The sequence below is a fragment of the Enterococcus pernyi genome, assembly GCF_045371165.1.
Lineage (GTDB): Bacteria > Bacillota > Bacilli > Lactobacillales > Enterococcaceae > Enterococcus_B > Enterococcus_B pernyi.
The window spans coordinates 172093-229763 of sequence record NZ_JBIQDM010000004.1; the positions used below are offsets into that span (position 1 = coordinate 172093).

A 57671-nucleotide genomic window follows, 5' to 3' on the forward strand; every position below is an offset into this window, starting at 1 on the left:
AAACATCATAAATGTAGCAAACTTCAGATTCCGGTATCGCGACACTGTAAACCTTCTCAATGACACTAAACGCTTTTTTGATTTCATTCAGCTGTTTTTCATGACACTGGAGTAATGTGTCGCTGGCATGATAATTATCAATAGCTTCGTTTCGAATAAGGCGCTCAATCAAACAACTCGTATGGACAAACAACGCAAGTTTGCGATCATTGGTGATTCGTTGCTGCCACATGCGTTCCAGATCTCCCGCGAAAAATTCCATTTGGGAAATTACTTTTTCTGTATCTAGAATCGTGACCGATTGAATCACTCGATCCAATGAAAAGTTTCTTACTAATTGATTGTTCACGTAGGCAATCATCTCTTCATCCAATTCTTCCTTTAGCCAACTTAATAACACTTCTGTCCCAGCGCCTGAAATCAGTTCTTCTAAAGAAATAAAGGGAGCCAGCTCTTGGCGAGGTTTAGTGGTTCCTATAATACCAACAACATCATAAGATGTTAATATTTGTTTCATATGTTCACTATTTTCCAAATGGTTGAATTCATAAGGAAGGATCCGAATCTGTAAATGATCAGGAATACTTTTTTCTAATAAGGTGGAGATTTGAACAGCGGTTCCAATTCCAGTCGAACAAGTCGTAATGACAACTTTCTCTTTTTTAACTTTTGGAAGAATGATCTCCCATTCATTTTGGTGGTAAGCATTTACCCGCTCAGGAATCTCTCTCAACGAAACGTGCTGCTGAATGCATTCTCCGACAGCGATGGCTACACTTGTCGTTACATTGTTCATCATGACAATCGGTACCGTCAATTCTGGGATATATTGATAGACTTCTTTCAAAGAACCCATGTCGAACAAGACAACGAGTCCATTAGATACATCGTTTTTCTGAATATATGCAGTGATCCTTTCCGCAATTTGCTTAGGAGTAACTTCTAATGGCATATCAAAAGATTGAAAAAACGATTCATTCAGTAAACGGTTCGCAACATTTGCGATACTGCTGGCAGTTGCATAGCCATGGGCTACTATGATGCTTCGTGGAAGCAACGTTTCTTTGGAATATCCCATATCATTGATATAAAGTGCAAAAATGATTCGGTCCATACTCGTTAGTTCAATATCCAATGCTTTTTGCACTAGCCCTAACAGATTTTCGGTGTAGCGGTCACTTGTAGAATAATGCTTTTTAACACTTTTCAATAGGTTTTCTGTCAATAAAAACTTTTCTTGATCATCTGGCAGCCATTCCACATTTCTCCGCAGCCATAAATAATAACTGATCGTATAGACCATGCTGCCGTTAAAGCTGATTTGGAAGGAATGCTCGATCTGCTCCATCATTCGCTGGACATGCTCGGTCACAAAAATCATTGTCCGTTGCTTTTGTTCTTGCTTATGATCAAACAATAAATTTTCGAACAGCCTTTCGATTACTTGAGAAATAGGATCAGCGGCAGCTGCAAAGTCCTGCCCTGCCTGGACATAATTGAGTAGGATCTGTTCATACGTTTGAATGATCTGTTGTTGTGCGGGTTCACTTTCCACAGTCAACTGCTGGATTTGCATTTGCCCATCAATCAGAACTGGTTCCATCGTCGCTAGTTCATTGGGTTCATCTGTTAATTGCAGTAAATGTTCTGGTAAATGATAGACCGTGACCGCTATTTTTAGGGCTCCCCGTTTTAGACTGGCGGTGTAGCTTTTGGCGGTAATGATTTTTATCGTGCTTTTCAATTCCCCGACGTTTCCCGAAAAATGACCGGTTGTCAGGATTTCGATCACTTGAGGTGAGATTTCCAAAGGCAGGCCGATTCGTTTTTGTTCCTCATAGAACGCTTGCAAAATCAGCTGTTTCCGTTCGGAAATCGTCCGTTCTACCAAAGCAGGCAGTGTTGCTTGAATTGGGATTCGTCGCAAAAAGGTTGTTAGAAATGTTTGTTTCAAATCTTCAGTCGTCGCAAACACCAGCCGACAATCCACTGGGGTTGACCGGCTCGTATCCCCCATTCGATAGATAACTCCCTGATCCATAAAAGTGAATAATTTTTCCTGTCCTTCGGCATTCAGTCGATGAACTTCATCTAGGAATAGTACCCCCCCGGCTGCTGCTTCAAATGCACCTCTACGATTTTCTTCTGCTCCAGTGAAGGCTCCTTTCACATGTCCAAATAAATTACTCGTCAATAGCTCATGGTTATTGGCATACTGCGCACAATTGATCGTGATCAGCGGAGCATCGCTCTCTAATAATTCATTTTCCACACAATAATGATGGAACATTTTTACAAGAAAACTCTTCCCAGTTCCACTTTCCCCCGTCAGCAAGAAGGGAAGCCCACCATTTGGATAGAAGGCTGCCATCTTGATCTGTTCAATCACTTCTGCCAGACTACCTTTGCTACCGATTACACTGGAAAAAAAATCTTCTTTTCGATCAAAAAAGGGCTTTTCTGCTCCAACAGCAGCTAGACTATCATATACGTTTTGGGTTAAGGGATAATTTTGGATTTCAAATGCCTGTTTATGAAAAAAATACACTGGCCGGGTAGTAATTTTTACTAGATGGCTTTCTTCCGTTAACTGATTTAAATAGTGACTGATCGTGTTTCTCTTGACTGAAAACTTCTCGGCGATATCCTTTGCAGTGAAAATATCGCTTACATTTTCGATAGAGAAAAAAGCTGTTTGATTTTGTAAGTAAGCAAGTAATTGTTCTTTCATCGTCGTTCTCCTTATCCTCTTTATCTGATTATCATAACTTAACAGGCTAAGACTTACTATACAATGAATAATAGAGCAATTATTCTTTTAAACCACAAAAAGTAGCATCCTGAATAACGATTGCTACTTTTTATTCTGTATATAATACTTATGTGACAGTCAGTAAATAGTTCTATTACTATTTCCGATTCATTTATGTTCGCTTAACACTATTAATTTCAATCCGATAGCACTATTCACCACTTCAACTTCAACTCCATCTTTTACCATATTGGTGAGGATCAGTGGTCCCTTATTTTTTTTGATCCAAGCGCCAATTACCCTTATTAGAGTTCGATCCATTTTTTTCAGTTATTTTTGTGCTGAAGTCATGGGCACGTGACATAAGTTAACTAGTTACGCTTTCCAGATTTGACTTTACACAACTTATTAGTCCTTATTGACAAAGAGCCAGATTCTTGCTTGTTTCGCATTAGTAAACAAAGAGGCTCGTAAGTACTTTAATAAGACTTACGAACCTTTTTCGCTTTTCTGTCTCATAAGCGGACTCACTACTTCGCGTCACTTTTTCTCAGTAGCGATCATTCCACATACAATGTCACAAATTTTGCATGGTCAATCTTTTCAAGAGTGACGGCATTATTTTCCACCAGAAGTGCTTCTTTCTTAGCTTCTTTTAGATTGACTGTTTCTACTACGTTCACTGGATGGTTGAATGTGATAGTCGCATGTCCCACTTCATCTAAAAGCCCATTGTATAGACGCAAAATGTAACCTGAACGCTCTTCCGCCTTTTTCAATACACTCAAGGTTAGATTGCCATTGATCTCAAAAAGACTAAAGTTTGTCGGCAAAGTTGGCTCAACCGATCCTAAAGTAAAAATCAATCGGGAATTCAGGAATTCTGCGTATTGATAAAGAGTGATCGGTGTTACTGCTTGTTTGGCACGTTGTGCGACATTTGCTTGGTCAAATCCCTGAGCAAAGTAAGCAATGGAGAAATCAAAATGCATCGTTTTGTGGCACTGTGCAGCTGGTGTCTCAATCACTGATTCTCCTGAAGCACGCCCTGGGCGATACAGTAGATTCTCTTTCCCCATGAAGCCATAGGTCCGGAAAATGGTTAAGCGAATCGTATCAAACGCTTCTCCCACAATCTCATATTCACGTACCCCTTGGGGCATGACTGCTACGCCATGGGACGCATCGAATAAACCGACAAAGGATTGACAAGTTTCTATGGCAATCGGTTGCTCATTCCATTGCTCTTTATTGGTTTCCCAAAGGGCCATTTCTTTTTCAAATACAACTGGGCGCTCCAACGTACCAAACTGTTGATCAGCAAGCGAAAATTTCGAGGAAATCCCAGTATTAAATAGCACACATACCCGATGACTGTCCACTTGTTGGTTTTCAACCGTTAATTTGAAATCAATTTGTTGTGATTGTTTTTTCAACACCATCGTCAATTGGATCGGCAGTGGAGATGAGACTTTCTTTTCTGCACGTTCAGCTAAATCCTTCGGAACCTTCAACGTGTAAGCTACATGGATTTTCTGATAAATCTCTGATTGCTGAATGGTGATCGTTGGTTGCGCATCAATTGATGAAATCACAAAATCTTTCACAGGTGGTGAATAATTGAATGAATCACCATCGTCGCCATTTTCTTCAATGATCCCTTGGTTTTGGTAAAGCACTTGATTGGTTTTATCAAGAATATCCAAAGAACCATTGTTATTGACAGTGATCTGATAGTACTCGTTTTCAACCGTATTGGTTTTTACCTCCTGCAATGGTGCGCTTGTATCACCTTTCAAATCAACCGTCAGCTGGGTATACCCCATACTCGGCACATCCGTCGTTTCTAAGGCAATCTTCGCTTTATAGACTTTCTCCGGCAAATAGATTTCCTTGACTGGATTTAAAATATTTCCTTGATTCAAAACATACTCCGTTTGGTCGGTAAGCTCTAAAATCGTATAAGGCAACGCCTGACCAGCTTGATCAAGAATCGCAAACTCTTTTTGTGGCAAATAAACCTCTGCTTCAATGACCCCATTGCGCCCTGTATCATAGGTATTGAAGAGCGTGAAAGTAATTTCTTGTGCTTGTGGGTTATTGATTGCAGTAGAAATCTGTCGTAAAGTCAATTCGACAAGATTCATGGAAATATCTCGCGCCTGCTTATAGCGCATATAGATATCTTCATTGGTCGTATCAGAAACACAAGAACCAATGGAATCATGCGCCGCATTTTCAAACATTAACTTCCAAATCTCTATGACTGTTTCCACGGGGTACTCAAATCCTAATTGCATGGCCATCGTTAAGATAGGCTCCATGACATTGACTAAGTAATGTTGGATCTGAGTGTTCATCGCCTTCAAATCAGGACGTGAAGAAAAAATCGTTTTATGGATTCGCATCAATTTGCCATTGATCAGTTCACCGGCGATTTCTTCCAACTCAGGATGGCCTTCTTTGACTGCGGCAATGTATTTTTCAATCGTTGAAAATTGTAACTCATACTCATCCTCATAAAGTTGATTCATTCGATCAACTAATTCTGGAAGATTTTCTCTGACTGGTGCTTGGTCGAAACCATTTGGAAAATACACTTGATCGGTAGCACTGCGTCCCCAAGTCGTTTTAAACGGTTCTTGATGTAAGAACTCTGCTAATTCTGCTTCTCGTTCTGGAATGGCACCGCCAATGTAGTACCCACTTGGGATCTGGTAGACATTGACCACCGAACCATCTTCTCCACGCCATTTGTACTCTGTATATTTAACGTCGTCATCACTGACACCACGCCAAAACATCGTATCATTGATACCAAACTCACGATAGATTTGTGGCATACTGGCTGCTTGGCCGAAAGAATCTGGGACGTACCCAACATTCATGTATGTCCCGAAATCTTCACAAATTTTCATGCCGTATAACATATTCCGAACAATGCTTTCTCCCGAAATCACTAATTGATCGGTTTGAGTGTACCATGGGCCAATGATCAACTTCCCTTGTTGAACAAGTTGTTGAATCCTTTCTTTGTCCTGCGGACGCCACTTCAAGTAATCATCTAACAGCGAAGCCTGTCCATCTAAAATGAAGCTCTCATAGGGATCATCCTTTTCTAGTTGTTCAATGACTTTTCTTAAATTGTGCATCAAATAGATTTTCGAGCGACTTGTAGTAAAATACCATTCGCGATCCCAATGACTGTGGGGTACGACATGTACTGTTTTTTTCATTCAATCATTCCTCTCCCGTTATTAAAAAAGGCACGTAACGATGGTTGTCGTTAGTGCCTATTAATTTTTCTCAATTTTTTTACCATCTGGTACGCATAATTTGTTCCTTACGTAAAATATTTCGAATTTTGCCATTTTCGTACAAGCTAAAAGCGTTCTTAGAAAATCATCTGCTCGTGCCTTTTCTTTCGCTACTATTTAGCTAATCGGCTTTGTTACTCAATTTTCAAAGCTCAATTCAATATCATCAAGCGTAATGTCTTCTTTTTGTTCTTCTTGCTTATTGAAATTCACAAATAAAGGAGCGACAAAACCGATGAAAGCAGCTCCTGCAAATAGTCCAATCAAATACGCCCAACCGTTCCCAACAGTGAAGAAGCCATAAATCCCTCCAACAGGCGGCATTTTGTCATACATTCCTAACGCGATCCCCAAACCTGAAGCGATTGCTCCTCCCAACATGTTGATCGGTACAAGCCGTAATGGATTGACTAATGTAAAAGGAATTGCTCCTTCTGTGATTCCGATAAAGCCCATAATAAAGTTATTACGGCCAGCATCCAATAGCTCTTTATTGAATCGATTTTTGTGGAATAAAGTTGCTAAGGCGTATCCAAATGGCACCGCACAAATCGCAACATTTACGATAATTGCTGGTAAATACACACCTTCAGCTAGTAAAACATTTCCTGCCATCCAAGCAGCTTTGTTTACAGGCCCCCCTAAGTCAGAGCCAATCATTGCCCCCATGATGACTGCAAGCAAAATTTTGTTGACGTCGTTTTCAATCATGGTTCGAATCCATTCAACCAAGCTAGTATTAATCCATGCCAATGGCTCAGAGAGTAATGCGCCCATGACGATCGCTACGGATAATGTAGCAATCAAGGGTAAAATGACCAGCGGCATCACTCCAGCAAATGACTCCGGTAATTTGATATGTTCTTTAGCCCACTTCACTAAGTATCCTGCTAAGAACCCAGCAATAACTGCCCCTAAAAAACCAGCATTTGTGCTAGAAGCGACCGCACCGCCGATAAAGCCGGCCCCTAAAGCAGCTTTATCTCCAACAGAATACGCTATAAACCCAGCTAAGACAGTATTGATCAAACCGATTCCTGTCCACCCTACTTGTTCAATCAAATAAAGCGCATGTTTAAAGCCTTCAGTGCCAGCATAAGGATCTAAGCTTGTTATCCCCATACCAAGAGCAATCATTTTCGGAATGGCAACAACTAGTGAAGCGCCAATAATCAACGGCAGTACAAAACTAATTCCACTCATCAAGTGGCCTTTTACATCTGCTAGAACTCTTTTCATCATCCTTGCCTCTTTCCTTTAGTTTGCGTTTCTTTGTTCCACAGCTGCGACACATTTCTTTAGCACCGCTTCCGGTGCTTTGATACACGTATTAATATTTACCCGAATTTGCGGTTTTCCTTCAAACCGTTCCATCCCAACAACTTTTTGATCAGTCGCTAAAAGTAAGAAATCTGCTTCTTTTGCTTCTGCTGCAGTGATCTCGTTGACTTGCCCTAACGAACCTTGCTGTTCGATTTTGACCTCATAGCCCAGTTTCACACCAGCTTTTTCTAAAGCTTTTGCGGCCATCGGTGTATGTGCCAATCCTGCTGGACAGGCGGAAATCCCTACTATTTTCATATGATTTTCTCTCCCATCATTTCCTTTTTGATCAATTCTGCTAAATAAGCTTTATCTTTCGATTGTTGAATCTGCTGGATGAATGTATCTTCAAGCAACGCTGTTGCTAGGCGACTCAACATTTGCAAATGCACCGTTCCTTCATCTTTTTTAGGAACCATCAAAGCAAACACATTTTTGACTGCAGAATCATCGAAGGTTTCCCATTCGATGGCTTGTTCTAAGTGAATAAACAAAACGGTCGGTTTCAAAACCGGTTCAGCTTTTGCATGCGGAATAGCAAAGCCTTCTTGTAAGCCAGTTGAATATTGTGCTTCCCGTTCAATGAATGCCGCATATGTGTCTGTTGCATCGGTAACGATTCCGGATTCATAGGCATGATTCGCAATCACGTGAAACAGTTCTTCTTTTGATCTAACAGCCACATTCAAGAGAATATTTTTTTCCTGAAAATCCATCTCATCTGCTCCTTTCCTTTATTCTAAAACCATCATAGTAATTCGTGTGGTTTATTTTCTGTACACGTTTAATTTACGGTTTCTGATACAAGATGTAAACACACCAAATTTCCAATTCAAGTGGCAATCATTAGTAAAGCGTTTTCCAAAATGATTGCCAACTCTTCTGGAAATTTTCAGTACTAGTGAAGCATTTCATTCTTATTCTTTCTATTGTATGATGAGGAAGAGCACGGAGGTGAAACAATTGTCAAAACTTGCTTATCAACGATTAGATGATCTATTGGAAGTATTAACTAGACAAACGGTGCCGCTACCAATGAAGGAGTTAACGAAAAACTTCTCGATTTCTGAACGAACGGTTCGGACAGACATTGCGAATTTAAATGATTTATTAACAAACGTGGGAGCCTCCATCAAGTTGATTCGAGGGCAAGGCTATTTGTTGTCCATTGGTTCAAAAGAACAATTTCATGACTGGTGGACAGAAAGTATGTCAACCACAGAGTTCTTTCTAACCACTAGTGAAGAACGACAAACCTACCTACTTTTCCTATTATTCAAGAATGAAAACCCTTTATCCTTGGATGATTTTCTCGATCGGTTATTTATTAGTAAAAACACATTTTACTCATACTTAAAAACGGCTCGAGACAATTTAGCCACCTATCACTTAAAAATAGTAAATCGTCCAAATATTGGCTTTGAAGTCTTGGGTAACGAATTCGCCAAGCGTCAGGCTATCAGTGATCTGTTAATTGAAAAAGATCTACAAGAGTACTTGATCGGTTTTACAGAAATGGAACTTGAGTTGTTTGATACGATCAATCTAGTCCACTTACAAGAATTGGCATTAAATCATCTGGCATCCTTAGACTTGTTAGACTCTGACTACTATCATAAAAACATTCTTTCTCATTTTGCTTTAGCAATCAGCCGCTTTATAGCTGGCCATGAGATCAACGAATTTCCCTTGCATGTGCCTGCGCTCAAAAAAGACGCCCAGAAAGTAGTTGGTCATTTCTTAGAAGAAATCGATCATGCATTTGATATACAATTGACTGCAGGAGAAAAACAATACTTTATTTACTATCTTGCGATGAATGCACCACGTTTAGTTGAAACTGGCGATTCAAACGATTCTTCCACAGAAACTGCTAAAGCTATCGTCGAAGAATTACTAACTGCGATCAAACAGACGTCAAACTATGCATTAGAGACAGATAAGATGCTAATAGAAGATCTGACTTCTCATATAGAAGGTTTTATCAATATGAATCTAATGGATGCACGCCGCAGCAATCCATTACTGGCAACGATCAAAAAATCTTTTCCACAGGCTTATGATTTATGTTTGACCCATTTAGAAACGGTAAGCATGAAACATGGTTTTTATTTTTCTTCTGATGAGATCGGTTATATTGCTTTGCACATCGCAGGTGCTATGGAAAGGAGTTCTATCAGAAATCATCATAAACATCGCGTCATCCTTGTTTGTGGAACCGGTCGAGCCATGAGCCGTATTATTGAAGCGAAAATCATCAAGCACTATCAAGAAACGGTCGAAGTCGTTGATCGCTTTTCTTATGTTGAACTACAACAATGTGATCTTTCTGCAATTGATTTTGTAATCACAACCGTTCCATTAGAGCTGTTTTCTGTTCCTTCAATTTATATCAACATGGCACAACTAGACAAGGAAATCAGCAAAATCGAATCGTTCATTGAAACACTAAGCGAAGCAAAAAACGGCATCTATTCATTGTTTCAAGAAGCATTTTTTCTTCATGAAAATCATGCAGATAAAGAGACCCTGTTAGAGAAAATGGCACAGCAATTGTACCAAAAAGATTTTGTGCCAAAAGATTTTTATGACAGTGTGAAGAAACGAGAAGCAATCAATCAGACGAATATCAACGAGTGGTTAGCTATCCCCCATCCCATGACATTGATGGCGAAACGCTCGGTTGTTTCAGTGGCAATCATTCCAGATGGCGTTGATTGGGGAAATGGTGACTTGGTTAGATTTGTCTTTCTCTTTGCGATACAAAAAAACGAATATGAAGAGACAGAAGAAATCTATAGTCTTTTATTAGAGTTGATGGATCGTGAAGATGTTCAACAAGCAATCTTGCAAAAAAGTGATTATCACCACTTTTTGAGTTGTATGAAACAATTATAAAAAACTGGGATCACCGCTAGTAGCTTTACACGTCTAAATCAATCAGATGACTGGAACAGTGTTAAATTTGGCACAATGATCTTATTAGCTCATGCAGCTGATTTATCACTTGATAGATTCGTTGATTATTTACAGACAAAAAAAGAGTCTTCTGCCAATTAAATGGTTGAAGGCTCTTTCTCTGAAATCAACTCACTGGGTTTTCATGCTTGTAAAGCAATCATTTTTTTGATGGTATGGAGTACCGCATCTTCATCGTTCGACTTTGTCACAAATTGTGCAACTTCTTTGATTTGCTCAAAGGCATTGCTCATCGCAAAGCTGTAAGCGGCACATTCTAATAACTCGACATCATTTAGACCATCGCCAAATACCATGGTTTCTTCTGGTGTGACGTGGAGAATTCTTTGCAATTCTGTCACTGTTGTTCCTTTATGGACATTAAGATTTGAGATATCGATCCAAGCGGCTTCTGAAGCAACGATATAGGCTTTTTTTTTTAATTTTTCCAATTGTTTGACATGTTCAAAACAGTTTTTTTTCGGATCAAACACGGTGATTTCCAAAAAAATGACTTTACCGAAACAGTTTTTGTTTCAGTAAAGTCGATTTTTTTTTATTTATTTAGTTTTTCCAACTAGCAACTTTTTCTTGGTTCTTATCGATCCATTCTCTTGCTGCTTGTTGTGGATCTTTGCCGTTGTTGATTTCCAACATGACTTCTTCCATGTCTTTTTCTGTCCAGTTGAATTTATCCAACACAGCGTATGCTTCTGGTTGATCTTCTTTTAAGCCTTGGCGGACGATAGTGTGGATTTCTTCCGCATCTCCCATCGCATTTTTTGGATCTTCTAGATATTTCAAGTCATACTTCGCAAACATCCAGTGTGGTGTCCAACCAGTAAAGACGATTGGTTCTTGATTTTTGATTGCTTGTCCTAATGCAACCGTCATTGCACCTGAAGAAGAGGTCTCAACTGTCCACCCCTCCAGATTTGGATATTGGGCAATCGTATTTTCTGCAGCATTCACCACACCTGCACCAGGTTCGATACCGGTGATTTTTTTGCCTGCTTCATCGGTTAGATCCGCAATCGAGTTAACATCCATGTATGCTGGAACAGCTAATCCGACTTTGGCACCTTTCAAGTTTGCACCTAGATCATCGACTTGATCTTTGTATTGTTCATATTGAGAACCATGAGTCTTAGGTAACCAAGCAGCCACCATTCCATCTGATTCTCCTTTTGCAACGGATTCCCACATGATCGAATTATCAAGAGGTGTCACTTTCACATCATAGCCCATCTCTTTTAAGACTTCTGCTACGACATTTGTTGAAGCAACTTCTGTATCCCATTCCACATAAGAAAGATTGATCGTGTTTGTTTCTTTTGTTGAAGAACTAAAACTTCCAACACCGATCGCACCTAATAAAACAACGACTACTGCACCAATGATCACTCCTTGGCGCTTTTTATTTTTTTGTTTCGCAGTACCTGCTGCTTTTTGATCATTTGGTTGATTCAAGTGTTGCGTAAAACGGTCAATGATAATGGCTAAGATCACCAATGCTACCCCATTGACAAAACCATTTCCGACTTGTGCACGTTGTAAAGCAGAAAGGACACCACGACCTAAACCAGGCGCTCCGATCATTGAGGCAATCACGACCATTGAAAGAGAAAGCATAGTTGTCTGATTGATCCCTGCCATGATCGTTCCTTTTGCTAGTGGTAATTCAAGTTTCACTAGTTTTTGCCAACTCGTACTACCAAATGAATCAGACGCTTCTACTAACTCTTTCGGTACTTGGCGAATACCTAGGTTCGTAAAGCGAACAGTTGGTGGTAAGGCAAAAATCACTGAGGCAAACACCCCTGGAACCATACCAATTCCGAAAAAGGCAACCGCTGGAATCAAATAAACAAAACCAGGCATTGTTTGCATAAAGTCAAGGATCGGTTTAATGATTCCTTGCGCTTTATCATTTTTCGCCATGAGAATACCAAGAGGTACACCAATGATGATCGAGATCACACTAGATAGTAAAACCAATGTGACAGTATTCATCAAATCTGTCCATAGCCCTTGATTATAAATGAACCATAAGCCAATCAAAGTAAATAATGTCAATCCGGGACGTTTTTTTGAAATAAAGAACGCTGCAACTGCCATTAAAAGAATAAATAGTGGTGCTGGTATCACTAATAAAAGATTCGTGATAGCTGTCATCACTGCTTGACCAATCGTTTGAAGGAATGAGAACAGTCCTGCGAACGTTGTTGTCAACCAATCAGTGATCGTTTCGACCCAGTCAGCGACGGGTATTTGATAGTTCAATAGATTATTCATGTTCGCTCACCTCACTTGTTGCTGCTAATGCTTCGATTACGCTACCTCGGATAATAACGCCTTTTAATTTCCCGTTATCAACCACGGCTAATGGAGTCGGCGAATCATAAATAATATTGAAGATATCACTAACTAACATATCTTTACCGATCACGGTAACATTTTCATCAAGGAAATCGATCAATGGACGTTTTTGACGTCTTGCTTCTAATGCTTGATCTGCTGTAATGATCCCTTTTAAGTTACGTTTTCTATCAACAGCCATCAACATGCTGACTTCTTCATTACGCATACGTGTCAACGCAACGTTTGGACCATCTGATTCGATGTTTGTTGTTAGTGCAGGAACCATGATGTTTTGCGCCGTCAAGACTTTCGAGCGATCGACTTCTTCAACGAATTCTCTCACGTAATCATTGGCTGGATTAGTCAAGATTTCTTCCCCAGTACCGATTTGCATGATTTCTCCGTCTTTCATCAACGCAATGCGATCCCCGATACGCAATGCTTCATTTAAATCATGTGTGATAAAGATGATCGTTTTTTGCACATTGGATTGTAGTTCCAATAACTCATCTTGCATTTCACGACGAATCAATGGATCAAGTGCTGAGAAAGCTTCATCCATCAATAGGATCTCTGGATCATTTGCCAATGCTCGGGCTAACCCAACACGTTGTTGCATCCCACCAGATAATTGACTAGGATATTGATCTTTAAAGGATAACAAGCTTGAGTTCTCTAACGCTTTTTCTGCTTTAGCTTGACGTTCTTCTTTAGGAACACCGCGAACTTCAAGACCGTATTCTGTATTTTCTAAAATCGTACGATGTGGGAATAGACCGAAGTTTTGGAACACCATGTTGATTTTGTGACGACGAACTTCGCGAAGTTCTTCTTTGCTAAGTGTTGAGATGTCTTCTCCATCAATCAAGATATTGCCAGATGTTGGTTCAATCAAACGATTCAATAGACGGATCAAGGTTGATTTCCCACTCCCCGAAAGTCCCATGATCACGAAGATCTCACCTTCTTGTACATCAAAACTCGCTTCATATACACCGACAGTTGCGCCGGTTTTTTGTAAAATCTCTGTTTTCGATTGGTGCTTTTTCATCATTTCCAAAGCAGTTTGTGTTCGTTTACCAAATATTTTCGTTAAGTTTTTGACTTCTACTTTTACCAAACAAATTCTCCTTTGTATGTAAATTCATTTTTCTTTCTGAAAAAAGTGACCACACTACGATAACACCATGTAGTCACTTTGTCAAAATTCAAGCATCTCTATTCTTAGTGAAACTATACAAAAAAATGGTCAATCCCTTATCAGTATAGGGATTGACCAAAATTAGAATTAAATGAGATTTTTCTTATCCGCTCGTTCACTGCCCATCTGGATAAAAAAAGTTTGTCATTCGTTGCAGCGTATACTCGTTCCCAATAAAGTGGACAGTATCCCCCGCTGAAAATTTAGCATATGGACCAGGCGAGACCAACAGTTCTTGATCGTGGGAAATTGCAATCACTGTTGCACCAGTGGCTTGCCAAATATTCAATTCGCTGATGGATTGGTTTAAGTGAGCCGCTTCCTCTGTCAAAGCAAGTTCAAAAGGCAGAAGTGGGTTCATCTTATGTATTCGTTTCGTTTGGCTCACCAGTTGATCCAATAGTTGTGAAAAATGGTTCAATTCTTCTTGTTGTTTTTTCACGCTTTCCATGATTTCTGCTTTTGTTTCTTGGATCGATTGCACATCTTGGTATTGTAAAAGGAAATCCTTTGCTTTTTCTTTAGATGCTACAAACGCGCCACTGCCATGACGAACTTCCATGATCCCCAGATCGACCAAAACATTGATTGCTTTACGAGTCGTCTCTGGCGAAGCGTTATACGTGCTTGCTAAAGTGGATCTTGCATGGATCTTCTCGCCGATTTGATAACGATTTTCTACGATTCGTTCAGCCAAATCAACAGCGATCTGTTGATAACGTGGGCGAACCAGTTTGGTTTTTTCACTCATTTTATTCTTCCTCTTTCATCTACTTGTCAGCTAACATCTTACTATGGACGCTTCAAAGAAGCAAAAGTAAACTTGTTTTATTTTTTTCTTCTATACAAGAAATCCGGTAGTTATCAGTTGATTTCTCAAACTAAACAGTTCGTATCACTCACTTCGAGAATAAAGCGACAACCACGAAAATCAAAAAATTTTCGTGGTTGTCTTTTTGTTTCTTGCGCTAAAAAATAAATTTCATTTAACTTGTAAATTTTTTCAAATAGTCACTACTTACATCAAAATGACGGCTAGGAAATTCTGGGAAATAAAGATCACTTGCCCACTGCCAAGCTGCTGTATCTGTATGCAAAGGATTTTTATCAGAAGGATCGTAGGGCCACTGTGCAACCCAACAATTTTCTTTTCCTAGACGTGTCATATCCAATTTGTTTTCGGTGAACCAAGAAGCACTCGAATAGTGGGCGACGTTTTGATAGCCTCCCTGTTGGATCGCTTTTTGGAAAACCAATGCATTATCTGTCACTTTGTCCACGTTCATCTTTGGATTTTCGCTATCGTTGACAACAACAGTTGACGATGACAGGTTCAACTCTTTCATATAATCCAATAAAAACTGAGCTTCCCCTTTTGTGTCAGCTTCTTCATTGAACCACGCATAATGATAGACACTTACTTTTAGGCCTGCCGCAACGGCTGAAGCAATCTGTTCAGGAGCAAGCGGATTTTTATACGAGTCTCCTTCAGTCAATTTTATGACTACCCCTTTAATGCCGTAGGTTTTCATCGTTTGAAATTCTTCACTCGATATCTTGCCATTATTGGAAGATATGTCAATAAAATCTTTAGCTGGTCTGCCTGGTTCTGCAGCGGAGATTCCTGAATCGTCTGTCAGACTTCGAGTGAATGACTCTGAGAATTGGTTGCTGCTACCTAACACATGTTGATTTTTTTCAGTAATCGTAGGTTTGATTGGAATCGAAGTTGCCTGTGCTGTTCCTCCAACGTAAACTAGTAAAGTAAAACAAATAACACCTACCCATTTGACCATTGTACGCATCTTGGATCGCTTCCTTTTATTGAATTTTCAAAGCATCAACAAGACGTCCTGTTGGCTCTATTTAAACAAAAATCTAGGAATAAAAAAACAGATAACATGACAATTAACCAATTTTTAAACATAACATCGTTATTAAAAATTAAAAAAATATTGTTAGTTCAATTTTTACAACATTTATCATCTTACTACTATATATAGTGAGTACTCTTTTGACTTTTGCTATTTTGATTCGGGTTTCTCTTTTCGATGATCCTTAGACACTTCATGATCATTTTTCGTTTTGTGAAAAAATTTCTATCTCTAAAATGTATAAATACCTTTTTCTTCTGGTTTTGATCTGCATTTATTTCTCTTCTTCTTTCCATCATTTTGCATACCTTTTTCGTTTGTGATTTTTCGATCGAACATTCATTTATTGGCAAGCAAAGGTTAAAAAAATATTTTTTAACGGAGTTTTCCACAAGCATTTCTGTATTAATACAAGCGAATCTGCACGAGATACTTGTTTTCATTGTTTTTCAAAAACCACAAAACATAGTATTCCACAATTTCCACAACACAAGATGTAGTGTTTGTTGATTGACTTTTTTACTAATAGATTTATACTATTGATTATAGAGAAAACACACGAGCAAGGAGGCAAATAATAATGAACGTAAAAATCTTTTCAAAAAATAATTGTATGCAATGTAAAATGGTGAAACGCTTTTTAGCTGAAAATAAAATCGACTTTGAAGAAGTAAATATCGACGAGCAACCTGAAGCAATCTCATGGTTAAAAGACCAAGGATTCCAAAGTGTTCCGGTCATCACTTCAGACGCAGCGACTGTCATTGGTTTCAGACCAGATCAACTACGTCACTTAGCTAGCTAAGAATCATTCAAACAGTTGTCAAATAGATCGAGGATTTACTTGATCCTCTGCCACCATGGATTTGATGGACTTACGGATATTGTCCGTAACCTCCCCAAATCCTTTTTTACAGCAATGAACACCACTATATCTTGTGGTCAAACACGTATCATCAAAATCAAAAAGAAGGTTGGGCGTATGTATGAGTCTTAAAAATCTAAAAGATGTCAGCTACTTTAAGCTGAACAATGAAATCAATCGACCAGTCAACGGGCAAATCCCTTTAAATAAAGATAAAGAAGCTTTAGCTGCTTTTTTTGAAGAAAATGTCAAACCAAATACGATGACGTTTCCAACAGTGATCGACAAAATCCAGTATTTGATCGACAACCAATATTTAGAAGCAGAGTTCATTCAATTATATAGTAGTGAATTTATTGAAAAACTTTATCAATTCCTATTCGAACAAAACTTTACATTTAAATCATTCATGGCAGCCTATAAGTTCTACTCTCAATATGCGTTAAAAACAAATGATGGTTCTGCCTACTTGGAATCTTATGAAGATCGTGTCGCATTCAATGCGTTGTACTTTGCGAATGGCGACGAAGAACTAGCCTTAGCTTTAGCTGATGAAATGATCCACCAACGTTATCAACCAGCAACCCCTTCATTTTTGAATGCTGGACGTAAACGTCGTGGTGAACTTGTTTCTTGTTTCTTGACTCAAGTAACGGATGATATGAATTCAATCGGTCGTTCGATCAACTCTGCCTTACAACTTTCACGAATCGGTGGTGGTGTTGGGATCACACTTTCTAACTTACGTGAAGCCGGAGCGCCGATCAAAGGATACGAAGGTGCAGCTAGCGGTGTTGTTCCAGTCATGAAATTGTTTGAAGATAGCTTTAGTTATTCGAACCAATTAGGACAACGTCAAGGTGCGGGTGTCGTTTATTTAAACGTCTTCCACCCAGACATCATGATGTTCCTTTCAGCAAAAAAAGAAAATGCAGACGAAAAGATTCGCGTGAAGACTTTATCACTTGGTGTGATCGTCCCAGATAAATTCTATGAATTAGCACGTAAAAACCAAGAAATGTATCTATTCAGTCCTTATAGTGTGGAAAAAGAATATGGTGTGCCATTTTCTTACGTAGATATCACTGCGGAATATGACAATTTAGTCGCAAATCCAAATATCCGTAAACAAAAAATCAAAGCCCGTGATTTAGAAAATGAAATCTCTAAATTACAACAAGAGTCTGGTTATCCGTATATCATCAATATTGATACGGCAAATCGTGAAAATCCTGTAGACGGTAAAATTATCATGAGTAACTTATGTTCTGAGATTTTACAAGTACAGACACCTTCTGTCATCAATGGCAAGCAAGAATATGAAGAGTTAGGGACAGACATCTCATGTAACTTAGGTTCTACAAACATCGTCAATTTGATGGATAGCCCTGACTTTGGTCGCTCTGTCCGCACGATGACTCGTGCATTGACGTATATCACAGATGCTTCAGACATTGACGTGGTTCCACCGATCCAAAACGGGAACAAATTGAATCATACGATCGGACTTGGTGCCATGGGACTTCATACTTATTTTGCCAAAGAGCAAATGGAATATGGTTCCGAAGAATCAATTGATTTTACCAATGTTTATTTCATGTTGTTGAATTACTGGACACTTATTGAAAGTAACAATATCGCACGTGAGAGAAAACAAGTCTTCCATAATTTTGAAAAATCAGCTTATGCAGACGGCACTTATTTTGATAAATATGTCACTGGCGAATTCCAACCAAAATCTGAACGAGTTGCTGCTTTGTTTGATGGTATCTTTATTCCGACTGCCCAAGACTGGGAAAACTTGAAGCAAGCAATCATGAAAGATGGTTTGTATCACCAAAATCGTTTAGCTGTAGCACCTAATGGTTCTATTTCTTATATCAATGATACTAGTGCAAGTATCCATCCGATCACTCGTATGATCGAAGAACGCCAAGAAAAGAAAATTGGGAAAATCTATTACCCAGCGCCTTATTTATCAAATGAAACAATCCCGTATTACACTTCTGCTTATGATATGGATATGCGTAAAGTGATCGATATTTATGCCACAGCACAAAAACATGTGGATCAAGGAATGAGTATGACGTTGTTTATGCGTTCAGAAATCCCAGAAGGTTTGTACGAATGGAAAGAAACGACAAAACAATCCACACGTGATCTAAATATTCTAAGACACTACGCTTTCCACAAAGGAATCAAATCGATTTATTATGTACGTACGTTTACAGACGATGCAGAAGAAATCGGCAGCAACCAATGTGAAAGCTGTGTGATCTAATTTCACTTAGTGATAGAACCCGTTACTGGATTTTAATAAAGGAGCATTCTCATGTCAGAAACTTATTATGCAGCGATAAACTGGAATGAAATTGAAGATATCATTGATAAATCGACTTGGGAGAAATTAACTGAGCAATTTTGGTTAGACACACGTATCCCTTTGTCAAATGACTTAGACGACTGGCGTACGCTTTCCCAATTAGAAAAAGATACAGTTGGTCACGTATTTGGTGGATTGACTTTACTTGATACCGTCCAATCAGAAAGCGGGATGGATCAATTACGTAAAGATGTCCGCACGCCCCATGAAGAAGCGGTATTGAACAATATCCAATTTATGGAGTCTGTCCATGCGAAAAGTTACTCTTCGATCTTCAGTACATTGAATACGAAAAAAGAAATCGAAGAAATCTTTGAATGGACGAATACCAATCCTTATCTACAGAAAAAAGCGGAGCGTATCAATGAGATCTACAAAAACGGTACGCCGTTAGAGAAAAAAATTGCGAGTGTCTTTTTAGAAACCTTCTTATTTTACTCAGGATTCTATACACCACTTTATTATTTAGGAAATAATAAATTAGCCAACGTGGCAGAGATCATCAAGTTGATCATTCGTGACGAATCTGTCCATGGCACGTATATTGGCTATAAATTCCAACTAGGTTACAACGAATTACCTGAAGAAGAACAAGAAACATTGAAAGACTGGATGTATAATTTGTTATATGAATTATACGAAAACGAAGAGCGCTACACAGAAGAATTATATGATCCAATCGGTTGGACGGAAGAAGTCAAAACATTCTTACGCTACAATGCAAATAAAGCATTGATGAATCTAGGAATGGACCCACTATTCCCTGATACAGCAAACGATGTCAACCCAATCGTGATGAATGGGATCTCTACTGGTACAAGTAACCACGATTTCTTCTCTCAAGTCGGAAACGGCTACCTATTAGGTAACGTAGAAGCGATGAAAGATGAAGATTACTTGATTGGTTTAGACTAAACAAAAAAAGAGCTTGGATATTGCATCCTCGCTCTTTTTTTGTTTCTCTTTAACCAACTACCAACCTTAGTTCTGCCTATTTTTTATCTAAATAAAGATGTGCTGGATACGTCATATATTCGACAGGTTGCAATTGATCGATCGTGACATAGCCTGCGTTTGAATTGATCACCGTAGGTATCCGGTTAATCAACGTAGCGCACGTATGCTTTGGTGTATCTGGTTTGGTCACTTCAAATTGCATACTTGGCGTTCCTTCGATCGACCAAGTACATAAATCGCCTTCACCTGTCTGATAGACTTTCCCAGTACAACCGACTTCCACCACTGGACCTTGTACCGTTTCAATCGTTGCAACGGCAGACATGCCGATCGCTTCGCCTACTTTGATCGGCCGTTCCATTGTTTTCGATGGAATATCTTTATCTAAAACGATTGGAACGTTCTTTTGAGCAATGCGTTTGATCGTCCAACCCATTTTGGCACAGATGGCTTCTGCGGTCATCCAAGAATAGGAAGGCAAATCGGTTGCATTGGCAATTTCTTTGTCAAATTTTACTTGATCATAGCCCACACCATGCGCTTCCGCTAACGCTTTCCCATAGTGTTCGACATCATAACTAACTTCCCCACTGATTTTTTGTACATCATTCATGCCAGCAGCCAGCAGCGTTGGAAACAACACCCAGTAAATATCTTGCATTCCTGTTCCTGAAATCGTAACGTTGTTGGCTTTTGCGATTTTATCCAAACGATTGGTTTCTGCAACCGAAGTCGTCCAAGAATATAAAGCTTCTTCACTGATTGTTAAAACATTGACTCCATAGGTCAAGGGTATCTCTAAACTTGGCATGAAATCTTTGATATAACTAGCTATCGTGACTAATGCCACATCGGCATCACAGTTTTGAAATACTTCATGGGGATCGTTAGAGATTTTCACTCCTAAAGCTTGGTCATATCCTAAATATAGCCCCAGATCCTGACCGATCGCCTCTGGACGATTGTCTACAGCTCCAACGATTTCAATATCTTTTGCCATGGCATATTTGATAATCTCTTTCGACATTTTTCCACAGCCGACTTGGACCATACGAATTTTTTTAGTCATTGTATTTCCCTCACTTTTTAGAAAATTTTTAAACGAGCTCACGAATATCGTCAACGGTTCGCTCAAAGACTTCCCCCACTTCAGGACAGGTCAGTTTTCCTTTATAGGTACCGATTCCTGGTAGGATCTCTGGATACGTTTGGATGACTTCTGTCAGTGATTGGGAGGCTAAGCCCTTGATATATCTCATCGTGACATTCGTTAAAGCTAACGTAGACGTTTGAGGAACTAAACCTGGCATATTCGCAACCGAGTAGTGGATCACTCCATGTTTAACGAAAGTCGGTTCTTCATGGGTGGTTGGCTGGCTCGTTTCAAAACAGCCGCCTTGGTCAATCGCAATATCCACCAAGATCGTTCCTTCTTTCATCTGCTTCACTAATTCTTCTGTGATAAGATGTGGGGCTTTTTTACCTGGTAATAAGACTGAACCAATCACGATATCACTAGTCAATGCCATTTTCTCAATATTCGCTGGGCTTGAGTAGAGGGTTTTTACTTGTCCATTAAACATCTCTGACAATTCACGTAAGCGGTCGACATTGATATCTAAGATCGTCACATCTGCTCCTAATCCGTGCAAGTAATGTGCCGCACTCACTCCGGCGATCCCACCACCTAAAATAGTTGCCTGAACCGGTAAAACACCTGTTACACCTGAAATCAATTTTCCACTTTGCTTCGCTAAAATCTCCGCACCCAATAGACCGCCTAAACGGCCAGCGACTTCACTCATTGGTGCGAGTAATGGGAATGCTCCGTTTTTCGTAACCATTTCATAGGCAATCGCTGTTGTTCCAGACTTGATCAATGCTTCAGTCAATTCAAGATTTGCGGCTAGATGCAAGTACGTAAACAAAATCAAATCGTTTCTAAAGTATTGATATTCTGATGCTAGTGGTTCTTTGACTTTCACGACGATTTCTGCCGACCAGACTGTCTCTGGATCAGCTTTGATCTGAGCGCCAGCTTCACGGTATTGACTATCTGTAAAGCCTGATCCTTCCCCTGCACGTTCTTCTACATAAACGATATGACCTGCTGTTACTAACTCTTTGACTCCTGCGGGTGTCACGCCTACACGTTTCTCTGAATTTTTGATTTCTTTTGGTACACCAATGATTGTCATATTATATCCTCCTTTGAATTATTGTTGCTTTTGCCACTTCTCAAAGCCCATATGAATCGCATCGAATAGTTGATCTGCGTTTTCCTTTGAAAAGGTCAACGATGGTGAAATGATAATCGTTTGTAATTCATCACGTAGCAAGACGCCTGCATTGATGGCATAATCAGCCACGGCTTGTACATTCTTTGCTGTTTGTTCCACATCATATTTCCCTGTATTCTCAAAATCGATAGCGATCATCAAGCCTTTTCCACGAACATCACTAATGCAGTCATATGTTCCTTCAAGTCCTTTTAGACGTTCCAATAAATATGCACCGACTTCACGGGCATTTTCAACTAAATTTTCTTCTTCCACAATACGTAAAGCTTCTAATGCTGCCACACAGCCGAGCGGATGTCCACCGTAAGTATGCCCATGGATAATGACATTAGCTCCATTGGTCGCTGATTCGATGCCTTCAACGATGCGTTTGTTAAAAACAGTAGCCCCTAGTGGAACATACCCAGAAGATAATCCTTTCGCTAGAACCATAGCATCTGGTTTGATGCCCCAGCCACGACTACCAAAAAGATGTCCTGAACGGCCAAAACCTGTCACCACTTCATCTGCAATCAATAAAATATCATAAGTATCACAAACCTCCCTTAAAGCTGGCCAATAAGAAGTTGGTGGAACGATGATACCGCCAGCACCTTGGATCGGTTCAGCAATAAATGCAGCAATATGATCTGCGCCAATCTGTTCAATCGTTTCAACTAGTTCAGCGATACAGTGTTTTGTCAATTCTTCTGGATCTTGGCAATTCCAATTATTTTTCTTCAAATGCGGGGAAGAGACACGTACACAATCTTGTAAACCTGGACCAATAAATTCCCGATAGATTGGGTTGCCACCTATCGACGTTCCACCATAATGCATCCCATGATAGGCTTTTTCCAATGACAGAAATACTTTCTTTGTCGGTTTACCTACTGCTTGCCAGTATTGTCTTGTGATTTTTAAAGCAGTATCTACTGAATCACTTCCTCCAGAAGTAAAGAATACTTTCGCCATCTCTTCTTCTTGCGTCATTTGAATGATTTTTTCTGCCAAGTCATATGCCTTGGGATGGGCAATATTCGTAAACAATTGATAGTAAGATAATTTTTCCATTTGATCAGCAATTGCTCGGTTCATTTCAGGGCGATTATGACCAACGTTCATACACCATAATCCACCAACACCATCGAGTAATTTTCTCCCCGTATCATCATAGATAAAATTCCCATCTCCACGTTCGATAACGATTGTTTCTTCTTCACTTGCTCGAGTATCCGTCATCGGATGCCAAAAATACTTTTTCTTGCGATTGTTCATATTATTCTCTCCTTTATCTGCTTTCCTGTTTACATGTTAAGACTAAAGGGTAGAACAACTCTAAGGTCAATCTTTTTTTTATTCTTTTAATAAAATCGCTTACATTAAAAAAGTAAAAAAATCACTTATATAGAAGAAAAAATACTTTTGTGATTTTATTTGTAAAGCATATTGACCTTATAACGATTCTAACCTCTAGGATGTAATTGAGGAGGAGTGGTACACATGCACAGCTGATTAAATAAACAAATTAAAACATTCACAAGAATTGAGGAGGAAAATTTAAATGTCACTATCAGAAACATTAAGCAATGTCATCAACATGGAAATTATCAGTGCGATCACTTCCACACTGTTTATTATATTATTAGGTTACTTTTTAAGAAAGCGTGAGGTTTTCTCATCAGATGTCGGAAAGACTTTGTCTAAGGTCGTCTTAACTGTCGCAATTCCTGCATTAGCTTTTAATTCGTTTATGCAGGAATTGAATGATGAAGTATTGAATCAAGGAATCAACATTTTGATTCTCGGAATCTTAGTCCACGTTTTCTTGATTTTTCTAAGTAAATTCTTCTTTTTTAGATATGCACCAAATAAAGAAGACACATTGCGTGTACTCTCTATTTTCGGGTCAACAACATTCTTCGGTATTCCTGTCGTCGGTGCAGTTTTTGGCGCAGAAGGGATTTTGTACGCATCGATTTTTAACATTGGTTATCGTATCTTTTTATACTCTTATGCTTATCTAAAGATGAGCAGATTGAAAATGGCACGCAAGAATATTAGAGAAATGATCTTGAACCCAATCGTATTGGCAACGTTTATCGGATTATTTATTTGGCTCTTCCAAGATAGCTTACCTCAAATTGCTCAGTCTAGTTCTGAATCTGTTGCTTTTTTAAGAATCGATCAGACGTTGCCATGGCTATTTAAACCTTTGACGTTCCTCTCTAGTTTAGCCTCCCCACTCGCTTGGTTGGCAATCGGGATCACATTAGGCGATCTGCCATTCGGAAAAACCCTCAGCAGTCACACCTCTTGGTACTATTCATTCATCAAAGTCATTGTCTTCCCACTTGTGATTTTACTTTCAATTTTACTGTTGAACGCAATGAATATTTTACCAGTGAATTCAGTTGGTCTAAGTACGATGATCATTATGATGGCTACTCCAGCTGCAACAGTTGCGGTTGCTTATGCCATCAATTTTGAAAAAGAAGCAGTACTTGCCTCTAATGCCTCTTTACTTTCTACACTCTTCTCGATCGTCTTAATCCCTATCTGGATCATCGTCTTAAACTTGATTGGAAATTAACCCACATTATATAATTAATTAACGAAAGGAAACTATACTATGAAAAATTTAAATGTTGTATGTTATGGTGTTCGCCCTGCTGAAAGATCTCTCTTTCAGCAGTTGAATGTCCACGGATTCAACTTGAAACTAGTAGAAGATTTATTAAATGAGACAAATTACGCAGAAGCAAAAGGAATGGATGCCATCATCGTTCGAGGAAATTGTTTAGCAAATCGCATGAATATCGAACGCTTTGCCCAATTCGGGATCAGGTTCCTCCTCACGCGTACAGTGGGGACAAATCATATTGATTTAATAGCAGCTCACGATCATGGAATGCAAGTCGCGTATGTACCATTTTATTCACCAAATGCAATCGCTGAATTATCTGTTACTTTAGCAATGATGCTTTTACGTAGAACAACTCATACAACGAATAAAACAGCTGCTTATAATTTTACGATTGATCGCTTTATGTTCAGTAAAGAAGTCCGAAACTGTACAGTTGGAATCGTTGGCGTGGGGAACATCGGACTAACAGAAGCAAAACTTTTCAAAGGATTAGGCGCAACGGTGATTGGTAATGATCTATATCCAAGTGAAGAAGCAAAAGCATTCATCGAATTTAAGTCGCTTGATGACTTACTGGCAGAAAGTGATATCGTCAGTATCCATATTCCTTACATCCCCGGTAAAAATGAACGTTTCATTAATGAAGATTTTATCGAAAAAATGAAGGATGATGCGATTTTGATCAACACTGCTAGAGGAGAGTTACAGGATAATCAAGCAATCCTTGATGCGTTGACAAGCAAAAAACTATCTGGATTTGGTACAGATGTCTTGCCTAATGAAGCGCTGATTTTCAACAAAAATTTTGATGAAGATCCCTTATTGATCGATGCAACAGCTAAGGCGCTGATCGATATGTATCCGCGAGTGATCATTACTCCACATATTGGTTCGAACACCGACGAAGCAGTATCTAATATGATCGAAACAAGTTTTGACAATCTTTATAAAATGTTCAATCAATTGGACTGTGCCAACACGCTTCCCACTCAGGCTGGATAGTCGCCATCAAAGAATCAGCGATCCGATATTGCACCGAAGCGTTTAGCCTCATGAAATAAGGCGATAGCTATAAAAATTGCTCTTCCAATTTTTGTAGCTGTTGCCTTATTTTCGAAGTGGTTTCGTTAATTCTTCCCGTTGATTTGTTTGTATGGTGACAGACAAAAGTGAATCTTACGTTTGTCTTAACTACTTTCCTTTCGATCATCACAAAAAATAGTAAGACAGAATCCCCAGAAAATCAAAGAATGCTTTCTGGGGGTCCTGCCTTATTTCAAAGCTGAAAATTTCTGTCAAACCTCAATTATTTTTTACTCGTGTATTTTTTCCTTTGCTGTTAATGCAATAGAGTCATACATATGAGTAGTTGGCTCGTTGATCAAAGTTGCTAGGTATTTCCCTACAGTTTGTCGGCTGATTTCACCAATGTAACTTTTTCCGTTTCTATTCTCGATACGAATATCCTCAACAATCTCTTTATCGGTTAACCAATTAGGACGGATGATGGTAAAGTCTAGATGACTGTTCTCAATCAAATCTGCTGCAATACGCTGGTCCCCTAAATAAGTATCAGGATCGCGATAGTCGCCCAACTCTGCAACTGCTTCTTCGTCATTGAAGTCAACTTCACCGTAGATCCCAAGTGTTGCCATCCAATATACGCGTTTGATCTTATTCTGGTTCATCGCCTCGATCACATGTTTAGCTAAAGGCACCATATTGTAAGGACCTAAGCAAGAATAAACGATATCAATGCCTTTCATTGCATGAACCAAATCATCTAGATTCATCGCATCACCAATGATACTTCGCTCCTTATCAAAGACTTTATCCGGATTTCTCAAAAATAAAGTGACATTCACAGTAGGATCATTTTTTAAAAATTCATAGCTATATTTAGCAATTGGTGCTGATGCACCAAGGATCAATACGTTTTTTTTCAATCTATTTCCACCTCTAGTTTTGATTTTTTACTTGTACAACGCTCCTCCTTTGATAAGATGAGTAAAGTATAAGGCTTAGAACGACTCTAACCGCAAGTATTTATTCGCATCTTTTATTATAATCAGTATGATTCTCAAAAAAGCATCTATTCCAGAAAGGGTTTTAGTTATATGAAAAATACGCAAAAAATAAAAAAATTATTAACCGCCTCCATCATTGCAGGAACCGTTTATGGTCTTTTAGCGCTACTTACAGGATTGATGATCAATTACAATGTCCTCTTGCTTGATGGTGTCTATACGATGGTCGGTGCGCTGATGTCTCTGATCGCATTATATATTGCTAAGTTTATCCAGACACAAGATTTTGAACGTTTTCCATTTGGAAAGGAATCACTGATGCCCTTGGTTGTTTTTATCCAATACAGTGTCATCCTATTGATTTCTTCCTATGGCCTGATTGAGTCTTTTTTCAGTTTGCTTTATGCAGATACCTACGTTGATTTAGCGATTGGTTTGCCTTTTTCTTTGTTTGGGACACTCTTTTGTTTTGTCTTTTATCTTTATTTGAAAAAAAATCCGATCAATCATTCCTTTTATAAGGTGGAGCTGGAACAATGGCGTTTCGGGTTTCTGTTTAGTTTAGGGGTAGTGGTTTCCATCATTGCCTCTGGGTTGCTCGCAAAAACATCTTACATTGCAATCGCCCAACTGATCGACCCTGTGATTTCCATTGGAATCACTATTTTCTATATTTATCTATCGGTGACTGAAATCAAAAATGCCACATTAGAACTTACTTATGCACCCCCAAAATATGAATTACGCGAAAAAATATTGTTTGTAGTTGATAAGCTCTTGCAAAATATCGCCATCGAAACCTATGTCTTACGAATCGCAAAAGTCGGGGATCAAGTCATTCTTGAACTAGATATCGTGATTTTACCCGACAGTGAATTAGATAGTATCCGCGCGCAAGATCATCTAAGAGATAAACTCAACCACAAAGTAACTGAAGGTTTCTCTGACTATTCTTTATGGCTGAATATCAACTTTATCGGCGATCTCAAATGGGCATAAGAGAGCATATTTATAAAAAAACAGAAACTTCTCCAATAAGAAAACGTTTGGGAAGTTTCTGTTTTTTTTCAATTGATCTGTATTTGACTACATGCTTTAAGATCCCTATATTCTCCTCACCGAATACAGATAAATTAGTTTATGATTCTCATTGTTTTAAAATCACGTTACTTAGTCATATTTAATCACAAAAAAATTATCCTGTAGGCTAGATTTATTTCAGCTAACCTTATTTAGAAGAATTCCCTACTAAATGTCGGCTGATCTCTTTTTTCAATTCGGTAACAATAGCTTCTTCACTCGCCATAGATAAAAATTCTAGCCACTTAGTCACTTCTTCCGACTTTTGTTCACAGATAGATTTTCTAACCATAATAACCCCAAGGTAATCATATCTTTTCGCATTTTCAGCAAAACTATGTGCATAATCTAGTATATTTTTGCATTCAGTATACATAGCGTTCTCTAAAAATATTGTTGAAAAATTAGTTAATATTGACAAACGTAGAATTGATATTTCATTTAATTTATTATACTTCTCTAAACTTCGTAACATTTTTGGAACAATGCTTTTGATTGTTTCTAAAGGTAAAAAGTAAAAAATAAAATTGATGGTCCTGATATCATCGTATGTCCAAGTATCAATCAAAGAAATCCTATCCCATACAATAGTTGCCAATTTCATACTTATGTCTGAAAAATTTAATTTATTTAGTTCATTTAGTTCTATAAAAATATGTAAAATATGATTTATCTCGTTAATTTTATAATCATTATTATTTTTTAAATATCTTTCACATCGTTTAATTAACATATCTATCTTACTTCGTTGCGCATTAGATACCAAGGAATAAAAATCAACTAATATTTCTTGTCTTTCACTATTATTATATTCATTACAAATATATTCAAATTCATTAAACGATACATTGACTTGTTCTAATAGATACTGCATTGTATCGAATGACGATACTCTATTCTTGCTCTCAAACTTAGAGAGGGTTGAACGTTCTAGATTTCCATTGCATATATTATTTTGTGAGATACCTTTAGATTTTCTTATCATTCTATATACACTTCCATAATTCCAAATCATGATTTTCTTCTCACTTTCTCTAAATTTTCTAACTATGTGACTTTGAGCCACATGATAAATTATACCATTTTTTTAATATAGTATGTATTTGTAGAAAAAAAGGGAAAGGAGAATAATATGAGGTACAAAATAAAATCAAAATGAAGGCGTATACTTTGGTTGATTGGAGGTTAAATAAGCTCAAAGTTTAAGGAGAATTGTTGGGAGTGATCGATATAGGTTGATTATGTTGAATTAATAAAAGTGAAATTTTTAGATTATGTGATTTAGATTATTATGAAAAGTAGAATACAACCTTTTCAGAAGAAAAAGAAGTCCAAAGAATGGTGGATAAAACTCATGATAAAGAAAAAAATTAAAACAAAATTATTAACAGGAATGGTATCGCTCATAATTATAGGAACATTCTTTTTACCAGCTGCAGTAGAAATTACTAATGCTTCAGATATCACTATTTCGACAAATCAGAGTACCAATAGCACTGAGACTACAATTAACGATTACTTTGCCAAAAATCCAATCAATATCACTGGCATGAATTCAAATGAGGCAACTAAAATTGTTAAAAGCATGGTAACGTTGTCCGATACAGCAAAAGGTGTAAGTGATAATGAAAAATCTAGTATTACTAATGCGTTTAAAGCTAATCTAGGGAATACATTTTCATTACACGCAAACAATTTTATGCTGGATTTCACTAACGTGACTGTCTTGCAAGTTTCTGGCGAAACTGGAACAGAAGATTACTATACAATCACTGTACCAATAGTTGACAGTAATCTCAATTTCTTTAGTAATGTCACTGCTGTATACGACATGAATAAAAATTTAAAAGGTTATCAAGAAACTCTTATTTCCAAATCAGTAAAAGATACCTTTGAAATCAATTTGTATTCTAATGGGACTCAAACAAATCATCAAATTCTTGAAGAAAAATTTGTTAGTAATGAAGACTTACAGCAAGAACTTCAAGATGTTCAAAAAGAAGCAAGGCAATTACAGCAAACAAGAGGTTTAGTAGAGAAAGTTGCTTGTCTAATGATTGTTTTAAATATTAGTCGCACAATCGCAAATATTCTTGCTCCAGTCTGTGCAGCTGCTTGCTTATCAGTAGTTCCAGTATGTGTTGCTTGTGTAACAGGTTTTGTTGCTTTAGGTGGTGCATCAATTACAGGTGTTATCGGCTGTTTTAAATTATAAAAAAATTTATTTTGATCGAGGACTTACAAATGAAAGGCATTGTAAACAAGAAATTTACTATCTATTCAATTATGAGCATCCTTTTAATACTAATTGGGTTCTTCTTTTATTCAAAGCCATTAGAACCTAAAAATACATTAACTCTAATCAGTAATTCTCAATTGCAGGCAATGGTAGACAAGAAGGAGGATGCTATTATCTATTTTGGTAGGCCCACTTGTCCTCAGTGTCAAGAATTTGAACCTTTATTAAGAGAAATACTAGCAAAAAATAAAACCTCTATTTATTATTACAATACTGATGAAGCTCGAAAAGACAACTCAGACACACTAAGTAATTTTTCAGCTAACTTAGACGTGGATACAGTGCCAACAGTCATTAAACTTTCAAAAGGAAAGACCATAGATAAAATAGTAGGTCTAAAGACTACAGATGCTATATATGAATTTATTATAAAATAAGTAGGTGGACATTTGGTACACGATAAAAACTGGACTAAAAATGAAATGTTTTTAGCGCTATTAAAACTATCAATTATTATAAATATTGTCGGAAATTTAGTTACTAATCTGAAAGATAGTGGCGGATTACTTTATCTCAATCTATTATTCGGTGTCTGCTTTCTTCATATTCTTAGATATTACAATCTGAAAGTTATAGAAAAGTATTTTTATATAACTTTGGAAATATTATTATCACTAATAGCAATATTTTACTTTATATCATCTACAATCAATTCTCTCAAATAAGGAATATGTACTGAAATATTAAAAATACAGCTTCGCTAATGGACCATGAGTGATTTTCTCGTGTTCCATTAGCGATCTTTTCTTATGCAGACATCGGCGATCTCAATTGGGCTTAAGAAAGAGCGTACTTTATAAAAAAAACAAAAGCTCCTCCAATAAGAAAACGTTTGGGAAGCTTCTGTTTTTTTCAATTGATCTGTGTTTGATTATGACCTAGAAAGGTAGAGCTATTTGACAACGATCTCTTTGCTTTCGAATTGACCGAAATCAATGGTAAACGTATTGGTTTGACTATCATAGACAATCCCTTCACTCGTAGACACCACGTCAGTAAAATCACTTGGTAAAGTAAGTGTTACTGGTTCAGTTTGTTGCGTTGGATTGGCAATTGTATAAACTGTTTGTTCTGCCTTCGTTTGTTTTAGTAAAGAAATTGGTTTATTCGTTTTGATCCCTACCATTTCTCCGCCTTGTTCTTGCCAAAAATTGATGCCTAAGTAACCAGAGGTTTTCACTTCGACTGCTTGGATTTCTTTGGTATTTTGCAAAATCGCAACTGGCTGTTTTGCTGCATAATCTGCTAATTCCGATTGAGTCTTGCCGGGCAACATCACATAAGCATATTCTGCATCTTTTGGTTGCTGTCCATGATTGATTGAGAAGGTGCGGTAGTCACCTGTATAGGGTGTATCACTAGGAAATGCTTCATTGATTTCTCGATAAGTACCTGTACGTGTCTCACTGATCACATCGACTGTTTCCTTTTGTGGGAAATAATAACCGATCGACGCATGTTGATGATCTGATTCTAACAATAACCAAGATGTCTCCTTCGTTTGTTGTGACTGATCAATCATTCCTGTATCCGAAAGTACTTGATACGTATACGAATCATTTAATAAACGATTATCGACAATTGTTTCGATTGAAACAGTTGTATCTCCTGTAATACCGGCACCTAAGGCAATGATTTGCCCATCCAATGTAAACCATGACTTCTTCCCTTGTACATTCATCGGTAAGGTCGTTCCATTATTCTTTGTTCCTTCTTTGTTAAGAGCCATTCCTACTACACCTTGATCTCCAGCAACGGCACCGCCTACCCATGTTTCATTTGAAGTCACTGTAGTAAATGCTGAAATTTCATCTGCTAAAGGTACTGTATCGATGGTCGTACCAGGTAAACGATAAGGATCGATTGTTGGCCAATAACTCGGACCGAATTGGACTTGGTCATCATTGTAAAGATAGATCATCCCGTCAGACGTATGCCAGCCTCGTTGATTTTCCAGATTTCCTGCTTCAAATGAAGAGATTCGCTTCGAATACATGCTTAATCCTAAATGGTAACTCTCTGTTCGTTGGACAAACCGATCCATTGCATGGTACATCTTTGTTCCGATGAACGGTAGTTGCTTACCCATCACCGTGGTATTAGCCAATAGCTCCGTTGTCATCATCAAATCATTGTAATCTCTCGTATTTGTCAAATAATAGTTAGGATTAGACAACATCCAATATTTCACTGCTTCTTGTAAAGCTTTTTGCTGTGTTTCAGGTGCAAATTTCGCCACGATCATTAAATTGTACATCGTTGTCGATCCGTAACCCGTTTTTGTCGCTGCTGGTACTCGAGAAATGGAACGACCATTGACTAAAGGCAACATTTCACCTTGATACACTAATGGGATAAATGCCGATTGTACGTTATCAACAAAGGACTTTATTTGATCAGCTGTCAACGTATAGCGAGATTCTTTGACGATCGATAAAATTTGGCCTACGCCTTTGACTAGTACATTGCCATAAGAGCCTGTATAAGGGATCGTTTCATGCTGGATAAATGAACCATCTTGATAAAATCCATCTCCATGTGTCACTAGTTCGAAGACATCAGTAATACTTTCAACTGCTTGTGTGACTTTTGCTGGGTCATTTTGTAAGAGACCTAGTCCTAAGACAGTTTGCGCTAAATCTGTGCGATTCGCACCAGTTGTTGAAAAATTTGGTATAAAATCAAGCGCGACAAAAGTTCCTTGTGGTTTTGTGTAGAGTTGTTTAAATGGATCGGGTACATATCTACTCAACACAGCCGTATACTCTTGAAGTTTCTCCTCTGGTACGTCTTCATCCAGCACCATCAAAATTGCCACAAATTTTTGAGCTACTCCGATTTGCCAATCCCACCAATTGCCATGATACTTTGTTCCATCATAGCCTTTTTTTGTGATCATAAAATCTAATCCACTTTGAATCGCTTGACTGATGACTTCATCTTGATAAAAACTTGTCCCATTCGTTCCATATGCTAACGCTAGTTTTTGCAACTTTGTAAATTGCGTGGTTAAATCTGCCGAAGCGGTATTCCCAGATTCTAATGGCCACAGATACGTGCGGTCAGGATCTTGATTCATTGTCTCGTAAAGTTTTTCTGCTTCGTCAGAAAGAGCGTTTACATAATTGGCAATCGCTGGATTAGCTAAATCGGTCGTTGTTGACACAAGTTGATCTTTCCAGTTTGCTTTCATTGTTTGAAATTCTTCTGTCGGTTCTTCCACTTGCAGACTATTGACCGCTCCACTACGCATGGAATAAATAGTTAATTTACTCTCATTCCCAAATAACCGAATCCCTGAATAACCTGACCAGTCCCCATTGATCGTTGTCCCATCAGAATAAAGAACTTCTTGATTTTCATACAACAAACGGTCGTTCAAATATGCTTGGAACGATGTTCCTTCATATCTTAGTAACAATTTATAGGTTTGTCCTGAAATCAGTGTAGGACCTTTGATGGCTGTCAACCATTTCCCCCCAGGCTGCCCCAATTGCCATTCACCATCGCGCATATAGGCAAACGATTGCCAGTTCGATGTCGTCTGATCGTTTCCTCGAAAAACTAGTCCAAAATTGGTCTGTCCCTCATATAGAAACGTGTATTCTAGATCACCTGAGCTACGGACACCTGCATCTAATAATAACGACACAGACTCAAATTGTTGATTGACTTTCTGGTTTGCGATCTGTAACCCATTCTCGTTGGTATATTTATCTGCTTTTCCAACAATGTCTTGCCAAGTACCCAAATGCTGCGAAAAATCTGACTCATAGTTCCCTGATGTCGTATTTTTTTGCATGTCAGTCTGTGTTCCTTCTGCACCGACTTGTTGACTGTACCTTAACCCAATACCAACGAATAAACTACACCCTAATGTCACCACTAATTTTGTTGACCAACGCTTCATTTTGTTCTCCTTTTTGATTATAGATATTTTTTGAACTAAAAAAATCTGCAAGAAAGGCGCATTCTTATTTCGAACGATTCTTTCTTGCAGATCGGATCACGACCTTGCGATCACTTCATTCATTTTTTATGAATCATTTAAGCTAAGATCCCGGCAGCACTTAATGCAATCGAAAGAATCAAAATGATCCAGATCACGCGAGTTGAATTCAATTTCTTCTGACCTAACATCCAGTAAGTCAATAAGACTAATAAAACCGGTACTAATGAAGGTAAGATCGCATCTAATGTATCTTGAACAACTAACTCCACCCCATTTTGTTTGTAAACGAAAGGAACCGTTGCTTTGATAACTGACGGAACCAAGGCACCAATAACTGTGATCCCTAAAACAGTTGCTGCGTTGGTGAATGCTGTTAGTTTATTTTTCAGAGTCGTAACTAATTTAACTCCTTGCTTATAGCCAAGTGGTAATAATGCTGCTCGTCCAAAAAGTAAAGCGATATTGGCAATGATCCAGATCACACAGCCAACGACTGATCCGCTTTGTGCCAATGTACCTGCGATTGAACCAAAAATCGTTCCCCAGATGACATGGAATAATGAATCGCCTACCCCTGCCAATGAACCCATCAACGCTGTTTTCAACGCGACAATCGTATCTTTTGCTTTGTAACCATCTTCTTCTTCAATTGCCACATCGATCCCCATGATCAAGTTCCCAAAAATTGCATTCGTATTGAAAAATTGATTATGAGTATTCATCATATCTTGTAATTGTGATTTGTCTTCCCCATAGAATTTTTTCAGTACAGGTAAAATACCATAGAGATAACCGGTACTCATCATACGCTCATAGTTCCAATTCAATTGGCTACCAAGGATATAGCGCCAACTGATGACATTCAATTCTTTTTTCGTTAACTTTTGATTACTCATCGCCATCAAAACCTCCTTCAAGTGTTCCAGTGGTTGTCACTGTTTGAGCAGTTGCTTCTTTTTCGTTATCTCGTTTGAATACTAACAATGCAGCAATAACACCAACGATTGAAATACCAAGCATTGGTACTTGTAGATATGCTGATAAGAAGAAACCTAAAAGTAAGTAAGGAATATACTGTTTTGCTGGTAAATAATGTAAAAGGATGGCCACACCGACAACTGGTAGTACGCCACCTGCTGTACGCAATCCATTCATCAACCATTCAGGTGTATTTTCTGTGATTGTTGAAACTGCCGCATCACCGACTAGTAACATCAATAAGATCGGGATTGCTCGAGAAAGCCCCCATAGGAATGAACCAGATAATACTAACCGTGGGATACTGTTGATACGCATATCTTCAATCGCACGATCGACACGGTGAAGCAAAAAGACATTACAGAAGCGAGCAACGACATCAAGCTGTAGCATCAGTAATGATACTGGTACAGCTAGACCGATCCCATATTCCGCCCCTTTACCAGAAATAACAGCAAACGCCGTTCCTAATACAGCGCCAGTAAAGAAGTCGGGTACAGATGCACCTCCAAAAGCCGCAATCCCTAAACGCATCAATTGAAGGGTTCCCCCTACCATCAAGCCAGTTTCTAAATCTCCCATGATCATCCCGGAGATCATTCCCGCAATGGCTGGTTGTGTCAACGTATTTGAAATAAGTGAATCATTGATTGCAATAAAAGCATAAACTGTAATAAGAATAATTTGATACATGGCTAAATGTTGCATGATTATTTCCTCCTAAATCACTTTCTTAGTTTTTCCATAAAATCGATGACTGGATCATTTGGTACCAGTTGAGCGGTCACTTTTATGTCTTTGGCTGCGATTGCTTCAAACACTGCTTCTTCTTCTTTCATGACCTTGATGCTTTTCGTGATTTCTCTCGCACCTTCTTTATGACTCATGTTTCCTACATTAATTGCAGCCAGCTCACCGCCCGCTTCTAAATACCGCAAGACATCTGTTGGATTTTTAAAAAGTAAAAAAATACGTTGCTTGCCATATTTGCCAGATTGAACATTTTTTGCCGCCGCAGCAACAGTTAAAACGGATAGCCGCATAGATGTAGGCGCTGCCATTCTTAATGAAGATTTTTGTAAAGAATCCATTGCTGCCTCATCATTGATCACGATGATCCGTTGTGTATTCAAACTTGTGGACCAAATTCCTGCAACTTGACCATGAATCAAGCGTTCATCAATCCTTACATTGACAATATTCGCTTTGCCTTTAAATTCCTTATATTGTGCTAGATCTCCCTCTGCGGCTTGCGTTTCTTCCGCTTCCGTTGCGATCATCTTGTTTTTGACATCTACGATACCCCCGCGTGCCAAATCGATCAACGCCTCGATCGTTGCTTGTGGATTAAGGGTCGCTTCCATGACTAAAGGTAAAGACATCCCAGCAATAATTGTAACTTCTTCATCTTCTAGGTAATTTTTTAGCGCTGTGTTACATGGTGTCCCACCTAGCAGATCTGCAATAATCAAGGTCGAACCGTTAAGGGCTTTCATTTTCTCAGTTAATTCATGTTCAAATTGTAAATTATCGCCATCTGGTCTTAAAGAAAGTGTGTAGACATGTTCTTGCACGCCAACGATCATCTCTAAACTGGCTTTGACTCCATCGGCCATGCTACCATGACTGACCAATAAGATATTTCTCATCTCTCTTCCCCCTTAAATAAACATCTAAGCTACTTAACATGTTAGCTATTGATTACGTACACTATATCACATATCAACTCAAACGTAAACCTAACATCTTAACATATTATATTTTTTCTTAAAAAATTTAGATCCAAAATTAATCCATTGCCACAAACAAGTTAACATGTTATGGTAAGATTAATTGAATACCGCAAAAAAAGGAGGTCTCATGTGGTGATTCCCAAATATGAACAAATTAAGCAAGAATTATTAGCTGAAATCAAAAATCATTTATTTGTTCCTGGAGATAAGTTTTACTCAGAAGCAGATATCAAGAAAAAATATTCTGTCAGCTCGATCACAGCCGTTAAAGCATTGAATGAGCTTACAACCGCTGGCTATCTCTATCGCGTCCAAGGGAAAGGGACCTTTGTTTCTAAATCAAAAGTCTCTCAATCAGTCAAATTCTCAGATATCGAATTACATTCATTAGATAAAGAGAAGGTCAAGGTCGTTTCGATAGAAGAAGCGCAAGAACCTGAAATTTTAGAAGAACTTGGACTACCAAAAAATGGTTCTTATTATCGCATCAAACGAGTGCGATATTTTGAGGATATCCCTTTCCTTGTGCATATCACTCATCTGCCAAAACGTTTGGTCAAGGAACCTATTAGTAAAGACTTATCTCAATACTCCAGTATCTACGAGAGAGTGAGAAAAGATTTTGGGATCGACCTCTTCTCTCTTTCATCTGTTGAGACGAATGAAATTGTCTTTCCCGATGATCCAGAATTATTGAACTTGTTAAAGTTAAGCTTTCGCGAACCAGTCGTCAAACAAGTCAAGCATTCTTTTCTTGCCGATCGAAGCGTAGCCGAATATATCATTAGTTATAAGCACTGGAAATATTTCAAAACAAAAATCGAAGTAGAAGCAGAATAAGTAGAACGGTAATAGCCGTAATTTCGCACCCATTGAATTAAATAAGCAAAACCAGAAGGAATCCATCAGACCGTTCTTTGAACGTTTTGTGGATTCCTTCTTAACTATATATATCTATCCATGATCGGAGTTACTTACTTTAAAAAATAAATAAAGTTATTTATTTTCCGATCTTTCTGTTTTTTTATTTTGCCATTCGCTTTTTCTGATTATTTAGGTTATACTAGTTTAAAGTTAATATGTTAATAAATTAAGAGGAGTGGTATGATGGGATTACAACAAACAAAAGATTCCCTTATTTCCATAAGTCAGTCTGTCGATAGCGCCTGGCTAGCGAAGCAAATTGATTGGTGTTGCCAAAAAATCGAACATAATATGACACGCTACGGTCTAGATTTTCCGTCGGCTTGCGCAACAAATGGGATCTATCGGATCAAACCTAATGATGACTGGACGAATGGCTTTTGGACTGGCATGTTATGGTTGGCTTATGAATGGACTGGTAAAGAGAAATTTCTCGTACGTGCCATGGAAAATATCCATAGTTTCAAAGAGCGTTTAACCACACATCACGTATTAGATCATCATGATATTGGTTTCTTATATAGTTTATCTGCTGGTGCAGGCTATCGGTTAACCAACAGCTTATTATGCAAAGAAGAATTGCTTCAAGCCGCAGATGTCTTACTTGCACGTTTTCAAGAAAAAGGACAATTTATCCAAGCCTGGGGCGCGTATGGCGATCCAAAAGAATATCGCTTGATCATCGATTCATTGATCAACTTACCTTTATTGTTCCAAACTTCTGAGATTTCAGGTAATGATCATTATCAAGAAGTAGCAAAGAAACATTACGAAACAGTGTTACGTACCGTTGTTAGAGAAAACGCAACAACTTTCCATACGTATTATTTTGATCCTTCAACCGGTACACCAACTCACGGTGCCACACATCAGGGAAATAGCGATGAGTCGATTTGGGCACGTGGCCAAAGTTGGGCTGTTCTTGGGATTCCTTTAAATGAAAGTTATTTAAAAACTTCGTCTTTACCTACAAATTATGAAGCAATCGTGGATGTCTTTTTGGCACATTTGCCAGAAGACCTTGTTCCTTATTGGGATTTTGATTTCACAGATGAACATCCTTCTGACAAAGATAGTTCAGCCTTAGCGATCACCGCCTGTGGATTATTAGAAGCCGCAAATATGGAAGCGTATCCTCAGTCTGAAGAATTAGCGAAAGGAATGCTCTACCAATTAGGCGAACATTACACATCTTTGTCCGAACCTGATAATGAAGGTCTATTACTACATGGCGTATATGCCCATGCAGAAGGTAAAGGAATCGATGAACCTAATCTTTGGGGCGATTATTTCTATCTAGAAGCTCTGATGCGTTTAGCAAAACCCTCGTGGAAAAAATATTGGTAAGGAGAAACCAACATGCAAACTTTTGAAATAAAAGAAGACTTTCTTTTAGATGGGCAGCCAATTAAATTGATCAGTGGCGCCATCCACTATTTCCGTCTTCCTCAATCGCAATGGGAAGATAGCTTATATAACTTGAAAGCATTAGGCGCAAATACTGTCGAAACCTATATCCCTTGGAATATCCATGAACCCAAAGAAGGACAATTCAACTTCGAAGGAATGAATGATTTCACTGCTTTTGTTGCACTTGCTCAACAACTTAGCTTGATGGTCATTTTACGCCCTTCTGTATATATTTGTGCAGAATGGGAGTTTGGCGGTCTACCCGCTTGGTTGTTAAAAGAACCAGGTATTCGTTTGCGGTCGACGGATGAACGATTTATGACAAAAGTCAAAAAATACTATGATGTCTTACTGCCCAAGATCCTCCCTTTACAAATTTCAAACGGTGGCCCTGTTATCATGATCCAAATCGAGAATGAATATGGTTCTTATGGGATGGAAAAAGCGTATCTACGTGAAACGAAACAACTACTAGAGAATGCCGGCATCACTGTTCCTCTATTTACTTCCGATGGCGCTTGGAATGAAGTATTGGATGCTGGAACGCTGATTGAAGATGATGTATTCGTCACTGGTAATTTTGGTAGTCATTCTAAAGAGAATAGTGCGGTCTTGCAAACCTTTTTTGAGAAACATGGGAAAAAATGGCCCTTGATGTGTATGGAATATTGGGATGGTTGGTTTAATCGCTGGGGCGAGCCGATCATCAAACGAGATGCTCAAGACCTAGCGAATGAAGTCAAAGATATGTTAGAAGTCGGTTCTTTGAATCTGTACATGTTCCATGGAGGCACCAATTTTGGTTTTTATAATGGCTGTTCCGCACGTGGAAATACCGATTTACCACAATTGACAAGCTATGACTACGATGCGTTACTCACTGAAACGGGTGAACCTACAGAAAAATATTATGCTGTCCAACAAGCAATCAAAGAAGTTTACCCCGACGTATGGCAAGCAGAACCACGTACAAAACAATTAGAGTCTCTTGGTAGTTACCCAATTGATACTAGCGTTTCTTTACTAAACACAAAAGAAACACTAGCAAAAGCGGTACCTACCGCATATCCTATGACGATGGAACAAGTCAGTAATGGGTATGGTTACGTCTTATATTCTTTGGCATTGAAAAACTATCACCATGAAAACAAAGTGCGGATCATCGAAGCAAGTGATCGAGTTTCTGTTTATGTGGACGAAACCTATCAATTGACGCAAGACCAAACAACGATCGGTGAAGAGTTCATGATCCAAGGAAAGACAGAAAATGAAGAAATCCAATTAGATGTACTAGTAGAAAATCATGGAAGAGTCAATTATGGCTCAAAATTGAATAACCCGACCCAAACAAAAGGGATTCGTGGCGGAATCATGCAAGATATCCATTTCCATCAAGGCTATCTACATTATCCTTTGCCACTATCAGCCGAGCAACTTCAGCTGATCGACTATCAAGCTGGCAAAAATCCAGCTCATCCTTCGTTTTATCACGTATCATTTGATGTAGCCGAGCCGATAGATACGTATATCGATTGTTCCAACTATGGTAAAGGAGTGATTTTTGTCAATGGGATCAACCTTGGCCGCTATTGGAATCGTGGACCGATCTATTCACTTTATTGTCCAAAAGATTTCCTTAAAAAAGGGGAAAATGAAGTGGTGATTTTCGAAACAGAAGGCGTCGAGATCCACTCTTTAGATTTTCTCGCAGAACCGAAAGTTGAGCAAAGTGTTTGATAATGATAACTAAACAAAGACGAGGGTCATCATCTGATGACCCTCGTCTCTTTTCGTTGACAGTTATTCATGTTCTAATTCAATTTTCTTGGGTTGTTCTTCTGCTGGAACTTGTTCAAACTTCCGCAATAAATAAATCTTACGAATATTCAATACTAATGTTTTGATCACCGCATACACAGGGATACAGATCAACATTCCCATGATGCCAGCAACACTTCCTGCACCGATCAATACTAAAATGATCGTTAGTGGATGAATGTTCATTGTTTTTCCGAAGAGTAATGGCTTGATCACATTGCCATCCAATTGTTGGATAACAAGAATGGATAACGCCATGTAGAGTGCTTGAAATGGCGAAATAAACAGTCCGACAATAATAGCTGGTACTGCACCAATAAAAGGGCCAACGTACGGTATGATATTCGTCACTCCGCAAACGACTGCCAGCAACAAACTATACGGCTGCTTGAAAATCGTCATTGCAATAAAACTCATCACGCCAATGATCACTGCATCCACAATCGTGCTACTGATATAAGCAGATAGTGTTTCATTCAACTCTCTGACCGTTTGGCGTAATTCTCCTCGAATTGCTTGAGGAAAGAAAGGCGATAACGCATCGATAAATTTATGTCCATCTTTGAACATAAATAATAAGATGAATGGGACAGTAAACAATAAAATAAAGAATTGCATCATAAAAGAAAGAATTCTTGAAACGCTCCCTGTCAGACTAACCAACAAGATATTGAACAAGTTGCTCAACGACAAGTTGGCAGACGCAAACTGTTCTTCTAGATTCAATGAACGAAACTCTTCTCTTTGCATGATCTCAGTCAACCAACGACTTGTTTCGTCTGCATATGCAGGGATACTTCTGGTTAATTGCACTGCTTGATCAACCAATTGAGGCAAGATGTTCATGATGGTCAAAAAGACGATCACTAATAAAAAGATCAATGTCAATAGATAGCCCAACACGCGTGGTACTCGATGTTTTTCTAAAAACAAGACAACTGGATTAAACATGTAATAGAAAAATCCAGCAATGATCAACGGCATAATGATTGCAGATGCCATTCTTAAAATCGGGTGAAACACATTTGGCATACGTAAAATAAAGAAAACGCCAATAATCGTTAAGACTAATTCCACTGTCCAAAATAACAATTTTGACTCTTTGAACCTTGAATACATAGATATCCTCCAAATTTCATGCTTACAGATACTCTTATTTTATCATTTATTCATCGGTAAAGCGCTATTTTTTCTTTTATTTCTTGTTATTTAAAAAAAGTGGTTACTTAGGTAGATAAACTAACCAGATGTAAGTTAGTAATATTTTTATACGTGGATAATTCTTCGATCACTTCTGCATACGTCAATCCTTTTGGTAAATCGATCGTATAAACATTTTTATAAATACGGTAATCATCCACAAATTTTACATCAAAATTGACATCCTCGATCGTAATGTTTCTTTTTTCAAAATAATCATTCAAGAAATCCTTGGTTTCTTTTCGATGAATAAATTGGATCACTAATTTTTTCGTTGTTGGTACATGGATGATGCGCTTCACTACAGTCAATGCAAACACAATACCGACGAAACTAGTGAGTGCAATGGCATAAAAACCCATTCCGATTGCAATACCCAATCCTGCGATTGCCCAAAGTGAGGCTGCGGTCGTTAACCCAGTCACTGATTGTTTCGTAACAATGATCGTACCTGCTCCTAAAAAGCCGACGCCACTGACAACTTGTGCAATCAAGCGAGCTTCATCTGAACGGAGGGTCCCAACTAATTCAGGATACTCTAATGCATTTCTCAACGCACCACTGGCAATTTCCACTTGGATCAAGGCAATAATACAAGCCCCCATACAAACCAAAATATGTGTACGCATCCCTGCTGGACGGTTTTTATATTGTCGCTCAAAACCAATTGCTCCGCCAAAAAGCAATGCGATACTCAATCGTATAATAATTTCTGGTATGGATAAAACCATATCCTCCATGAATATCCCCCCTCCTATCAAATATAGCACGACTAAAAAAAACAAACAAAATATAACTATTTTTTATGACCTAAAAAAAAGCCACTGTGCCAGATCATCTGATAAAAACCAGATGATCTCCAGTGACTGAAATCTTTTCTATTATAATTTGCTTGCTGCTGCTTCATCAACAATGACTATCACGTCATCATGATTTTGCAAAGCACTTGCTGGCATATCTGTGGTAACAGGTCCGTTGATCATTCCTTTGATTGCTTCTGCTTTACTTTCGCCATAAGCCATCAAGACGATTTTTTTACCGTTTAGAATTGAGCCGATTCCCATAGAAACTGCTTTCGTTGGGACGTCTTCCACTTTATCAAAGAAACGTTTATTGGCATTGATTGTTGATTCAGTTAAATCGACAACACTTGTTTTTCCATCAAATGGAGCACCAGGCTCATTAAAACCGATGTGACCGTTTTGACCGATCCCTAAAATTTGGATATCGATTGGATGTTCTTCAATGATTTGGTCGTAGGATTGACAAGCTTGATCTAAATCAGCTGCTTTTCCATCAGGTACGAATGTTTCTTTAAATGGTTTCTTGTCAAATAATTCAACATTCATAAAATGGCGGTAGCTTTGATCATCTGAGCCACCTAATCCAACATACTCATCCAAGTTAACAGAAGTCATGTTACTGAAATCCATGTCGCTTGAAGTCATTTCTTTATATAAAGTGATTGGCGTACTCCCTGTTGCTAAACCTAGAACTTTCGCACCATTTTCCATTCCATTTTTAATTATCTCAAAAGCTTTTTTTCCGCCTTCTTCAGCATTTTTCACACGAATGATTTCCATAACGATTACTCCTTTTGTTTTGGTATAGCCCAATTATAGCACCTTTATTTCAAAATGACAATATCTGTATAGACCAAATATGCCATAATTATCAAAATATTATTGATTTCATCAAAACGTAACTAAAAGTTCCAGAATCAAAAAAAACTATAAAAGTCATCCATCTCTAATGGCTTTCATAGTTTTTTTGTCAATTCATAGTACTAGCCTTATTCCTATTTAGGAATCTAGTGATTGTTGGATGTTTTTTCTGCGAGTAGAGAAATAGTATTGAAAAATAAACGCGCACAATTGGAAAATCAGTCCCGTAACAGTCACACCTACCCAACCATAATGCTGCCACATCATTGAGCCTAATAAAGAGCCTGTTGCTCCACCGATAAAGTACATAAACATAAAAATCGTGTTGTTGCGGTTACTTGTTGCTTCGCCAAGACCTTGTACTCTGCTTTGATTCGCTACTTGCCCGAACTGGTTCCCAACATCTAATAAAATGATTGCAACTAATAGGACAGCAACATAATCACCAGCAATGAATAAGGCTAGGAAACTGATTGTCTGCATCACTAAGCCCATGCCAACGATTCTTCTTTCTGAATAACTATCCGCCAAGCGGCCCACGATCGGCGCAGCTACTGCTCCCGACAAACCAAAGATTGCCAAGATCCCTGCTTCAAAAGTTCCCCAACCATAGGCTGGACTACTGATATAAAAGATCAGCGTTGACCAAAAAAGCGAAAACGTTCCAAACATAAAAAAGCCATTGATTGCAGCTTCACGCAACAATCGTTGCTCTTTGACGAGTTTCGGTAAGCTTTTTAGTGAAGCAAGATAAGAGACTGTTGACTCTTTTTCCAACGTTCCTTGTGTTCTCGGTAATTTTAAATAGAGTAGCACAGTGAGCGCTCCAACTAGGCAAAGGGCAAATAGGTAAACACTACGCCAAGAAAACCAACTGGCAAGAAGTCCTGAAACAGTTCGAGAGAGCAAGATGCCCATTAGTAAACCACTCAATAAGATCCCCATGGTTTTTCCTCGCGCTGCTGGTCCTGCAAGTACGGCGCCGTAAGGAATAATGATTTGCGGAACGATCGATAGTAGACCAATCAAGAAAGAAGCAACTGCAAATAGAGCAAAGTTTGGTGCGAAAAAGGCTGCTAATAAGGATAGTGCAGATAATCCCGCCATGCGAATGATCAATTTAGGTCGATCGACAACATCCCCTAATGGAACTAAAAATAATAATCCTAATGCATAGCCTAACTGAGTCAGCATCGTCAACAAACCCACAGCACTCGTATTGACTGATAAATTTGCCGCTACTTTTGTGCCAATTGGTTGGATATAATACATATTTGCGACGACTACTCCACAGGTGATCGCTAATAATAAAATCAATGATTTCGAAAGCGGTGTTTGCTTATTCATTTCCATCGGATTCCCCCATTTCCTTTCTTAGTTTACAACTTCTTAGAATAATTGAAAACAGGGAGGCTCAAATAAAATAAATAAAGTTATTTAACTAAATGTTTTCTTCGATCTCGATAGATAATGACCACCAATACTGTTAAAACTAACACACTAGCGACCAAAACAAGTGCTTTTATATGTTCCCCATGAAACAATGCTTCTCCGCCACACGCATATAAAAGGGAAGATGGCACTACGCCGATAAGGATCGATAATAATAACTCACGAACCGAAAGATTTAAGGAGGTTGCGGCAAAGTTCACGACAGAAGACGGAATCACCGGTACCATATAGCCGATCATGACTCCTATTTTTGGATGCTTCATCCGACGTATTGCTTTGACCCAACGATTCTCTTTTTTACTATGATCCATAAAGGATAAATGTTGCATCAAAACGATCGATAAGATATTTCCAAGTGCATTGCCTGTTACATTGATAACTGTTCCTAGAAATGGACCATAACTTAGGCCGACGACCACACCGATCACAGAAGTAGGAATACCTGGCACCGCACACATCAAACTGATCAATAACGTCAAAATAAACGCAGCAGATACTCCGTGTGAACGAATTTCTCGCATCCATTCTTTGCGACTTGCCCGTGGATCTAGCAATAAGTGGATATCTGGTCGATACTCTAAATAAAGTTGATAGCCAACAAACAAAATCAGCAGTAATCCTAAACCAATCAGTGTATTACGTATATATTGCTTTTTCATAGCGACTTCTTCTCCTCCTCAGACTTACTCACTGTTAGTGTATCATTAGATGAGGAAACAGAACAAACGTGATACTTAAAATACCAGACTTTCAATCACTATTATTCTAAACATGCTGAAGGCAATACAATTCGCTCAAAAAATACCGGAACTACTCATGTTAAAGTTTCGGTTCATAATCATGAATAGAAAAGATTTAATTACTTTTATTTTGCAATAATTCACTACTTTTAGTTTACCTTGGTGGCTTTAATATCTGGCTTTCTAATTTTTCATTTATTAATATTTCCTATTTCTTTCTACATCGTAAGAGGATTTTTTCGATTCATCAGACTTTACTATCAGAGGATTTATTGTACATGAAGTCTATAGCTACGTTTAAATTCAATATTTGCCATTTTCATCACTGCTTTTATTGCTTCATCTGAAGAGTCGAATTCATACTTACTCTTTTCGAATCCCTCTTCAACTATTGTATATCGTTCTTGATCATAACTGATAAGTAAATAGCGATCTTTTTTGAACGTAAGAATTTTTAACTTAAAACAATCCTTCGATTTAAATTTTCTTTTCAAAAATTGCTTTAATTGCTTTTTACAAATCATGTTCATTTTACTATGCCTCTACTTTCTTCATAGACTTAGTAATTCTGTGATTTTTATTGAATCGATGGACAAATCTATTTACTTCTTTATCAAATAATTCTTTTTTTAACGTTCGACTAATATAAAAAACTTGTACCTTTTTATCCTCTATCATAAAAGCAATTCGAAAATTTTCTTTTCCTAAGCGGATTTTCATTTCATAAATTGATTGTTTTACAGGTGTAACAACAAGTTTGATTCGATAAAAGTTGTGTGTCAAATACTCATTCACTTTATATAAGATTATTTCTTGATACCTTTTTGATTGATTCTCAGAAAATATATTCAGAATTTCTTTACTGACTTTAACTTCATATGTCATGCCTATCCCTTCTTACATATATTTTTAAAGTCTATCTATCCACACTTTCTCACTGATAACCTTTATAAAATTAAGCATGTGTTGTCCTTCTATTGCTTTGTCTGATTAAAGTTTCAATCATTTTCACTTTTCTATGATAGTGATATTTGCTTTTCCACAAGTTAATTCTTGTTCTAATATTGACTTTATTTGCAATGCACATTCTTTTGAAAATGGTTCAGCCTCTTCCCATGATCCTAATAATGGATAATTATGGCGTACCGTTTTAACATACTGTTTATTTTTTACTCCTCGCGTTTGGACTTCTACATAATACATAACTATACCTTCTTTGTTAAATTATTTATGTAAAGGCTACTCTTTCAAGCAGCTGAGAAAAAGTGGCAGAAAACACAGAAGCTCTGGTGAGACTAATTGAGGGTTGCAACAACAAGCCTTTTGTCCTAAAAGTTGGATAGAAGATCATGCACCACAACATAATTATAGTCTATAAAAACAAGGCTTTCTATTCGTTTTAATTATATATGTTATAAAAAATGCCATCCGAAGATGGTTAGCGCATAAGCTTTTACCTGTATTATAATTTTATAATTATTGATGACTTCTATTCACTTCAACCGCTTTAATATCAAGCTTTTAATATTACTAATAGTTTCTGTGCTTTAATGAAAATTACTATCATTTTTAGTTACTCCACCAAAGTATAGCTCAAAAACCCACCACTTTTTCAATCAAATAATCCTATGGAGGGGATAAACTATCAATTGTTGAGTTCTTCTACTCCTTTATGCAAATAAGCATATATAAGGGTTTTATTTTGAAGAATTTATGGCAACGTCCTATACTTAAATTATCAAATAAAAAGGACGTGAAGATAAATGTCAGATTTAGAACACAAAGAAGAAAAAGCTTTAGACAAAATTGTTGCTACAGTCAATAAACTGGATAAAGAATTAAATGAACTTGATACGTTATCTGAAAATCCAGAAAAAAAACACAACCTAAAAAAATGGTTAGTTGAACGTAAGGCGATTCATGAAATCAAAAAAATTCTTCATGAAGCTGATAAATACGAAAAATATGATGAAAAAGAACTTGATAAAGAATTTAAAGAAATTAATGATCTATTACAATAATCTGTTTAAACGACTCATTTTGAGTCGTTTTTTTTATACAAAAAAACGACCAGAACGAGTCTGGATAATAGTTGAGTTACAAGAAGATTGTACACGTACCCAAATTCCTTTTAGCTACCGTCATCTATCGCCAACTATATCTAATTACGAATAAGTTTTAGTAATATACTTGATGAACACCTTTCTTTTCTGCAACTCCTCATGGTCAAATGGTTTTTATGTTTTTACTTGTGTTGCTACGGTTTAGAACTAGAAATAAAAAGCATTTCAAAAAACAAAAAAAGGCTAAAAACCTTAATCAATAAGGTTTTTAGCCAATCAAAAATCAATAAAATTATTTAACTGTTACTTTTTTCTAACCCATCAACATTCACCATTAATCCTTATCTATTTACAATAAAGGAAAACCTGCAAAAGGTCATTGTTCATAATTATCAATGACCTCCCAAAAGTATGGTCAAAGTATGGTCATTTTTCATTTCGTTATCGACGTAAAACTGACATGACGTATTCAAAAAATGCGTCATGTTTTCTTTACAAAAAAAGCTACTCTTTCGAGTAGCCCAAGAGACAATAATTCGCATCAAACATATAAGAATGGGTGTGTTAATCGATTGTGGTTATGCGAATTATATTGCGCTACATGTGAAGAAGATCATGCGAATACAATCATATAGCACACTTTAATTATAATATATGTAATTAAGTTATTTTTCAATTTCGTTATAGCTGGTATAAAAAATACCACCCGAAGGTGGTGAAAATGGTTGATTTGGAGTTGGTAAAAGAAGTATTGTAATTTGGCCAACATCAGTATTCCTGTTGCTAATGATAATCTAAAGTTAACTATATTTACACCTATTAAATTTTATTAACAAAAAATAAAACAAAAGAAAAAATACTTGTAAACTTTTAATTTTTAAACTAAAATACACTCAAGAAGTATTTTTAGGGAAAATTTTGCCCAGGTTTAAAACCAAATTAGGGACTTTGGTGCCCATCAGACCTCTTTTTAAGAGGTCTTTTTTTTTGCAATTACATTTAATGCACTTCTTAAAGCAAAATGAACTGACATATAATTACTGAGATCAGGATTGGATATAGCATTATTTCTATAATAAAATTCAACTACACTAACTTCCTCATTATTCTCATTTGTAACATTAGATGAGGTTCCTAATACATTATATCGATACAGCTCTTTCATCGAATGTTCTATCATCGAAGCATTTGTTATTCCAGGATATCTATTGGGATTTTTTTCATAAGTGCTTATTAAATCTTCTAACGTAAACGTAATCAACTGATTATCTTTTAATAATAAAATACCATCTACTAATAGAGGTTTATTAGGACTTCTATTTATTTCATTCTCTAATTCTTTATAGAATTTTATTGAATAATCAGGAATAGAATTAGTTACATGTGAAGGTTTTATTTTTTCAAATTCTCCATACTTTTCTTTTATTGTGTTTAATAACATAACAAAATCTCTCGGTCTGCCAAAACTATGGTCTATCAAATATTTAATAAAAGTTTTTCGTGAAACTTTTCCTGGAAAAGTACTGTAATAAATATCTGTATCTTTAGCGTTACAAAAATCTTTGCTTGACTGTTTAACTTTTTTTATTATCATCTGAGTCAACGGTTGTTTTAAAAGCCCAATTTTAGAATCATATTCCCAATTCAATTGTATTGAATTTGAATTAACTGTCTTACTAAAGTTATTAGTTTTTTTGTTTAAATCGTCTGCCATATCTTGTCGCATAAGTAAAAATATCTTTATTTCTATTTTCTTATCTCTAAATTCTGCATTCATCCTTTTTACTGTTTTAACCATACTATGAATAAATGTAATTTTAGCTTCATTTGTTCCAGCAAAAATCTCTAATTCATCTAAATCATCAAATATTAAATACATTTTTTTATTTTTGAGTAACTTACTGCATTTCTTTACTGAATTCAAGTAATTTTTAATTTCTTTGTAATACTCTTTTTCTTCAAAATCTTTACTTATTAATCGCTCCGTAGTTGATTCTGTATCACCACCAACTGATGACTGTATTCCCATAACAGCATTAATACTTGTAGCTAATGTATCTTTATCTTCTGTTCGAAATCTTTTTAGATCAAATGGCTTATTTCTAATCATCTCTTTCAATTTTCTAACACAAGGAAATATTAAATAATACCATTTATTCAATTTTTCAAATTGGAAATTAGCTATTTCTGATAAGAAAAAATATTCCCAAAAAATAATCATTTCCTGTTCAGAAATTTCTTTATAGTTAAACTTTTCTAGTTTCTTTAGAGCAAATTCAGATTCGTCTAAAATTTTAACTAAATTAAATACTTTTTCTTGCTCATTTTTAAAATATTCAGCAAGTAACGTCTTACCTGTCCCTTTTCTTCCAATTACAAGAAACTTTGAAGGTAGTAGCATATCTTCATAAGAACGAAATCCTCTATAAAATATATTTTCAAATGAATTACGTTCCTTAGCTTCATATGCTTCATCTTTTCCTTCTACGTCACCAAAGTAAATATCTTTTATTTTCACTTTAAAACAACTCCCTAAGCTTATCCAATGAAAAAAGCGTATCATTTTTTTTAAAGAAAAACAATATTTACGTTGGGAATAGATTGCTCTTATGAACACTATTAATATGTACCCTGTAGGACTCGAACCTACGACCGGACGGTTATGAGCCGTCTGCTCTAACCAACTGAGCTAAGGGTACGTATGCCACCTACCTGACTAGGTGGCATAAAAATTATCTCATACCGTTCGAAACTTGTCTATGATTTATCGTTTAGGAATAGTCAAAACATACTCAGGAAAACGAATGTCGACTGTTTGTCCATTGATCGTATTTCCGTTCGGATCGTTTGTTCGTCGTAACATCGGAAAGACTCTTTTCCCTGCAAATTTTCGGATATCTAGTGTGCCATCCAATCCAAATCGCAGGCCACTAGGTAATCCATATGCTGCATTCACATCATCTCTAATAATACCAGCTGATTTACAACGACCAATTTCAACATCCGGATTGTCGGCATCCATCCAGAAGACATATCCTTGATTTAAATAAGCTGCACCATTGGTTGGCACTAACCACCCAGCAATCCGAAATGTACCTAAGACTAGCTCGTTAAACACTTCCAACTTGCCTACATAGTTCCCACTCGTTTTTTGTGGGCTCGCTAAAATAATTTGATCATGGGTTAAGTTATTCCCCGCTCGTAATCGTTCACGAACCGTATTCATGTTAATACCTGGGCAGATATTCGAGGCATGACCGCTAAATTCGTTATGCCCTAATACATCATTGACGGATAAACCAAAACGTTGCATGGCCGCTTTTGCTCGTTCTTCAAATGCTTTTTCTTGTTCAGCTGTAAATGAACCATTACCAACAAGGCAAATATGGTAAGTCGGTGTATTATGTCCTCCCACACCATTTGTCACATCATTATCGAAGTAGCACCATTGTACGGTACCATCTCGTAAAATGATTTCATGATAGCCACCTGTCCCCCAGCCTAATGTGCCATTCCAATGGTTCTGAAACGCCCAAACGTCTCCAGTAGATGTTGCAGAATGATGACGAGCAATTTTAGTTACTTGAGAAACATTTCTTTTGGCATTGGTTGGTCCTAAAATTCTTGAATCGCCTCTTAAATCTACAATTTTTGTCATAATCAATTCCTCCTAATTTTTTATATAAAAACACAGCCCTTTGGCTGTGTTTTTCCTTTGCTTAATTTGTCATTCTTCCGACTGAATAACACTGTTTCCTAAATCAAATAATCCACCAGCGGCTAATCCTGAAACAGCTCCGGCCCATGCGTAGATCGCTAAATCTTGTGGTGCTAGGGTCACTGCGTATAAAAAGCCTAACAAAATACCCGCAATCACATTGATCACAGGTAAGAGTTTGTAATCCTTCATTTGTGTTTTGATTAACCCTGTGACACCTACGACTAGTGGTGTAATAATACTTGATGCAGCTAAGATTTCTGTCATTTTATTTTCTCTCCTTTCCAATTTGCTTAAAAATAGATCTGATTTGTTCTTCGATAATTGAAAGCCGATTGCCATACTCAGCCTGGCTTTTTTCTACCCGGATGATCGTCTTTTCTAACTTTCCTAACGTGTGATCAAGTTTCGTGAACATCGCATAAAATTTCGCCACGCCCACCATCAACGATCCACCGAGTGTTAGGATCGCGATCCATTCTCCGATTGTAATTCCCTCCATAAGTACCCTCCTATTCTTTTTTAACTAATAAATTAGTCAGAAATACGTTCGTTAATATATTCCGGTGTGACATCCCAGCTATAATCATTTGGGTTACTACTATCTTTCAAACCTTCACCAAAATATTTATATTCCGAAATATTTGGAGTAGCTATATCACCTTTTTCTATTTTTAATGATTCAATCGTTGCTTGCCCCATTGTAGCCTGAGGAAACTGATAAATTTGTAACGTACTAGGGGAAACACTCCCATTCAAGTTCACTTCTGAAGGAGTGAATGCCAGTCGCCAAGTATCCGCAACTCCTTCTACTATTTCCATGTCCCCAATATTAGAGGTACTATTCGGACCAGTCGTGTATACCCTAAATGATTGCGGACCTAATTTGGTCCCTTTCAAAGTTAAGGTATATGTTTGGTCAGCAATAAATGGTTCAATCATTTCAGCAGAATAAACTAAATACTGTCGACTACTTATCGGGAAAGTTTGTTCTTTGTTTGCTAGATTTTCGTTCAAGGAAATCTTCGACATCTGATACGGTTCAACAAGTAGATTGGGTTGATAAGGTGTAGCAATCGATCCTTCTTCTACCTTTATATTTCGAAGAGAGATTTTCCCTTTAATTCGACTCGAGGCTGTAACATCTTGTAAGACTACATACCATTGTTGAGGCAGTGTCGTAGCATAGGTTACTATTTGAGTACCTTTAATTGTGTGCCAGCTATTAGTAGCGGTTGGAGAAGGTCTGGCTGTAGCCAACATGACCTGTCCTCCAGGCAAATAATTAGTAGTTAGTCTAATATTACTGGCATCACCCTCTAAACCTTCATGTAACATAATCTCGGCGCTAATTGTGTATCTCTTTCCATTTTGAAGAGCAGGTAAGCGCATGCTTGTATTAAATTTAGTTAGTTGCGCAGATCCGTCCAATGTGAAAATGATCTCGCCATCTGGTCCATCTTCAACTGTAGCTCCATTTCCCGATGTAAAATGAGCAGCTGTAATCTTTGGTAATAAATTGGCATTCCCTGAATATTCATAATTCCCAAAATCAATACTGTTTGAGTACATCTTTTTAAGTTTTCCGAGTTCACCAATTTTTTGATTTGTCTCATTTACTTTATCTTCAATTTTTTCTACTTTTTGCTGTAATTGAAATAATTGTTCATTTGATTTATCGACAACTTCTTTCACAGCTTCGCGTAGATCCTCAAATCTTTTCACGTAAAACGACGCCATCTCATCAAGCTTTTGATCAATCCATGATTCTTGAAACTGAGTGCTAAACACTGGGTAATCCAGCGATTGTCCATTATGAAATTCTACATAAACATAAACCAAGACCTGACCAGAATAGGCGTACATATCGTTGGGCAACATTACACTTACCTTACCTTGTTTAGCGTCTTCAATTGCGACCGATCCGTCGGCACTTTCTAACAAAAATGAACAATCAGCGTTCACAAAGTAAAAGCCTAAAATAACATTTGTTTCAGACAGGTCCAGCGGTTCTCCTTCTAATTGGAAGTTGATCACTTTTTTTGCCACGTGTTGATCATAAGTGAAAAATTCCGTATTGGTTGGTATTGGAGAAACACGTTCGTCAGTCGTTTTATTTAGAGTAATCTCACTCGTTATATAGAGTTCTTCCATCTTACATCTCCTTTCAAATCTTATTTTGTAAAACCTATTATCGTTTCTCAACATTTATCCTTATGCTGTTAGAACTTCTTTAATATATACTTGATCAACGCCCCATGCATTCACTGAGCTGGTCGTAAAATTAGTTTCTGTCACAAGCGTTACTCGATCGCCGGCATTAAATTTTCTTGCCATGAACCATCCAACATCATTCCGCCAATTTAATGAACCAGCGATACCAGCTACACGCCAGTCACTAGCTCCGTTCACACGCATTCCAAGATAAGCATAATAGCTGGCATTGTTCGTTTGGCATGTAAATTTCCCTGTGAATTGGAGTGTACAATCTTTTAAAATCGTTAAGGTTTTAGTATCTTCAGATAATGAAAAAAAATTATTATTTTTGGAACGATTATTATCATAAGCATACGGTCTACCCCAATTTAAAACAGTGCCATTTGAAACAGGCACTCCTGCTAATCGTCCACCATTTAACGTAATACCAAAGGTTTCTTGGGCTAAGCTGTTACCTTTGTGTAAAGGGCGTTCAAGGAAGTTCTTCCTCCCTTTAATTTCTTGCGGTTCCGCTGTATTCACATAATTCTCCGCCCTCATTTCCTCTATCCAAGGCGAAATTGTTCCATCTTTTAATGTCAATCTGCGTGCTGCAAACTGCATATCTTTGTCCGAATAAACAAATTGAATACTATCCGCCGATTGTTGCCCCGCTTCTTTACCTGGAACTGAAGTAACAATAATTCCACTCTCTTTCAAGTTTTCGGGTAATTGATCATAGTCTGTCATCAACTTAGATTCCTCTATACTTAAGGAAAACGTTCCACTAAATTTCGATAATATTAGATATGATGTCGGCGTCGGCGTTAAATTATTTAGACTTAATGATCGACCATTATCAGCTGTCAATTTTACTCGCTGAAATTGAGAGGCTGTTTTCTCAATCTCATCTAGTTGGTCTTGAACTTTCTCTAAAGAGTCTGCTGCATTACTGGCTATTACATCAATCTCTTTTTTTGCATTAGTAGCCGTATCATTTAACGAATTTTTAATCGAAGTTGACTCTTTCGCTAAGTCTTCTTTCGCAGCTGTTACTTTCTTATCTATTGTTTGATCAGCTTGTGTTACTTTTTGTTGAATATTATTTTCATAGGAATGCATTAATTTTTCAAGATTATTTATTTCTGCGTCGATTATCGCTAATCGTTGTATCAGATCATCTTTTATCCTATCTCCTACTTCTTCTGTGATTTTATCTATTTCCAAACTCTGGATTTCTTGTTGAATTTTTTCTAAATCATCTAATATTTCTTTCAGTTGTTCCCAAGCTGGTTCCTTCATTAACTCTTCGACTTGTGTGTTCAACTCATCTAACGTTTCCTTGGACGCTTCTCTTACATAAGATAATTCTTTCTCTTGAATTTGTCTGATTTCTTCAATCAACTTATTGAATTCAACGATAATTAATTCTGCTTCTGGTGCTGTCATGTCAACAGTGCCTAAAACTTGCAATGAAAAATCTTGTGTGGTCGCTTTTTGATTCTGCTGAATGATAGAAAAATGAGCTAGATGATAAAAACCAATATGATCAAAACAATTTTTTGGAAATGTGTAGGTAAATCTTCCTGAGGGAGCGTCTATTGAAGAAACGCCATCTGTATTAGAGATTCTCGAACCACTGGGCGTCATACCTTCAAACTTTATCGTTGTGTTCGCTAAATTAAAAGGTTGCCCCTTATTAAAGATATGGACACGTACATTATTCATTCCATTGTCACCTATGCGTCCATAAATAATCGGGTTTACTCGATAGTCAATTGTCGTTTTAGCGATGTCTAAATATAGATCATATTTCATTATTCACCCCTCCACTCTTTCCATAATAAAATTCAATTTTTCTTCTAAGCTTTCTATACGTTTTTCTTGATCTTCGACAATTTCAATCAATTCTTGATTAGTTTTTGTATTTAAATGGATCTGCTTTGTTTGATTGATCAGTAAATAATGTGAACCTTCTTCTGCATTTTGTTCTTGTAAAAATGCAGAACTTTGTGCCGCAATACCAAATTGTTTTCCTTGAGGATTTTTTCTGGCTACAACATTTTTTTGAATGGAAATTTCTGGACTATCATCAACACCAATTTCTTCTACTACTCTCTTTTGACTGGGCCTGTAATCTTCTTTCCATTCAAAATCTATCACTTTAATTTTTTTAGTTTCTTTAATTCCATTTACTTTTGAAGGGGTAATATTTTTTTTCAATCGAATGTCTGATTGTCCTGTAATAGAAAAACCATTCATATGAATATTTGAATACACTTGATAATTCACATTATTGGAAACCGTAAAGCTTCCTGCACGAACTCGACAATTCAACAATTGTGCTGTTTCAATGTGATGGTTATTAAAGAGTGTTCTTGTTTGATCTATTCGCGCATTACTACCACTGTGAACAATTAAACGGTTTGTATAAAGACTATTGTTGCTTGACTGTGAACCCAAAGCTACATTACTCCCATTGACTGCAGAAAAATGCATCTGCCATTGACCAGTTCCGGCATTGGTTCCTGCTGCTAAAAGACCCGATTGGACTCCTGATTCGTTAAAAAAGGTGATACTAGCCCTACCTAGTCTCATTGCTTCTCTGTTATTTGCATGATAAAAAGTAAACGAATTTCCTGACAACAACATCTGTCGAACATTTGAAATAAATGACGTGATTTCTCCATTTTGTAATAACAGTCTTCGAGAACTGCCGGTTGTCTCAAAAGTACTTCCTGAAATTGCCACCCCTATAATGTTGATTGCCCTTAGCGTTCCTGTAGTTATTCTATCTGCAACAATCGCACCATTATTGGTCATTGCTAAACCGTAATTACCATTGTATCCTGTTGAACTAAATCCTAATCCACCAGCATTCCATCGCCATACATTACGTGCGGTATTGATATTTTCCGTATCCATGATAAGTATCTCTTGCGGTTCCGATAAGGAAGGATGTATAACCACGTGTCCTTTTGGTGGATTATTTAAAATATTGGAAGCTTCTTTTTGTGCCTGTTGCAGCCATTTTATTCCATTTTCTAATCGTTCTCTCTCTTTTTCTTGTTCTTTGATGGATGAACTCATCGTGCCTCTAATATCGCCTATTTCTAATGAATCATACTCATCTAAAAGAACGTTCCAGACTGTGCCAACTATTTTTGCTGTGGTATTAATCTCAAGTTCATTAAATGCAACTGTTACTATATCGCAAAGCTCTAATTCCTCTAATAAAGCATGTTGTTCATTCATTGTCGCTTTAGCTAAATCGACATACTTTAGCTTAAGATTCACATGTGGCACGCCAACTTGATTATTTTGAATAAATTGCGTTGTTAACGTTCTTAATTCTGCGACCGATTGAGGCTCTTTATCACTGAAATCGACCATTTGAATTAGCCTGTCCGGAAATTTATCTAGATGAGGGCCATCAATATAAATTTCCGGAAGTAGTAATACTTCTCCATCTTTTTCAGGATCTCTTGCATAGGGATAGA

Annotated in this window: 45 protein-coding genes, 1 tRNA gene and 1 pseudogene (2 of these 47 only partly in view); 13 read left to right on the plus strand and 34 right to left on the minus strand. The window is 37.4% G+C overall.

Annotation, left to right across the window (positions count from 1 at the left end; all coding sequences use genetic code 11):
• From ACH0AK_RS06915 to ACH0AK_RS06935, 5 genes are all read right to left on the minus strand, one after another.
• Positions 1 to 2731, minus strand: the 5' portion of a protein-coding gene (locus tag ACH0AK_RS06915) for a sigma-54-dependent transcriptional regulator (protein ID WP_010734328.1). Its footprint begins 44 nt before the window's first position; the window shows 2731 of its 2775 coding nt (coding positions 1-2731); the start codon lies at positions 2729 to 2731; its stop codon lies off the left edge, out of view.
• Between the two features lie 581 nt (positions 2732 to 3312).
• Complete coding sequence (mngB, locus tag ACH0AK_RS06920; RefSeq protein ID WP_194179569.1) at positions 3313 to 5988, minus strand: mannosylglycerate hydrolase; 2676 nt, start codon at positions 5986 to 5988, stop codon at positions 3313 to 3315.
• A gap of 219 nt (positions 5989 to 6207) precedes the next feature.
• Positions 6208 to 7308, minus strand: a complete 1101-nt coding sequence (locus tag ACH0AK_RS06925; RefSeq protein ID WP_010734326.1) for a PTS fructose transporter subunit IIC — start codon at positions 7306 to 7308, stop codon at positions 6208 to 6210.
• An 18-nt stretch (positions 7309 to 7326) separates the two neighbouring features.
• A complete protein-coding gene (locus ACH0AK_RS06930; RefSeq protein ID WP_005225262.1) occupies positions 7327 to 7650 on the minus strand; it encodes a PTS fructose transporter subunit IIB in 324 nt (107 codons plus the stop codon).
• Complete coding sequence (locus ACH0AK_RS06935; RefSeq protein ID WP_226076164.1) at positions 7647 to 8108, minus strand: PTS sugar transporter subunit IIA; 462 nt, start codon at positions 8106 to 8108, stop codon at positions 7647 to 7649. Before ACH0AK_RS06935 ends, ACH0AK_RS06930 begins: the two co-directional genes overlap by 4 nt.
• A 247-nt stretch (positions 8109 to 8355) precedes the next feature.
• Here ACH0AK_RS06935 and ACH0AK_RS06940 point away from each other — a divergent pair, with 247 nt between their 5' ends.
• Positions 8356 to 10290, plus strand: a complete 1935-nt coding sequence (locus tag ACH0AK_RS06940; RefSeq protein WP_023520324.1) for a BglG family transcription antiterminator — start codon at positions 8356 to 8358, stop codon at positions 10288 to 10290.
• A gap of 203 nt (positions 10291 to 10493) precedes the next feature.
• On the opposite strand, the pseudogene ACH0AK_RS06945 reads toward ACH0AK_RS06940, so the two are convergent.
• From ACH0AK_RS06945 to ACH0AK_RS06965, 5 genes and pseudogenes are all read right to left on the minus strand, one after another.
• Positions 10494 to 10859 (minus strand): annotated as a pseudogene (locus ACH0AK_RS06945) (HAD hydrolase family protein); the annotation flags it as partial.
• A gap of 55 nt (positions 10860 to 10914) precedes the next feature.
• Complete coding sequence (locus ACH0AK_RS06950; RefSeq protein ID WP_010734322.1) at positions 10915 to 12645, minus strand: ABC transporter permease/substrate binding protein; 1731 nt, start codon at positions 12643 to 12645, stop codon at positions 10915 to 10917.
• Positions 12638 to 13831 carry a quaternary amine ABC transporter ATP-binding protein gene (locus ACH0AK_RS06955; RefSeq protein WP_019723090.1) on the minus strand — a complete coding sequence of 398 codons (1194 nt, stop codon included), beginning with the start codon at positions 13829 to 13831 and terminating at the stop codon, positions 12638 to 12640. Before ACH0AK_RS06955 ends, ACH0AK_RS06950 begins: the two co-directional genes overlap by 8 nt.
• Positions 13832 to 14027: 196 nt before the next feature.
• Complete coding sequence (locus ACH0AK_RS06960) at positions 14028 to 14663, minus strand: GntR family transcriptional regulator (RefSeq protein ID WP_010734320.1); 636 nt, start codon at positions 14661 to 14663, stop codon at positions 14028 to 14030.
• A gap of 235 nt (positions 14664 to 14898) precedes the next feature.
• Positions 14899 to 15717 carry a GH25 family lysozyme gene (locus ACH0AK_RS06965; RefSeq protein ID WP_023520326.1) on the minus strand — a complete coding sequence of 273 codons (819 nt, stop codon included), beginning with the start codon at positions 15715 to 15717 and terminating at the stop codon, positions 14899 to 14901.
• A 649-nt stretch (positions 15718 to 16366) separates the two neighbouring features.
• Here ACH0AK_RS06965 and nrdH point away from each other — a divergent pair.
• The 3 genes from nrdH (at position 16367) to nrdF (ending at position 19949) form a co-directional block, all read left to right on the plus strand.
• Positions 16367 to 16591: a glutaredoxin-like protein NrdH gene (gene nrdH, locus ACH0AK_RS06970; RefSeq protein WP_010734318.1), complete on the plus strand. Its 225-nt coding sequence runs from the start codon at positions 16367 to 16369 to the stop codon at positions 16589 to 16591.
• Between the two features lie 181 nt (positions 16592 to 16772).
• Positions 16773 to 18932: a class 1b ribonucleoside-diphosphate reductase subunit alpha gene (gene nrdE, locus ACH0AK_RS06975; RefSeq protein WP_023520327.1), complete on the plus strand. Its 2160-nt coding sequence runs from the start codon at positions 16773 to 16775 to the stop codon at positions 18930 to 18932.
• 51 nt (positions 18933 to 18983) lie between these two features.
• Positions 18984 to 19949 (plus strand): class 1b ribonucleoside-diphosphate reductase subunit beta, encoded by a 966-nt coding sequence (gene nrdF, locus ACH0AK_RS06980; RefSeq protein ID WP_010734316.1) that lies wholly within the window; start codon positions 18984 to 18986, stop codon positions 19947 to 19949.
• A gap of 76 nt (positions 19950 to 20025) precedes the next feature.
• Here nrdF and ACH0AK_RS06985 read toward each other — a convergent pair whose 3' ends face one another.
• Genes ACH0AK_RS06985 through ACH0AK_RS06995 form a run of 3 tightly spaced genes read right to left on the minus strand, consistent with a single transcriptional unit; the run spans position 20026 to position 23548 of the window.
• Positions 20026 to 21060: an NAD(P)H-dependent amine dehydrogenase family protein gene (locus tag ACH0AK_RS06985; RefSeq protein ID WP_499796808.1), complete on the minus strand. Its 1035-nt coding sequence runs from the start codon at positions 21058 to 21060 to the stop codon at positions 20026 to 20028.
• Positions 21061 to 21088: 28 nt separating this feature from the next.
• The gene (gene ald, locus ACH0AK_RS06990) at positions 21089 to 22189 is read right to left on the minus strand and encodes an alanine dehydrogenase (RefSeq protein ID WP_023520329.1); all 1101 of its coding nucleotides are present in this window, start codon (positions 22187 to 22189) and stop codon (positions 21089 to 21091) included.
• A gap of 18 nt (positions 22190 to 22207) precedes the next feature.
• Positions 22208 to 23548, minus strand: coding sequence for an aminotransferase class III-fold pyridoxal phosphate-dependent enzyme (locus ACH0AK_RS06995; protein ID WP_023520330.1), 1341 nt, complete (start codon positions 23546 to 23548; stop codon positions 22208 to 22210).
• 286 nt (positions 23549 to 23834) lie between these two features.
• Between ACH0AK_RS06995 and ACH0AK_RS07000 the strand changes: the two genes are divergently transcribed.
• On the plus strand, positions 23835 to 24863 hold the full coding sequence (locus ACH0AK_RS07000) for an AEC family transporter (RefSeq protein ID WP_226076166.1): 1029 nt from the start codon (positions 23835 to 23837) through the stop codon (positions 24861 to 24863).
• Between the two features lie 39 nt (positions 24864 to 24902).
• Positions 24903 to 25919 (plus strand): NAD(P)-dependent oxidoreductase, encoded by a 1017-nt coding sequence (locus ACH0AK_RS07005; protein WP_224434258.1) that lies wholly within the window; start codon positions 24903 to 24905, stop codon positions 25917 to 25919.
• Between the two features lie 311 nt (positions 25920 to 26230).
• On the opposite strand, the gene ACH0AK_RS07010 is transcribed toward ACH0AK_RS07005, so the two are convergent.
• Positions 26231 to 26863, minus strand: coding sequence for an NAD(P)H-binding protein (locus ACH0AK_RS07010; protein WP_010734310.1), 633 nt, complete (start codon positions 26861 to 26863; stop codon positions 26231 to 26233).
• A gap of 171 nt (positions 26864 to 27034) precedes the next feature.
• Here ACH0AK_RS07010 and ACH0AK_RS07015 point away from each other — a divergent pair, with 171 nt between their 5' ends.
• Positions 27035 to 27943, plus strand: a complete 909-nt coding sequence (locus ACH0AK_RS07015; protein ID WP_224434259.1) for a cation efflux transmembrane domain-containing protein — start codon at positions 27035 to 27037, stop codon at positions 27941 to 27943.
• 229 nt (positions 27944 to 28172) lie between these two features.
• Here ACH0AK_RS07015 and ACH0AK_RS07020 read toward each other — a convergent pair whose 3' ends face one another.
• Complete coding sequence (locus ACH0AK_RS07020) at positions 28173 to 29039, minus strand: helix-turn-helix domain-containing protein (RefSeq protein ID WP_226076169.1); 867 nt, start codon at positions 29037 to 29039, stop codon at positions 28173 to 28175.
• Between the two features lie 339 nt (positions 29040 to 29378).
• Between ACH0AK_RS07020 and ACH0AK_RS07025 the strand changes: the two genes are divergently transcribed.
• Positions 29379 to 30239 carry a hypothetical protein gene (locus ACH0AK_RS07025; protein ID WP_224434260.1) on the plus strand — a complete coding sequence of 287 codons (861 nt, stop codon included), beginning with the start codon at positions 29379 to 29381 and terminating at the stop codon, positions 30237 to 30239.
• 29 nt (positions 30240 to 30268) lie between these two features.
• Positions 30269 to 30700, plus strand: coding sequence for a thioredoxin family protein (locus ACH0AK_RS07030; RefSeq protein ID WP_010734304.1), 432 nt, complete (start codon positions 30269 to 30271; stop codon positions 30698 to 30700).
• A 515-nt stretch (positions 30701 to 31215) separates the two neighbouring features.
• Here the strand turns inward: ACH0AK_RS07030 and hylB are convergent.
• The 4 genes from hylB to ACH0AK_RS07050 all read right to left on the minus strand — a co-directional run bounded on the left by hylB (position 31216) and on the right by ACH0AK_RS07050 (position 36902).
• A complete protein-coding gene (gene hylB, locus ACH0AK_RS07035; RefSeq protein ID WP_499796809.1) occupies positions 31216 to 34233 on the minus strand; it encodes a hyaluronate lyase HylB in 3018 nt (1005 codons plus the stop codon).
• Between the two features lie 137 nt (positions 34234 to 34370).
• Positions 34371 to 35171: a PTS system mannose/fructose/sorbose family transporter subunit IID gene (locus ACH0AK_RS07040; RefSeq protein ID WP_226076237.1), complete on the minus strand. Its 801-nt coding sequence runs from the start codon at positions 35169 to 35171 to the stop codon at positions 34371 to 34373.
• Complete coding sequence (locus ACH0AK_RS07045) at positions 35164 to 35961, minus strand: PTS mannose/fructose/sorbose/N-acetylgalactosamine transporter subunit IIC (protein ID WP_010734299.1); 798 nt, start codon at positions 35959 to 35961, stop codon at positions 35164 to 35166. Before ACH0AK_RS07045 ends, ACH0AK_RS07040 begins: the two co-directional genes overlap by 8 nt.
• Before the next feature lie 17 nt (positions 35962 to 35978).
• A complete protein-coding gene (locus ACH0AK_RS07050; protein WP_224434263.1) occupies positions 35979 to 36902 on the minus strand; it encodes a PTS sugar transporter subunit IIAB in 924 nt (307 codons plus the stop codon).
• Positions 36903 to 37118: 216 nt separating this feature from the next.
• Between ACH0AK_RS07050 and ACH0AK_RS07055 the strand changes: the two genes are divergently transcribed.
• The 3 genes from ACH0AK_RS07055 to ACH0AK_RS07065 all read left to right on the plus strand — a co-directional run bounded on the left by ACH0AK_RS07055 (position 37119) and on the right by ACH0AK_RS07065 (position 41057).
• On the plus strand, positions 37119 to 37826 hold the full coding sequence (locus ACH0AK_RS07055; RefSeq protein WP_023520339.1) for a GntR family transcriptional regulator: 708 nt from the start codon (positions 37119 to 37121) through the stop codon (positions 37824 to 37826).
• A 267-nt stretch (positions 37827 to 38093) separates the two neighbouring features.
• A complete protein-coding gene (locus tag ACH0AK_RS07060; RefSeq protein ID WP_226076176.1) occupies positions 38094 to 39257 on the plus strand; it encodes a glycoside hydrolase family 88 protein in 1164 nt (387 codons plus the stop codon).
• A gap of 12 nt (positions 39258 to 39269) precedes the next feature.
• Positions 39270 to 41057, plus strand: coding sequence for a glycoside hydrolase family 35 protein (locus ACH0AK_RS07065; RefSeq protein ID WP_226076179.1), 1788 nt, complete (start codon positions 39270 to 39272; stop codon positions 41055 to 41057).
• Positions 41058 to 41120: 63 nt separating this feature from the next.
• On the opposite strand, the gene ACH0AK_RS07070 is transcribed toward ACH0AK_RS07065, so the two are convergent.
• The 7 genes from ACH0AK_RS07070 to ACH0AK_RS07100 form a co-directional block, all read right to left on the minus strand.
• Positions 41121 to 42257, minus strand: a complete 1137-nt coding sequence (locus ACH0AK_RS07070; protein ID WP_499796810.1) for an AI-2E family transporter — start codon at positions 42255 to 42257, stop codon at positions 41121 to 41123.
• 107 nt (positions 42258 to 42364) lie between these two features.
• Positions 42365 to 43078: an MgtC/SapB family protein gene (locus ACH0AK_RS07075; RefSeq protein WP_010734293.1), complete on the minus strand. Its 714-nt coding sequence runs from the start codon at positions 43076 to 43078 to the stop codon at positions 42365 to 42367.
• A gap of 141 nt (positions 43079 to 43219) precedes the next feature.
• On the minus strand, positions 43220 to 43921 hold the full coding sequence (gene nagB / locus ACH0AK_RS07080; RefSeq protein WP_023520342.1) for a glucosamine-6-phosphate deaminase: 702 nt from the start codon (positions 43919 to 43921) through the stop codon (positions 43220 to 43222).
• A 219-nt stretch (positions 43922 to 44140) separates the two neighbouring features.
• Positions 44141 to 45355 (minus strand): MFS transporter, encoded by a 1215-nt coding sequence (locus ACH0AK_RS07085; protein WP_023520343.1) that lies wholly within the window; start codon positions 45353 to 45355, stop codon positions 44141 to 44143.
• 80 nt (positions 45356 to 45435) lie between these two features.
• The gene (locus ACH0AK_RS07090; RefSeq protein WP_010734290.1) at positions 45436 to 46113 is read right to left on the minus strand and encodes a TVP38/TMEM64 family protein; all 678 of its coding nucleotides are present in this window, start codon (positions 46111 to 46113) and stop codon (positions 45436 to 45438) included.
• A gap of 615 nt (positions 46114 to 46728) precedes the next feature.
• Complete coding sequence (locus tag ACH0AK_RS07095; RefSeq protein WP_010734288.1) at positions 46729 to 47079, minus strand: hypothetical protein; 351 nt, start codon at positions 47077 to 47079, stop codon at positions 46729 to 46731.
• A gap of 123 nt (positions 47080 to 47202) precedes the next feature.
• Complete coding sequence (locus ACH0AK_RS07100) at positions 47203 to 47397, minus strand: hypothetical protein (RefSeq protein ID WP_010734287.1); 195 nt, start codon at positions 47395 to 47397, stop codon at positions 47203 to 47205.
• A 560-nt stretch (positions 47398 to 47957) separates the two neighbouring features.
• On the opposite strand from ACH0AK_RS07100, the gene ACH0AK_RS07105 reads away from it, so the two are divergent.
• Entirely contained in the window at positions 47958 to 48215 is a 258-nt protein-coding gene (locus tag ACH0AK_RS07105; protein ID WP_010734286.1) for a hypothetical protein, read from the plus strand.
• Positions 48216 to 49227: 1012 nt separating this feature from the next.
• Here ACH0AK_RS07105 and ACH0AK_RS07110 read toward each other — a convergent pair.
• The 8 genes from ACH0AK_RS07110 to ACH0AK_RS07145 all read right to left on the minus strand — a co-directional run.
• The gene (locus ACH0AK_RS07110) at positions 49228 to 50775 is read right to left on the minus strand and encodes a P-loop ATPase, Sll1717 family (protein ID WP_499796811.1); all 1548 of its coding nucleotides are present in this window, start codon (positions 50773 to 50775) and stop codon (positions 49228 to 49230) included.
• Between the two features lie 107 nt (positions 50776 to 50882).
• Positions 50883 to 50956: transfer RNA gene (locus ACH0AK_RS07115), tRNA-Ile, on the minus strand.
• A gap of 65 nt (positions 50957 to 51021) precedes the next feature.
• Positions 51022 to 51915 carry a peptidoglycan recognition protein family protein gene (locus ACH0AK_RS07120; RefSeq protein WP_499796812.1) on the minus strand — a complete coding sequence of 298 codons (894 nt, stop codon included), beginning with the start codon at positions 51913 to 51915 and terminating at the stop codon, positions 51022 to 51024.
• A gap of 69 nt (positions 51916 to 51984) precedes the next feature.
• Positions 51985 to 52242, minus strand: coding sequence for a holin (locus ACH0AK_RS07125; protein ID WP_499796813.1), 258 nt, complete (start codon positions 52240 to 52242; stop codon positions 51985 to 51987).
• Position 52243: 1 nt separating this feature from the next.
• Positions 52244 to 52477: a hypothetical protein gene (locus ACH0AK_RS07130; RefSeq protein WP_438844314.1), complete on the minus strand. Its 234-nt coding sequence runs from the start codon at positions 52475 to 52477 to the stop codon at positions 52244 to 52246.
• A gap of 32 nt (positions 52478 to 52509) precedes the next feature.
• The gene (locus tag ACH0AK_RS07135; protein ID WP_499796814.1) at positions 52510 to 54129 is read right to left on the minus strand and encodes a BppU family phage baseplate upper protein; all 1620 of its coding nucleotides are present in this window, start codon (positions 54127 to 54129) and stop codon (positions 52510 to 52512) included.
• Between the two features lie 60 nt (positions 54130 to 54189).
• Complete coding sequence (locus ACH0AK_RS07140; protein WP_499796815.1) at positions 54190 to 55989, minus strand: BppU family phage baseplate upper protein; 1800 nt, start codon at positions 55987 to 55989, stop codon at positions 54190 to 54192.
• Between the two features lie 3 nt (positions 55990 to 55992).
• Positions 55993 to 57671 carry the 3' portion of a phage tail spike protein gene (locus ACH0AK_RS07145; RefSeq protein ID WP_499796817.1) on the minus strand. It continues 649 nt past the right edge of the window, so the window shows 1679 of its 2328 coding nt (coding positions 650-2328); the start codon falls outside the window, past its right edge; the stop codon is at positions 55993 to 55995.

Coding starts and splice junctions, on each gene's coding strand:
- mngB (WP_194179569.1), bottom strand. CDS start 5,988: ATGAAAAAAACAGTACATGTCGTACCCCACAGTCATTGGGATCGCGAA.
- ACH0AK_RS06925 (WP_010734326.1), bottom strand. CDS start 7,308: ATGAAAAGAGTTCTAGCAGATGTAAAAGGCCACTTGATGAGTGGAATT.
- ACH0AK_RS06930 (WP_005225262.1), bottom strand. CDS start 7,650: ATGAAAATAGTAGGGATTTCCGCCTGTCCAGCAGGATTGGCACATACA.
- ACH0AK_RS06935 (WP_226076164.1), bottom strand. CDS start 8,108: ATGGATTTTCAGGAAAAAAATATTCTCTTGAATGTGGCTGTTAGATCA.
- ACH0AK_RS06950 (WP_010734322.1), bottom strand. CDS start 12,645: ATGAATAATCTATTGAACTATCAAATACCCGTCGCTGACTGGGTCGAA.
- ACH0AK_RS06960 (WP_010734320.1), bottom strand. CDS start 14,663: ATGAGTGAAAAAACCAAACTGGTTCGCCCACGTTATCAACAGATCGCT.
- ACH0AK_RS06965 (WP_023520326.1), bottom strand. CDS start 15,717: ATGCGTACAATGGTCAAATGGGTAGGTGTTATTTGTTTTACTTTACTA.
- nrdH (WP_010734318.1), top strand. CDS start 16,367: ATGAACGTAAAAATCTTTTCAAAAAATAATTGTATGCAATGTAAAATG.
- nrdE (WP_023520327.1), top strand. CDS start 16,773: ATGAGTCTTAAAAATCTAAAAGATGTCAGCTACTTTAAGCTGAACAAT.
- nrdF (WP_010734316.1), top strand. CDS start 18,984: ATGTCAGAAACTTATTATGCAGCGATAAACTGGAATGAAATTGAAGAT.
- ACH0AK_RS06985 (WP_499796808.1), bottom strand. CDS start 21,060: ATGACTAAAAAAATTCGTATGGTCCAAGTCGGCTGTGGAAAAATGTCG.
- ald (WP_023520329.1), bottom strand. CDS start 22,189: ATGACAATCATTGGTGTACCAAAAGAAATCAAAAATTCAGAGAAACGT.
- ACH0AK_RS06995 (WP_023520330.1), bottom strand. CDS start 23,548: ATGAACAATCGCAAGAAAAAGTATTTTTGGCATCCGATGACGGATACT.
- ACH0AK_RS07000 (WP_226076166.1), top strand. CDS start 23,835: ATGTCACTATCAGAAACATTAAGCAATGTCATCAACATGGAAATTATC.
- ACH0AK_RS07005 (WP_224434258.1), top strand. CDS start 24,903: ATGAAAAATTTAAATGTTGTATGTTATGGTGTTCGCCCTGCTGAAAGA.
- ACH0AK_RS07015 (WP_224434259.1), top strand. CDS start 27,035: ATGAAAAATACGCAAAAAATAAAAAAATTATTAACCGCCTCCATCATT.
- ACH0AK_RS07020 (WP_226076169.1), bottom strand. CDS start 29,039: ATGATTTGGAATTATGGAAGTGTATATAGAATGATAAGAAAATCTAAA.
- ACH0AK_RS07025 (WP_224434260.1), top strand. CDS start 29,379: ATGATAAAGAAAAAAATTAAAACAAAATTATTAACAGGAATGGTATCG.
- ACH0AK_RS07030 (WP_010734304.1), top strand. CDS start 30,269: ATGAAAGGCATTGTAAACAAGAAATTTACTATCTATTCAATTATGAGC.
- hylB (WP_499796809.1), bottom strand. CDS start 34,233: ATGAAGCGTTGGTCAACAAAATTAGTGGTGACATTAGGGTGTAGTTTA.
- ACH0AK_RS07040 (WP_226076237.1), bottom strand. CDS start 35,171: ATGAGTAATCAAAAGTTAACGAAAAAAGAATTGAATGTCATCAGTTGG.
- ACH0AK_RS07045 (WP_010734299.1), bottom strand. CDS start 35,961: ATGCAACATTTAGCCATGTATCAAATTATTCTTATTACAGTTTATGCT.
- ACH0AK_RS07050 (WP_224434263.1), bottom strand. CDS start 36,902: ATGAGAAATATCTTATTGGTCAGTCATGGTAGCATGGCCGATGGAGTC.
- ACH0AK_RS07060 (WP_226076176.1), top strand. CDS start 38,094: ATGGGATTACAACAAACAAAAGATTCCCTTATTTCCATAAGTCAGTCT.
- ACH0AK_RS07065 (WP_226076179.1), top strand. CDS start 39,270: ATGCAAACTTTTGAAATAAAAGAAGACTTTCTTTTAGATGGGCAGCCA.
- ACH0AK_RS07070 (WP_499796810.1), bottom strand. CDS start 42,257: ATGTATTCAAGGTTCAAAGAGTCAAAATTGTTATTTTGGACAGTGGAA.
- ACH0AK_RS07075 (WP_010734293.1), bottom strand. CDS start 43,078: ATGGAGGATATGGTTTTATCCATACCAGAAATTATTATACGATTGAGT.
- nagB (WP_023520342.1), bottom strand. CDS start 43,921: ATGGAAATCATTCGTGTGAAAAATGCTGAAGAAGGCGGAAAAAAAGCT.
- ACH0AK_RS07085 (WP_023520343.1), bottom strand. CDS start 45,355: ATGGAAATGAATAAGCAAACACCGCTTTCGAAATCATTGATTTTATTA.
- ACH0AK_RS07090 (WP_010734290.1), bottom strand. CDS start 46,113: ATGAAAAAGCAATATATACGTAATACACTGATTGGTTTAGGATTACTG.
- ACH0AK_RS07095 (WP_010734288.1), bottom strand. CDS start 47,079: ATGACATATGAAGTTAAAGTCAGTAAAGAAATTCTGAATATATTTTCT.
- ACH0AK_RS07100 (WP_010734287.1), bottom strand. CDS start 47,397: ATGTATTATGTAGAAGTCCAAACGCGAGGAGTAAAAAATAAACAGTAT.
- ACH0AK_RS07105 (WP_010734286.1), top strand. CDS start 47,958: ATGTCAGATTTAGAACACAAAGAAGAAAAAGCTTTAGACAAAATTGTT.
- ACH0AK_RS07120 (WP_499796812.1), bottom strand. CDS start 51,915: ATGACAAAAATTGTAGATTTAAGAGGCGATTCAAGAATTTTAGGACCA.
- ACH0AK_RS07125 (WP_499796813.1), bottom strand. CDS start 52,242: ATGACAGAAATCTTAGCTGCATCAAGTATTATTACACCACTAGTCGTA.
- ACH0AK_RS07130 (WP_438844314.1), bottom strand. CDS start 52,477: ATGGAGGGAATTACAATCGGAGAATGGATCGCGATCCTAACACTCGGT.
- ACH0AK_RS07135 (WP_499796814.1), bottom strand. CDS start 54,129: ATGGAAGAACTCTATATAACGAGTGAGATTACTCTAAATAAAACGACT.
- ACH0AK_RS07140 (WP_499796815.1), bottom strand. CDS start 55,989: ATGAAATATGATCTATATTTAGACATCGCTAAAACGACAATTGACTAT.